Genomic DNA, 57,671 nt, shown 5'->3' on the forward strand with positions numbered 1-57,671 from the left:
CTTGCCGGGTACCTGCGACGAGACAGCCTTTTGCTGGCAGTGGCTGTGCAGCTTAACCATACGGCTTTCGTCGGTAAACTGATCCGGGTTGATACGTTTGGCATCCAGTTCACGGGCTATAAACTCCTCGAACGTCAGCGTATTTTCGGCAATGCGTCGGGCATCGGCCATCAATGATTCGCTAACCAAATCAGGGTATTCATCGCGGAAAGTTAGAATGGCCGATGGTTCCAGACCAACCAAAGGTGTTTCAGCAGTTACTACGTCTTTTAAGAGTTGAACGTTACGTTCAGCCAGTGTTTTGGCATATTTAAGCATGCCTTTTGATAGTGCTGCCCGGCCGCTCTCGCCATGTTCAGGAATCACTACGTTATAGCCCAGTCGCTCAAAAAGTTGGATCGCTTTCTGCCCAACTTCGACATCGTTGAAATTGGTAAATTCATCGCAGAAGAGAAGAATAGTGCATTGGGCAGAGGGCAGAGGGGAAGAAAGACCATGCACCTTGCTGCCTACCCCCTGCCTCCTGCCCTCTGCCCAACGCCGTAACGTCGTCTTCCCCATCAATGGCATGGTCCGATCGGGGTGAAAGCCGACCATACGGTTAGCAATCCGTCGGAGCGAGGGCGTTCCCAATATGCCATTCCAGGCCCAGGGAACAAGAGAAGCCAGACTCGACAGCCGGGCAAAATTCGCTATTAATCGAGATCGGATCGGAACACCATTCGCGTCGTAATAATGTTGTAAGAACTCGGCTTTTAACTTGGCTACGTCTACGTTCGATGGGCATTCGCTCTTACAGGCTTTGCACGATAGACATAGATCATAAACGTCTTTAATTTCTTCATGGTCGAAACGGTTTTCTTTCGGTGACCGGGTTAACATCTCCCGCAGGATGTTTGCCCGTGCCCGCGTCGTGTCTTTCTCGTCGCGGGTAGCCATGTAGCTTGGACACATCGTTCCGCCCGAAGCCTCGGTCTTACGGCAATCACCTGAGCCATTGCACTGCTCAGCATGTTGCAGTACATTCTGATCTTTATACCGAAAATAGGTCTGAAACTCTGGTGTTCGCTGGCCCGCTTCATAGCGAAGAAACGTATCCATCGGGGGCGTTTCAACAATTTTTCCGGGATTGAAAATGCCGTCTGGGTCCCAGGTATGCTTAATCTGCCGCATCAACTCGTAGTTATGCGTCCCCACCATTTGCGGGATAAACTCACCCCGTAAGCGCCCGTCACCATGTTCTCCTGACAGCGAACCGTCATACTTCTTGACCAGTGTGGCAATTTCTTGGGCAATCATCCGGTATTGCTGGTGACCTTCTTCTGTTTTAAGGTTGATGATTGGCCGCAAATGCAACTCTCCCGAACCCGCATGGGCGTAATGCACGGCATGCATGTTGTGAGCAGTAAGGATCTCATTGAAGTCACGAATAAATTCGGGCAGGTCAGCCACATCGACGGCGGTATCTTCAATAACGGCTACGGCTTTCGCATCGCCGGGGAGATTGCCCAGTAAGCCTAAACCCGCTTTCCGAAGCGTCCATATCTTCTTGGTATCTTCGCCAAACAGTAATGGGTAATGATAGCCCATACCGGCTGCCTGCATGTCGGCAATCATCTCTGTCGCCAGCGCTTCAATCTCTGCTCGCGTATTACGTGATAGATCGACGACCAAAATAATCGGGAAATGATCCGTGGGTGTTTTCTGGACGAAAAAGCTGTTTTTACGTTGTTCAGGATTTGAGTCAGCGCGCTCCAGAATGATGTCGTCAATCAGTTCAACTGCGTAAGGCTTATATTTTAGGGCCACCAATGTTGCCCGTAGCGCTTCATCAATCGAATGGCAGTGTACACAAACCAGCCCGCCTTCTGTCGGCGGTAGTGGCACTAAATTCAATTTAATTTCGGTCAGGAAACACAGCGTCCCTTCTGAACCCGCAATGAATTTCGCCACGTTAAATGGCTCTCCACCTGCCGTAAACGGTTCCATATCGAGCAACGCATCCAGCGCATAACCCGTATTACGTCGTTCGATACTTTTCTTTGGAAAGTTGCGTCGAATTTCTTCCTGATTGGCTGGGTCGGATAAGATAGCATTTGTTTTAAGCAGAATTTTGTCGGCTAGCGTTGCCGATCCATTTTTGCGGCTCGCTTCACTAACTGATTTTGTATAATCCCAGCCACTCATAGAGCCAAATTCTACTTCAGAACCGTCAGCCAGCAATGCTTTAACGGCCAGTGTGTGTTCGCGCGTGGCGCGATAGACAACGGAATTTGAGCCGCAGGAGTTGTTCCCAACCATACCGCCGATCATGGCTCGATTGGCGGTCGAGGTTTCAGGACCAAAATACAGGCCGTAAGGTTTCAAAAACTGATTTAGCTCATCACGGATGACACCAGGCTGCACCCGTACCCAGCGCTCCTCCGGATTGATTTCCAGAATCCCCGTAAAATGCTTCGATACATCGACCACAATACCACTGCCAACTACCTGGCCTGCCAGTGATGTACCCGCTGTTCGTGGAATTAATGAGGTGTTCTGTAAGCGCGCAAAAGCAATCAGCGCCTTTAGGTCATCAAGCGTTTTGGGAATAGCTACGGCGGTGGGCATTTCCCGATAAGCGGATGCATCGGTTGCATATAAAGTTCGATACGTATCGTCGTAGAAAAGGTCGCCGGATAACTGACTGGCTAAATTCTTGAGAGGTTCTGCACTCATAAAGCATGTAGACTACTTATTGCTACGTAGTCTTTAGAAATAGAGAGACAAAAATAGGTGTAAATACTACAATTTTTTTGACAGACGACTTAAAAAATGCATAAACTCTTATATTGGAAAAATCATAAATAAGTAGAAGAAGATCATAGCATAATAGCTTGACAGATAATAATAAATCACCTTGTAATTGTTGTTCCATGTCGGAATAATTCATTTTGACATAACTTATTTAAGAAATATTATGATACGATTTTGATGCTAAGTGCCCCAATTTTAACCTGACACCTCTTGTATTTTGATTATAACATGATGTAATTCGCCGAATGGTTCAAGTTTACTTTCTATAATTTCTGGTCATTTTTCTAAAATAGAGGCTCATAACGCAAACTATGGTGCCTCTATACTAGTTTAAAAGCGACAAAATACAGGGGCTAATCTTTAACCAGACAATTATTAAATAGCTAAATTTTTACTGCAAACCTATGATGGACAAATCCTACAAAATGAACCGCTTCGGTGGCTACGTAGGTCAGATTGGGAGTTCCCAATCCCAGTCATTCGGGCGGAAAGCTCTGTTCGGCTTTCTGACGATGCTGACAATGCTGCTGGTCAATTCGGTAGCGTGGGCACAAGGCACTACTGTAACAGGTAAAGTAACAGATCCAACCGGATCAGTCCTGCCAGGTGTGAGTGTGCAAATTAAAGGTACTCAGCGAGGAACGAACACGGATGCTGACGGAAAGTATTCGCTGACCAACGTTCCGGCTAATGCAACGTTGGTTCTTAGTTTTATTGGTTATACTTCGCAGGAAGTAGCTGTAGGCAATCGTTCTGTGGTAGACGTCAAATTGGCTGATGACACAAAGGCACTCGAAGAAGTAGTGGTTGTGGGCTATGGTACGGCCAAGCGGAAGGATCTGACTGGTTCTGTGGCGCAGGTGTCATCCAAAGATTTCAACCCGGGAATCAACCCCAACCCATTACAAGCCATTCAGGGTAAAGTAGCGGGTCTGGTCATTACAACTCCTTCGGGCGATCCTAACCAGCAGCCAACTGTTCGTCTGAGGGGTTATACTTCGCTGGCTGGTGGTTCTGAACCGCTTTACGTAGTTGACGGTATGATTGGTGTACCTATCAGCCAGGTGAATCCGAATGATATTGAGTCGATGGATGTGTTAAAAGATGCATCAGCGGCTGCCATCTATGGTTCGCGGGCTGCAAACGGGGTAATTATCGTTACGACCAAGCGTGGTAAGTCAGGCCAGTCTACGGTTACGTTCAACAACTATGTAGGGATCGAAACCATTTCGAAACGACTTGACCTGCTTGATGGACCCAGCTACATTAACGCGGTAACCCAAATCAAAGGGGCTTCGGCTCTGAGTGACCAGCAGCGTTTCCCGAAAGATGCCAACGGTAACTACTACAATACCAACTGGATTGACCAGGTTACGCGTACAGCGATTACAAACAATCACAATATCGCTGTATCGGGTGGTTCGCAGTCGTTTAGTTACCGTGGATCGGTTGACTACCTCAACCAGCAGGGTATCGTTAAAAATACTGGTTTTAACCGTATTATCGGTCGCGTCAACCTAGACCAGAAAGCGCTGGACAATCGTCTGAACGTTCAGTATAATCTGCAATACACGCGCACGAATCAGCTCTTTTCTGACAATGGTATTCTGCGTCGTGCGGCTCAGTTCCTGCCTACGCTACCCGTTCGGTACACAGACCCGACTAGTTTGACTAACAATCTTGGTGGCTATGCCGAAGTAGGTGGTGCGTTTGATTTGAATAACCCGGTTGCCATGCAGGAGAACGCAACCAACAATGGTACGCGTAATACCGCCATCCTGGGGACTAATCTTCGCTACGAAATCATCGATGGTCTGACATTTGGGGTGAACGCTCAGTTACAGAGTGATCAAACCAACAATAACTACGTAACGAACCCTGCTGTTAAAGCCTATGCTGGTAACAATGGCCGGGCTGAGCGTCGTCAGTACAACACGTTGAACCAACTACTTGAAACGACGCTTACTTATAACCGGAACCTCGGTACAACCAGTAATTTATCGGTACTGGGCGGCTATTCGTTTCAGCAATTAGACAATGATGGATTTGCCGCTGCGAACAGCGCGTTTGTAACGACAGCAACTGGCTTCAACAACTTAGGTTTAGGAAGCGGTACGTTGATCTACCCAAGTAATACCTTTGCTAACTCGTACAGAAACCAGAGCAAGCTGATCTCTTTCTTTGGTCGGGCAACGGTTAATTTGGTCGACAGGTACAACGTAACAGCTACAGTGCGTCGGGATGGTAGCTCTAAATTTGGAGCAAACAACAAATGGGGTGTATTCCCCTCCATCGCTGCTGGCTGGAACATTACGAATGAGTCGTTCTTTCCCAAGTCAAACGTGCTGAACTTCCTGAAGTTACGGGCGGGCTGGGGCCAAACCGGAAACTCTGAAGGGATCAACCCATATACATCAACTCAGCTGTACGGTCAGAAAGGTACGTACTATGATGGAACTGTAGGAGACTTCCTGCCAGGTTATGGTATCACGCAGAACGCTAACCCTAACCTGAGATGGGAAGTAGTAGGGCAAACAAACGTAGGGATCGACTTCCAGATGTTTAGCAACCGCTTTTCGGGATCGATTGAATATTATAATAAGCTGACAAACGATATGCTTTATAATATCAACGTACCAGCGGATGGCATAAACTACTTTGCCAATACTATTCTGGCTAACATCGGTAGTATGCGCAACAGCGGATTCGAGATTTCGTTTGGTGGAGACATTATCAAAAAAGGTGGCTTCAGCTGGAATGCCCGCATCGTAGGATCTTACAACAAGAACAGAATTGTGTCGCTATCGAACGACCAGTTCAATATTGGTCAGGTACGATTCAATCCGTTTAGTGGTAGGGGTTTGTCTGATGTGTATGCGTCGATCCTGACAGTAGGACGTCCATTAGGGGAATTCAACAACGTACCGACCTTTGCTGGTAATTACAATTCGGACGGTCAGCCACTATTACGGCCAGCCTCGGGGGATACACCAACGCCAAGCGTAGCGCTGGCTGATGCCGCTGCCGCTATTACCGCTGGTAACCCGATCAATCAGGGTAATCCACAGCCATTTCTGAATGGTTCGTTTATCAATACGTTCCGGTATAAGAACTTTGATCTGAACTTCCTGTTACGTGGTGTATTTGGTAACAAAATTCTGAACAATACCCGTTCGAACTATATGATCCCAGGATCTATTCTGGAGACCAACATGCTACGTGATGTAACGACGCTACCAAATAACTATGGTGTTAACGTCTTGTCAACGAACTGGATTGAGAGTGGTACGTTTGTGCGTTTGAACAACTGGCAGATTGGCTACAATGTACCCGTCAAACCGAATAAGTATTTCTCTGGCGCCCGGGTTTATGCAGGAGGTAACAATTTGTTTGTAATTACAGCCTATAAAGGCATCGATCCTGAATTACAGGCATCTGGAAGCTTACCCTCAAACAACACGAACGGATTGGTATCGAACCCAGCCTCAAATGGTGTAACGACGGGGAACCTGCCAATCGGCCAGGCACCTAATCCAGTAGGTTTGGATGACGCAAATGCAGGTTTCTATCCAAAAACGCGTACGTTCCAGTTAGGTTTGAATCTGACGTTCTAAGGCTAGGCATTCACAAACCGAGAAAATTAATAGGTACTTGGTTTGTGAATGCTTCGTTAGAATCTTATGAACAAAGTGCTATAAAGATCTAATTCAAAAAGAAATGAAAACTATTAGTATAAAAGTCATGATGGGCTGCGCAGCGTTGCTACTAGCTGGGCAATCCTGTACAGACTTGACCGAAAAAACGTTTGATGTACTGCCTACATCAGGAGATTTCGGCTCTACACAGGCTCAGCGGGATGCCTTGATTGGGCCGCTCTACAATGGTCTTGGTGATTATTGGAGCAACATGACCGACTTGAACACAACGACAGATGAACAAATCGTGCCTACCCGTGGGGGCGACTGGAAAGATGGCGACAAGTGGGTTCGCTACTATACCCATACGTGGGACCCTGTTACGGATAACAGCGTGTTTAATGATCGCTGGAACTGGTGCTACAACAATATTACGGCTATTAACCAACAGTTAGGAAAGCTTACTGATGCCACTGGTATCGCTGAGTTGAAAACGTTGCGGGCATTTTTCCACTACCAGGCAATGGACCTGTTTGGTAATGTTATCATTGCTAACCAGTTGGGCGGAGCTTCGCCACAGCAGAGTACGCGTGCTCAGGTATTTTCCTTTGTTGAAAAGGAATTGCTGGATAATCGCGCAACGTTGTCAAGTACAGTAGGGGGACCCAATTACGGCCGTATGAATAAGTACGTATCGGATATGATCCTGGCTAAACTGTATTTGAACGCGCAAGTGTATACGGGTACTCCACGCTGGAGGGATGCCGTTACTCGCCTGGATACGATCATTAACTCAGGTAAGTTCACACTGGCTTCTGATTTCCTGAGCAACTTTACGACGCAGAACCAGGGTTCTCCAGAAACTATTCTGGCTACGCCGTTCAGCAGTACTAAACGTACAGGATTTCGCCCACAAATGTCGACACTTCACTATTTACATTCGTTGACGTATAATCTTGGACAGCAACCCTGGAATGGATTTTGTGCCGTGACCGAGTTCTATAACTCATTTGACGACAAAGATGCCCGTAAGAAAATGTGGCTTGTTGGGCCTCAATACAAAGCGGACGGCACTCCTTTAATTGATGATTCGCAGCCTGTGGTGCTTAATCCCGACGTGACAACCCTCTCCTACACGGCAGGTTATGTCGGTCGGTCGGCAGGTGCCCGTAGCGCAAAATATCAAATTCAGCGGAACAATTTTACTACGGACTCGTGGCAGGACAATGATTTCATCATCTACCGCTTGGGCGATGCTTACCTGATGCGGGCTGAAGCTAACCTGCGTCTTGGCAATGTAGCAACTGCCGTTACGGATGCTAACATCATTCGGGCTCGTGCTGGTATGACTGCTTACACAGCGACTACACTTACACTGAATGAAATGCTGGCTGAACGGGGTCGCGAGCTAGCCTGGGAAATGCACCGTCGGCAAGACCTTATCCGATTCGGTCAGTACACGAAGGCATGGCGTCTGAAAGGTGCTTCGCAGGACTATCGGACACTGTTTCCAATTCCGAGAGATCAGATATCACTTAACCCAAACCTGAAGCAAAATCCTGGGTATTGATTCATCGGATTTTAATTAAAAAAGCAAGCTCTACAGGGCTTGCTTTTTTAGTTTACAGGCTGATTAAAAGCTTATTAATTAGCAAAAAAGGACTAAATGATGTAGATGATTCGTTATATTTGTAGTCCCTTATCGATTGAGGCTTCCTGAATGCTCCGTTTGCTTTCGCTTCAATATAGTTTGTTTCTCATCTACTTGTGCTAATGCGTATTAGTTTGATTGTTCTGATGGCGGGCTTGTTGGCTGGTTGTCATTTCGGGCAACAAAGTTCATCTGATTCACTTTTTAAAAAATTGTCAGCCGACGAAACGCACATCAATTTCACCAATACAGTTGCTGATTCAAAAGAGCTTAATATTTTTAACTACCGTAATTTCTACCACGGTGGTGGTGTAGCCATTGGTGATGTTAACAACGACGGGTTATCCGATGTGTTTCTGATCGCCAACATGGGCGATAATAAATTGTATCTAAACAAAACGGTTTCGGGGCAGGAGTCCTTTCAGTTTGATGATATAACCGCAAAAGCCGGAGTAGCCGGAAAGCGGGCCTGGAGTACGGGTGCTACGTTTGTGGATGTCAACGGGGATGGTCGCCTGGATTTATATGTCTGTAACGCAGGAAATCAGCCGGGCGACGATCGCGCTAACGAGCTCTTTATCAATAATGGCAATGATGCCAGTGGTGTTCCTACCTTTACGGAGCGAGCCGCTGAGTACGGTCTGAACGACAAGGGCTACTCTACCCATGCGGCTTTCTTCGACTACGATCGCGACGGCGATCTCGATATGTACCTGCTTAACAATAGTTTCCTGCCCGTTGAGCGGCTATCTTATGCCAATATACGGGATCAGCGCGACTCGCTGGGCGGTCACAAATTATTCCGTAACTGGACGGTAGAGCGAGGTACGGGTAAAGCAGCTACTTCTACCATCTTTACGGACGTGTCGGAAAAGGCAGGTATCTATGGGAGCTTGATCGGCTTCGGTCTGGGTATTACGATCGGCGATGTAAACGAGGATAATTGGCCCGACATATACATTTCCAACGATTTCTACGAACGCGATTACCTCTACATCAACAACCACGACGGCACGTTTCGGGAGTCGATAAAAGATGCGATGCCACACATTAGTCTGTCATCAATGGGAGCTGATGTGGCCGACGTGAACAACGATGGTAAGCTCGACATCTTTGTGACGGATATGCTTCCCGGCAACGACCAGCGGTTGAAAAGAACCTCGACTTTTGAAAGTCACGATTTGGAGCAGATTAAGCTGAGTCGTGATTTCCATTACCAGTTCATGCAGAACATGCTGCATCTGAACGAAGGTAATCAGCCGGACAACAAGGGCCTTCCCGTTTTTAGTGATGTAGCTCGCTTCTCAGGGGTTGATGCTACAGACTGGAGCTGGGGAGCATTGATATTCGATATGGACAATGACGGTCTCAAAGACATATTTGTTGCCAATGGAATTGCTAAAGACGTAACCAATCAGGACTTCATTAATTTTCTGGGCAACCGTGAAAACATGGCTCAGATTGCCCGGCAGGGTGGAGTCAATTTCAAGGAGCTCATGGATAAAGCGCCCTCGGAAGCGGTGCCTAATTACGCCTTTCATAACGACGGAAACTTGCAGTTCACCAATAAAGCACTCGATTGGGGGCTATCCGAACCTGATTTTTCAAATGGGGCTGCTTACGGTGATTTAGATAATGATGGTGACCTGGATTTGATTGTAAACAACGTCAATTCGCCCGTTGCTGTCTATAAAAATCAATCGACGGAGCAACACAAGAGCAACTACCTTAAAGTAAAACTGAAAGGACAGGGCTTCAATCAGAACGCTATCGGGACGAAAGTGCTCGTTTTCCAGTCGGGAGATTCGACGGGGACGCGGATGCAATTGCTACAGCAGATGCCGAATCGGGGATTTCAATCGTCCGTTGATTTAAACATGGTGTTCGGTTTGGGCAATCTGCCGAAAATCGATTCGGTTGTGGTGGTGTGGCCCAATGATAAAATGCAGACCATCCAGCATCCTAAAGAGAATCAATTGCTAACAATTCGTCAGCAGGATGCCAACCAGTTTTGGAAACCATCGTCTGTTGCGTCAAAGGCTGTCTTTCAGGATAACACACTTGCCTCGGGGCTTACTTACGTGCACCAGGAAAGCGCTTTTGTCGATTACAACCGTGATCCGCTGTTGAAGCAACAATTCTCTACGCAGGGCCCGGCAATGGCTACCGGTGACGTAAACGGCGATGGGCTGGACGATGTGTTCTTTGGTGGAGCCAGTGGACAGACGCATCATCTGTTTGTTCAGCAGGCGGGTGGTAAGTTCAGTGACAAAACGCCAGCGGCTATAAAGCAGGATACCACCTACGAAGCAGTGGACGCGGTTTTTTTCGATGCCGATGGCGATAAGGATCTGGATTTATATGTCGTTTCGGGAAGCAACGAGTTCGGTGCCGATGCGGATGAATTACTGGATCGGTTGTACCTGAACGATGGAAAAGGCGGATTCATCCGTTCTGAAACGAATCTGCCCAACTTGAAAGCCAGTGGTTCGTGTGTGGCCGCTGCCGACTACGACCACGACGGCGACATTGACTTATTCGTAGGCTCCCGAATGATTACGGGTCAGTACGGCGTCAATCCGGCCAGCTATCTGCTGACCAACGATGGTACCGGGAATTTTAAAAACTACACCAAGCGATTTCTGCCCGAAGTGGATCAACTCGGCATGGTTACGGCTGCCACTTGGGCCGATCTTAACGGCGACAACTATCCGGAATTGCTGGTTGTTGGCGATTGGGAACCCATACGCGTGTTTGAAAACAAGCGTGGTAAGCTGAACCATACACCACCTGAACTGGCAATCGCTAATGCCAGCGGAGAAGCGCTGAAAACCAATGGCTGGTGGAATTGCATAACGGCAGGCGATGCCGATGGGGATGGTGATCTGGATTTGGTTGTTGGAAACCTGGGACGTAATTCACGCATCCGGGCAACCCAGACAGTACCTGCTGAACTCTACACTGGCGATTTTGACCACAATGGCACGATGGAGCAAATTATCAACTGTGCCGATGAAACGGGGGAGTTGTACCCGATGGTGCTGAAGCATGATTTGCAAAAAGAAATGCCGAGCATCAAAAAGAAGTACGTGAAGTACAACGATTACGCTGGCAAAAAAATCGGTGATCTGCTGGACGAAGATCAACTGAAACAGGCCATTGTCAAGCAATCGTTTATGAGCAGCTCGGTGCTGTTGGTCAACGATGGAAAAGGGAAGCTGACGTTACAGGTGCTGCCTGCTGAAGCGCAGTTTTCGCCGATGTGCAACGCAACCTTTCTGGATTATGATAGCGATGGCCGGATGGATATGGTTTTAGCGGGTAATTTCTTCGATGTTCTGCCTGAAATTGGCCGCTACGACGCCAGTTATGGAGTCGTTCTGCGTAATAAAGGGAAAGCATCTAAAGGAACAATTGCGTATGAATCGATCAATCCGGCCGCGTCGGGATTCTTTGTGCGGGGGCAGGTTCGACGCATGGCACGCCTTGCGCAGGGGCAACTTATTCTGGCTAAGAATAACGATCGAGCTCAGGTATTCAGGTTGAAACAACCACCGTCAGCGAATAAGAAACCGCTGTAATGCTATCAACATTGACTTTAATGCCCTAGCTGGTCAGCTTATAAACGCTGATATATTGGAAGCCAGGTCGATAATTTGCCTACCATGAAACGTATTAATTTATTTCTGATAGCCAGCACGATAATGTTGGCAAGTTGTAATCCATTTCGCACAGAAAAACCGCTTTTTCAGACTCTTGACTCAACCAAAACCGGGGTCGGTTTTGTAAATCACGTTGTAGGAACCGATAAGCTTAATATTCTTGACTACCTCTATTTTTACAATGGTGGTGGCGTTTCGGCAGGCGACATTAACAACGACGGTCTTACGGATTTGTACTTTGTTTCAAATCAGGGAAAGAATAAACTATATCTGAATAAAGGCAACTTTACGTTTGAAGACGTAACGGCTAAAGCTGGTGTCGAAGGATTTGCCGATTGGCAAACGGGTTCGACAATGGCCGATATAAACGGCGATGGCTTTCTGGATATCTACGTTTGCGCTGTAGGTAATTTTCGCGGCTTGGAAGGCTCCAATGAATTATATATTAACAATGGTGACGGAACATTTGCCGAAAAAGCCGCTGATTATGGGCTGGATTTTACTGGATTTTCGACGCAGGCCGCCTTTTTTGATTACGATCACGACGGTGATCTGGACTGTTATTTGCTCAATCACGCCGTTCATACGTCCCGGAGCTATGACCGCGTAACGGCCAGAAATCTTCGTCATAATGAGTCGGGCGATTATTTCTACGAGAATCAGCTTATAGCCAAAACTGGAAAAGCTCCCGCTGGCAAGGTGACACGCTTTGTCAACGTTAGCGAAAAAGCGGGCATATTCGGCGCTGCGATGGGCTATGGTCTGGGCATCTCGGTTGCCGATCTGAACAACGATGGCTGGGAAGACATCTATATCTCGAACGATTTTCACGAGGATGATTATTACTACGTTAATAATCAGAATGGTACGTTTACGGAGAGTATAAAGAAAGCCTTTCAGCATACCAGCCGCTTCTCGATGGGGAATGACATTGCCGATGTCAATAATGATGGCTTTGCCGATGTTGTTACGCTCGATATGTATCCCGAAGATGAAACGATTGAAAAGTCATCGCTTGGTGAAGATCCATTCGATATCTACCTGTATAAGTTGTCTTTTGGGTACATGAACCAGTACAGCCGGAATTGTCTCCAGCTAAATATGTCCGGCAAGAAGTTCATGGATATTGGGGCTATGTCGGGCGTAGCGGCTACCGACTGGAGCTGGTCACCCCTGCTCGCTGATTATGATAACGATGGTATTAAGGATCTGTTCATTACAAACGGAATCGTACATCGCCCGAATAACCTCGATTATGCGAAGTTTGCTGCCGATGATTCCCTGCGTTACGCCATGGAAACATCCCATTCGCTCGACGAGCGGGCCACGAAATTGATGCCCGAAGGAAAAGTGCACAATTATTTGTACCGCGGAACGTCTTCGTTGCGATTCGAAGATAAATCAATCGCCTGGGGCTTCGAAACACCCAATTATTCGAACGGTGCTGCCTATGCCGACCTCGATAACGACGGTGATCTGGATCTGATCACGAACAACATTGATAGCCCTGCCGGATTGTATCGTAATGATGCAAACAATATGTTTCCAGCTAATAAATACCTGACGGTTAAATTGAGAGGTGACGCGCTGAATACGTTTGGCATGGGTGCCAAGCTGTTGGTAAAGTATAGCGACACGACCCAAATGCAGCAACTTATGTCGACTCGTGGCTTCGAATCATCGGTAGCGCCAGAATTACTGTTCGGGTTGGGTAAACGTTCCGTTGTTGATTCGCTGATCGTAATATGGCCAAATCAGCAAATGGAAGTTCGCAGAAATGTAAAAGTCAATCAGACGATAACGCTTCGACAGGCCGATGCTAAACTCGATGGCACCAACTACCACTATGGCGTAATCGCGACCCAACCGCTCTTTACTGATGTTACGTCGATAGACTCCATTCCTTATAAGCATCAGGAAAATAAAGTGTATTTTGACTTTGTCCGCGAGCCGTTGATGCCGTTTCAGGTTTCGGCCGAAGGACCACATCTGGCACTGGGGGATGTTAACGGCGATGGTTTGGAGGATATGTATGCTGGCGGAGCTAAATGGAAACCGGGGAATTTGCTGGTGCAACAACCAAACGGTACGTTCAAGGTCAGTCCTCAAGCCGCTTTTGTCATTGATTCAACGTATGAAGATGTCGATGCCGCTTTCTTCGACGCTGATGGCGATAAGGATCTGGATTTATACGTAGTATCAGGTGGCAATGAGTTCTACGGAAACATGACGGGGCAGTTCGACCGCCTTTATGTAAATGACGGAAAGGGAAACTTTAGCCGTTCGGCGAATGCGTTGCCACCGATGTTTGATAACAAGAGTTGCGTTCGTCCCTGCGATATTGACCGCGACGGCGACCTCGATCTATTCGTTGGCGGGCGTGTGGTGGGTTTTGGGTATGGCAAATCGCCGAACTCCTATTTGCTCATCAATAACGGGAAAGGTCAGTTCTCGGATCAAACAGAAAAATTGTCGACTGGTCTGCGAAAAGCAGGCATGATTACGGACGCTGTCTGGACCGATTACGATGGCGACAAAGACCTCGATCTGATTTTGGCGGGCGACTGGATGCCGATCCGAATTTTTGCGAATGGTAACGGTAAATTCGAAGAAGTCTCCCCAATCACGACCGATAATACGCCATTGAATGGCTTTTATCAACGTATTATCGCTGCGGATTTCGATGGTGACGGTGACGTTGACCTGATGGCGGGTAACCTTGGTACAAACACCAAATTTCGTAAAACACCGGATTCGCAGTTGCGGATGTGGATAAAAGATGTCGATAATAACCAGAGCACCGAGCCAATCATTGCTTACAATCGTGAAAAAAAATGGTATCCACTCGCCTTTAAAGACGAGTTAGGCAAGCAAATACCGAGCATCATCAACAAACGCTTTACCGACTACGTATCGTTTGCGGGAAAGACTATGGATGATGTTTTCACGTCCGACGATCTGAAAGGAGCGGAGGAGTTTACGGTCAACCAGTTTGCATCCGTTTACCTGGAAAATCAGGGGGGGCGTGAGCCAAAGTTTGTTGTACGTGAACTGCCTATGCTGGCCCAGGTTTCGAAATTGTTTGCCCTGCAAGCGCTGGACATTGATCACGATGGTGACCTTGACGTAGTGGGCGGTGGAAATCTATCCGGCGTTAGTACGTATCAGGGACGTTATGATGCTAGCTATGGTCTGGTGCTACGTAACAATGGCCGACGTGGCGCCTATAAGGCCGGGACTGGCGAAGCACAATTCACGGCGTTGTCACCAATTGACTGCGGTTTTCTGCTTAATGGCGAAATTCGCGACATTCGACCGGTGAAAACTGCACAGGGGACCTTGATCGTAGTCGCTCGAAACGGGGCTGGCTTGCAGGTGTTCAAGCCGTTAGGGGTGAAGTAAGCTTTGCTTTAAGTTTAAGTTGGTGTTGCAATTCCACTAATTTTGCGAATACCGATAGCCGTAAGTCGGTACGTTACTTTTTAACTTGGTTCTTATTCTATGAAACCTTCGCTTCGCTTGGGCTATATACTCGCTCTCCTGCTGGTAATGGCGGCTGGTTGCAAGAAACCTGCTTCACCTGCCGAATACAATGCTAAAGCTGCCAACGTAGAGAATTACAACTCAGCCTTGAATAAACTGACGCAAGTCATTATTCATGATATTTTTTCGCCCCCTGTGGCCAGTCGAATTTATTCATACGCTAATCTGGCGGGTTATGAGGCTTTAGTGCCCTTCAACGCGAACTATGAGTCGTTGGGTGGTAAACTGAAGCGATTTCAGGTTGGTCCAAAGCCAGAGGCTGGGAAAGAATATTGTTTTCCGCTGGCCAGTGTTCGGGCTTTTCTGACGGTTGCGCGTGCCTTAACATTTTCGGTTGATTTCTATGACGAATTTGAGAAGCCGTTCTATGAGCAATATAAAAAAGACGGTGTTCCTGAGGATGTATATGAGCGATCAATGGCGTATGGAGAAGCCGTTGCCAAGCATGTATTGGATTATGGTGCCAAGGATAATTATAAACAAACACGAGGCTTCAAACACACGATTACAAACGAGGAAGGCACATGGGTACCAACACCGCCAGCCTACATGGATGCCGCCGAGCCTCAATGGAATAAGCTACGTTGCTGGGCCATGGATACGTGCAACCAATTTATGCCACCCCGGCCATTTCCCTACAGCCTAGTAAAAGGAAGTCCTTACGAAAAAGAACTCGATGAAGTCTATCAGGCCGGTAAAAGTCTTGACAAGACGAAACAGGATATTGCCTATTTCTGGGATGACAACGCCTTTGTGATGAACGTAGCGGGACACGTTATGTATGCAAGTAAAAAAATGACGCCAGGGGGGCATTGGCTGGCAATTGCACAGACTGTTGCCCGGCAGAAAAAGCTAGACATGATGCATACCGTTGAAGCATACACGCTTACTTCTTTTGCGTTAAGTGATGGCTTTATTTCTTGCTGGGACGAAAAATACAGAAGCAAAACGATCAGACCTGAAACCGTCATCAATAAATCCATTGATCCAAAATGGACGCCATTTCTGCAAACGCCCCCGTTTCCTGAATACCCTAGTGGCCATAGTGTTATATCGACGGCAGCTGCTACAGTACTTACTGAATTAATTGGTGATAATATCGCTTTTACTGACTCAACCGAATTTCAGTATGGGCATGGTGTCCGGTCGTTCTCGTCATTTCGAAATGCGGCTGATGAGGCCTCGATTAGCCGTCTTTACGGCGGCATTCATTATCGGTCGGCCCTGGTCAATGGTCAGATCGAGGGAGAGAAAGTTGGCAAATGGGTAATTGAAAAAATTCATTCTCGCAAATCTGGCTTAGCCAGCCGATAGTTGTTAAAAGCTAATTAAAAAATCCCCTCTTTTCAAAAGCGGGGATTTTTTTTGGTAACTGGCAAGTCGTAAACTTATTCCTAAATTTTATCCATGATACTACGTATACGTCTGATACTACTCGGTACGCTTCTGATGTTCAGCCTGCAGGCATGGGCTCAAACTGCAAAAACCGATACGACACATAAACAGCCAGATAAGGTTGCTCAGTCGTACTATTTGATAAGCCGATCCTCCGAAGATTCGTCGCGGTCGATTTTTAATTTTAAAGCGGCTCCCATCTATGTCCGCACTACACCTTTTTCGATTTATACAGGAGCTGGAAATCCGCGGGACCGTATTGCGCAGAGTATTGAAATTGGTAAGTCATTCAATGTAATCGATCTGGGCGTTGCTTTCGGTCGTAATTCACTACGTCCTGATTCTACGCTCTTTCTGGAAGGCAGAGTCACCATGGACGTAGCGAACTATGGCATTTTTGCGAATGAGATGACTATTGGAGCGGGCCGGGTTTTCGACAAACAAGGAAGCCTTATGCTCGAATTAACCTACAGTATCATTGCACAGGTTGCTCCTCGTCTGGGTATTGGTCTCACAACAGGGTACTACGACTTTAGTAATGAAGTAACGGATAGTTCTAAAACATTTTACGGTATCTACCTGCGTTTTGGCATTATGCGAACGGACTCTGGTGGCTTGCTGGGAGGAGGTGCACGTGGTCGGGGAAGACCTGTTCGGATTGGGCGTCCACATAGGCACGGGCGTTAAGCTCTGGCAATGAATTGGTTCTGTCGTGTTTTAATGTTGATGATAACGGACGCGCGTTGAAATAGGTCGTTTTCCCGGAATGAAATAAGCGTAACGGATTCATGGTTATGTATGAGCAGGGGATTAAATCCACGAAGACTAGAAAATATCGCCTTAATGTAGTTGGCTCAGTGTCGCCAACCACCCACACCGCTGATCTATAAAACGAAGCCGAGCTGCTGGCACTTTTTACTGCAATTGAACGTATTTAGCGACTCCTTGTGCGACACAAGGCCGAGAGATTTTTTAGCAAATGGCCTACTATATAAGCTGCTCAGGAGTTAGGCATGCCAGCTTATCCTGAATGGGAATTTACAGCTGACAATAGTCCAAATTTGAAATTCCCGGATGGTGTGACTACAGAAAGTCGCGCCTTCGAAGGCGTACTCCGACATTAAGCTACTGGCCTATTCGCGTTTTAATGGCAGAAGAGCTAATATGTGAAGAATTATAAGCCGAATGAAGTACCACCTTTTGGGGTATTGGCTGAAACGGTTGAGAGAAAATCTTATTTCGCTAAAGGAGCGGACTGTGTGTTGCAGGCCGTTTTGAATGGTTTTGGTGGGATAAAGATTATCGATAGCGGCAGTACAAATCTTAAAAAGAAACTGCTAAAGATGGAGAAGTCGTTCAGAAGTAAAGGCGTCGGGCTTCAAAGAAAGACATTTCATTCAGGTACAATAAAAAAGCAGTTTACAGTAAGTTGCTGCAAACCCGTTTGTTAGCCCGCAAGCTAGTGTAAACTGCTTTTAGATTTTACCATTGTGCAATTGGCAAATGAGCCGATTGAAGTTCCAGTTCAACATCTTTTGAGCTAATTGCCATCTTGTTTAACGAAATATAAATGGCCTTGACTGCATTTTCAATGCGCTCCCAGCCTTCTTCACTTCTTAAATCAATGCTAATCATGGTGCGATCATTCTGAGCCATGATGGTCAGGTAGGTCATTGCACCAAGTATTACTGCCGAAATAGCTTCGGTGTCGGCTCCTTTGACGAAAGAAAGCTGGCGAACTAAACGCGTCATTTCTTCATCCTGTGCTCGAGCTGTTGTTTCAGCAATAGAGTCATTCTCAATAACGCTTGCTTTAAGCACTTCGCGGGCAGTCTTAAACGTACGGAAATACCGATAGGTCTGAATAACTTGCCGATACCATATGCGGGCTACATCAGATTCGTGTAACGGGCGAATTTGATCTAACAGAGCGGGGGTAAAGACAGGAAATAACTTACCCATTTTTACATAATATTCCAGCAGGCCTTCCATACCACCAAAATACCGGTAAATCAATACTTTACTGACATCCGCTTTCTCGGCCACGCGATTGACGCCAACACCCTCCAAGCCACGTTCTGCAATTACTTCTTCTAATGCTTCGACAATCCGTTGCGTGGTTTTTGCGCGGTTTCGCCTGACTTTTTCATCTTTCTCCATAATAGCGATGTGCTTTATTATTTGTAATTCAAATACGCGTTGTTCCTTTGACTATAATTATCGCTGAAAGTCACTTTAGTGAACACTTTTTAATTAATATATCGCACTTTGACTACTAATAAATTAATAGGTAACTATGCTGTCCGTTCAACTAAACGAATCTGGTACTTACCAAACGTACTAATAGCACTATATGGACTTGTTTCAGATTGATAAAGTTACTTATAATGAGGTATTTATCCAAATATGTTTGCACAACTTACTATTTAGATAGTTCATGTAATCAAATAGTTAGAAACTAAGAAAAATTATCATCTTAATTAGTCTCTTATTTCTAGCTATTTTTAGACAGGTAGTATATAAATCCGTTTTTAAGCATGAGAAGAAACAGGCAAGTTTTATAAGGCGATTAGCTTTTATACATTCCTTTTCTATCAATGTTGCCAAACTATGAGCTAAAGTTTACAATTCGACTTGTTTCTTACCAGGCATATTAGATTTGGTATTAAGGTGCATTTTTAATCTATTTGCTTCTTGCTCTATATAAGAACTATAATGAAAGCTTTTAAAAAGGTTTTTTGTTAGAGATAAAATGGAACTATTGCTATTATCAAACTTATTTTTTTGGCTATGAATGAATATGGTAAGTACATTTCTGTTATCCTTCCCTCAATGCTTAAGTTTATGCTTGGTCCATTGGCAGGTATAGCTTTGAAGTTAACTTGGTGGGAAGCAACGCTTTGTACTATCATCGGTATGATGGCTAGCGTTGTCATATTCACTTTTTTAGGTAAAGTAATAATGGACAGCTGGCAAAAATTTAGAAAATCGACACCTAGACGTTTTACCAAAAGTAGCCGCCGAGCGGTGCAAGTATATCGCAAATTCGGCATGGCTGGTATTGCCTGTTTAACCCCGCTTCTCTTTACGCCGATTGGTGGAACACTGATTGCCACATCGTTCAAGATTGCCCCTGTTAAGATCATCACCTGGATGGTCATCTTCGCCCTCATATGGGGAGTTGTTTTAACGCTTGCCATCTACAATATCCCTGGCCTTAAAGAACTAATTTGAAGAAGATTGGTCGATCACTGAAGAATAAATTAAGTTAATCTCCAAAACAGTTGCTTCTCTAAAATCAGCCTTGATGCTACGTGCTGCTGCCTTGCTTTTGTTTATTAAACTTAGTTTCCAGGAAGCTATTGCTCAGGATTCAAACTATTGGTCATCGAATTATGGACCTGGGGGCTTTATGACGCCCGGCACTACTATTGCTGATACGAGGGATAGTGGCGTTTTTTTTTATAATCCCGCGCTATTAGCCATCCGCCCCAAAACAGCATTAGAGTTCTCCGGAAGTCTGTACCAGCTTGAATCTACCCGCATTATTGATGCGTTAGGTAAAGGAAAAGATCTCAGGTCGGTATCAGGGGGTGTTTCTCCTCAAATACATTCGGGCAGTTTAAGGATGAAGAAAAATGAGCGCCTGGTAATGGCCTACGCGCTGATTCACACCCATATCCTGAGTGATCGGGTTAATCAACGTCAGGATGCGAAGATGAACGTATTAAATGATGCATACAGCCCTGGGGCAGAAAATTACCTCGGACAATTCAGTTCAATAAACCAGGTTAACGAAATTGCTGTCGCCCTTAGCGTCGGTTACAAACTCTCCAAAAAATTCTGTATAGGTGCGTCGTTCGAAGCGCAACTACGTACCAAAAGCTTCGACATTGAGTATAGTGGCCGGGCCTTGTCAAATCCATTAAGCGGAGCAGAACCTCTACTTCTTCCTGAGTTCTCTAACACAGAATCAATATATCGGGTAACATATACACAAGTAGGGGTAAAACCGAAACTGGGGTTAGCCTATAATCAAAACCGGCATCATCTGGGCCTACTGGTTACGTTGCCATTAATGCGTGTATTTGGTCAAGGTAGCCTCATGACCGATTACGTGATCACTAATATTCGTTTGGCGCCGACACTGGCACCCCTAAATTTCCTGGCCAATACACGTCAGGAAAAATTGCCTACAAATTATAAAACTCCACTGAGTATTGCAGGAGGATATACTTACGATTACGGCCGGGGCCAGCTTTACGTAGCAACTGAATATTTCGCTAAAATAAACGACTATAATATTATAACGCCCCGAAATGATTACTTCATCCGGTCTGATTCGGGATCTGCTTCGACTACCGGAAATTTACTGAAACTGAAAGACGTCCGGAAAGCAATTATGAACATTGCTGTTGGTATTAGTTTTCCAGTGAAACCTTCCGTTATAGGGTATATATCTATGCGAACTGATTTCTCATATACCGATAAAAAATCTTTCGTCGATGATGAAGGATACGTAGCATATACGACCAATTGGAATACCTACCATACGCAAATTGGGATCAACATCCGACGGCCGAAATTTAGTTTTCGGCCAGGTCTGCTGCTATCCTATGGGTTTACTGATAAATACAGGTCTGAGGTGAATTTTGATACGCCAAACGAATCAAATGTATTGTTAGGCAATCCTGTAGATGCAAAAGTGAATCACTTTGTTGTGGGTTTGCTATTGTCGTACATTCATAATCTGTAAGGTATGGTGAATTTTCAATTATACGGCTGTTAACGTGATGCCTTTGAAAGATAGAAGCTTTACTTAACAGCTAGTGTCTTTTAGCGAATAAATGGCAAAAAAATTACATCTAACTCTGTATATTGCGCTGCTATCATTCACATTATGAGATAGTTGTTGTCTTTTCTGTTGTTAAGCCAAATTTTTGGGCTAGTGCCCATTTGTTCCATAGTACATTAGATGTATTAGCGATTTCAGAAGCTACTCTACGCTTCACCATTTAATTACGGCAAACGAATGAACGTATCTTTAAAACGCTGGGTAAAAATACTACTTATTATAGCGGCAATTCCTTTATTAGCTGCTGGCGTATTGTATTATGTTTTAGTCAACAATTTAAAAGACGTATTGCAATATGTTGTTGAAAAACAGAGCAAAGGGGCCTATTCATTTCATAGCAGTGATCTCAATCTATCTGTATGGAATAAAACCATTACACTAAATAACATAGTATTACATCGGAAGGATACGGTACATGTTCAAACTTATTATGATATAGAAATACCAAAGGCTTATCTGGCAATCGACTCCTGGCAGGAACTTATACAAAACAAGCGACTATCTATTGACAGCCTGACTCTCATAAAGCCCGAAATAATAATTCATGATTACAAAGTACATGAAGTAAAAAAGAATCAGACAGCTTTTCAAACCTCAATGATTCTTGATAACCTACAGAAAGTTTTAGGTCACTTACACGCTAAATCAATTAAAATTCAGGATGCTTCTTTTGCTCTCTTCAAACAAAAACATATAGCTCCATTCGTTATCAATACGATCAATTTAGATGTAAGGAATTTTTTAAAGATAGATAAGAATGATAAACATTTATTTGCTTCAGATAACATAGAACTTTTATTGGGTCGCCAGCATTGGGTTTTGGCTGATGGTAAAAATACGTTAAGTTTTAGGGGTCTACGGTTTTCAAGCGCTACCCAGTTATTTGAAATTGATTCTGTTGTTTATCATAAACCAGCTACAGCTGATCAGGGAGAGACAAGTCTGCATGCTGATAAATTTTTCTTTAATTCGAGTCATTTACCAGCGGTCTATCAAAAAGGTGAATTACTGCTCGATACGCTCATTTGCGTACGACCCGTATTAAGCTTGCCGTTTCAGACTAAGAAAACCCAGATAAAGGATACTACAGGCACTATTCATGCCAATGTTAAAAGCCTGTTTAGGCAAGTTAATATTCGATATACGGAAATAAAAGACGGTGAAATTGTAATGGCTGGCCAAATAAATTCGCCGAAAGTGGGTACAAAAAAAGCGAATTTAACGATTCATAACCTTCACATTAATCCGCAAGGTAAGCATGTATTGATGGCTGATAGTATCAACCTAAACCTGAATAATATTACGTTCTTTTCAAGGGATAGTCTTTTTAAAATCAGCGTAGAACGACTTTCTTTATTGAATAACGACGTGCTTTTTGAAAATGTGGTTTACGGCCCGGCGTTGAAAAAAATGAAAGGAAAAGGCCTGATATTTACAGCGCCTGCTTTACGATTAAATAACGTTAGCCTTGAGGACTTGATGCGGAAAAGGTTAGTCGCTTCGCGTGCTGAGCTAATCGAACCAACTATTAAACTAATAGCTACCCGAAAAGCACCATCGAAGCCACATATTATAGCTGATCATGATACTATAATCCATAAAAGAACAGATATATATCAGACATTGCATAGTTTTGGTGAGCTGCTTCAGGTAGATCAGTTTCGCATTATCGACGGTAATGGTGAGTATAAACTGGTCGGTAAGACTAAGCCTGTAAATGCCACGTTAAAAAAATTGAATGCAACAATTCAGGTGAAAGAATTGCTGGCAAGTGATGCACTGATTAAAATCAAACATGCCATATCTGATCTGAGAATTCAGGAAATGGATGTTGCCTCAAGTGGCCTGAAACTTCAGCTTTCTAACTATAGGATGGATGGGAAGCAGCGGCATAACTGGGTTGATAAATTACAAATAAAGTTGGCGGCCGGCACATCTTTAACAGCTAATAAAATTTATTGGGAAGCCTTCAGTTGGGACGTGTTACAGCAGACTAAATTAATTCAGATTGATCTGGTTCGGGTCCAGGAATTGTTGGTTAATGCTAAAGTAAAACCTAAACTAGTCGCTACTGAGCCAATAACTGTATCAACTGTCAGACCTCAACCCAGATCATTACCCAGATTGCAAATCGGAAAATTACTGGCTGAACACCTTGATTTGAAAGCCTCTTTGCCCAAAGAAGCGCTGGCTGGTTTTCAGGGGCAGAATATTCAAATGACCAAACTCACTACTGATCCAAAGTTTTTGCATTGGGCATTGTTTCTCGGTAATCTGAACGATATGTATTTCAGGCAGCCCGGTGGCAAGCAGATAAACGTAGCACAAGTTGCTCTACATAGCCATGAGCATACGCTGTTGAAGGACATCCACTACGTAGATAATAGTGCGGACAAAAAAATGGACGTAGTGTTGCCCCAAATGCAGATCAAAGGGCCATTTCCATCCACCGACTTTTCAACTATTAACCTGACTTCAATTCAGGTAGAGCGCCCTGAAGTAACAATGGTTTCTGAGGAGACTAGCGTCAAAAAGCAATCGGTAAGTCCAGCCAGAGCGTTTTCTATTCCGCTGAATCTTGTCCTGCATGATCTAAAAGTGAACCAGGCTCGGGTAAATGTAATCACCAAAAAAGGCCAGAAAACGACACAAGTGCAAACCATAGTTGATGTGGAGGCTGTATCGTTACATGCAAAGAAACATCAGGATGCTACGTTCGCGTCGATACGTGTAAGTCCATCTGATGTGAAGCTGGCTATTCCAAAACTTAACATAACGGTGCCATCTGCCAATGTTACATTGAAGGCTGGTAGATTATCGGCTACCGAAGAAGGCAAACCTATTCTGCAAACCCATCTGTTGGTTAGTCTGACACTAAAGGATGTACATCCGGTGCTGACATCGAAGAAAGGTGGAACGCCCCCGGAGCTTCAGGTTAAAGAAATCAATGGAGACATCGATATGCCCGAATTCCATTGGTCACCCGGCCAGAAAATGGCTTGGCCAACGTTTGCCGAACAGTCTAATCTGGTTATTTCGGACTTGTCATTTAAGAGCGCTGCTACGTCGATAAAGGCCGATAAACTAAGTTGGGAACACAAAAACGAACGCCTGCAGGCAAATGATTTTCAGATCATTCCCAATATGACCAAAAAGGAGTTTATGACTCCGCCAAATGTGCAGTCCGATTATATCACCGTAAAAGGCGATATGGCTCAGTTTAATGGGATCAAAGCGGCTCGCTGGTATACCGATAAAGCCTTAGTTATCAACCATATTGTCGTGAAAAATATCATTACTGATGTGTCACGTGATAAACGATTGCCGGACCCAGCCATCCTACCGAATAAGTTGATGCCTACCCGATTGATCTCTGGAATCAGAATACCGTTTCATGTGGATTCGATCAGTGTGGTCAATAGTCAGGTTAATTACCATGAAACATCGAAAATGACGGATCGAACCGGAACGGTTCCTTTGAAAGAAATAAATGGTGTACTAAAAACAATTACCAATCACCCCACCAAGCCAACTGATAGCCTGAAGCTATTGGCCAGCACAAAGCTACTAGGGCTTCACATTAGACGGCTACATTATCGGGAGTCGTATGGAGATTCGCTGTCGGGCTTTCACATGCTTCTGAAAACGTCGGGCTTATATATGCCCGAGCTTAGCCAGATCACCAATCCGATGGCATCCGCCGATCTGGAGGCTGGTTATCTGGAGCCGATAACGGCCCGGATTGCCGGGAATCGATATGCATCGGTGGGTGATATGAAGTTCTTTTACAAAGATTTAAAACTCCGTCTACTTGGGCATAAGGATACTACCCGGCGTTCGTTGCTGATAAAATTTGAGAATTTTGTGGCCAGTAAGATCCTGCGCAAGAAGAATCAGCAGGAAGCACGCATCTTCTACGACCGCGATCAGAAGAAGTTTATTTTTGGCTACTGGATCAAGTCTATTGTCAGTGGCGTGTTGGTCAGCGTGGGCGTTAAGGCCAATAAAAAATACCACGCGAATTACCTGAAGCTAAGGGAGCGACACACGCTGCCAGCCGAAGAAGACTAAAAATAATGCTACGTATAGCGGTAAGCCCACCAGATCAGAATGGCTTGTAAGGGCAATCGCCCCCAGCGTATCAACCCCGAAATGTCCTGAAACCGATCGGCTGTTGCCATGTACACATTGGCCGGGAAAATGGCAACAAGCAGTAAGATAAGTCCCCAGGCCGATAGCGAACGCGTAGCTGGAAACAAAAGACCGATTCCCAGAACGATCTCGGCCACACCACTCAGATTCACCATTAGCTGATGCGCCGGTACGTAGGGTGGCATAATGGCTAAATACATTTTAGGACTGATGAAATGATTCAGCCCGGCTGCTACGTAGACAAGCGCCTGAATGTAAAGGCTAAGGTTGTTCATAGAGTAGGGTTTGCGGTTTGAGGTATACGGTTGGCTAACGCATGTTTAGTAGTTGCTAATGCGTCAGCCAACCATATACCTCAAACCGTAAACCGGTACTCATTGATTTAACTTATTCTACTACATGCCCGACAAAGCCAGCACTGTTGTCCAGAATGAGCCCTCCTCGCCGGAAGCCTAACCCACAGGCTTCGCCCGCGTAGAAAACGCCCGCCTGATACGTATACCCGCTTGCGTCCTGAGGAAATTCGACGTACTCCTGGTAAATTTTGGGGTATTCGCCGTATTCGCCATTGGCCGCCTGTCGTTCACTGCCATCGGCGTTCAGGATGCGCACATTGGCGCCTTCGCGTCCGAACAATACTTTCTCCACACAAGCTTTGCCCGCCAAAGGTTTAGTGTCTGTTTCGAGCAGCAGCGGATGATTTGGGTAAAGCTCCCACAGAATTTTTAAAATGTACTTTGACTGAAACAGGAGTGTATAAGCTGGATTCAGGATAACAGCCAGCCGTTTCCGTACGATTTCTGTCAGGATTTTTATCAGTTCGGGTTCATCTTCTGCAATAGATTCCCACGGCACTAGCTTAAACCAGAAGTCCAGCTTTTCAAATTCACCATTTTTAGGGTTTTGCCAGAAAATACCTTCCTCAGCCGAAAATTCGACGTTATCCACAAAATCAAATTCGAGTTCGAAATCAGCTTCACGCGCTGCTTCGCCAATGAGTGCTACGTTGGCATCGTCTTCGGGAAAGCCCCGCATGGCTGATAGTAACAACGTCGGTTGTAAATCGGGATTAAGGGCCAGTAGCTCCTCAAACTGATCCGTTAATGTCTCAAACACAGCATTGAACTGATGACTATCATCGAGACCATTCGCACGAAGGTGAGCGTACTGAACCACGGCCGTTTCGGGCAGGCAGGTTGCCGTATCGGCATTAAACTCAATAAGTTTAATCGGGCGGCCATCTATGCCTCCCGCGAGATCGAATCGGCCGTAGAGGTGAATATTCCGGTCATCGTTCCATGACAATTTGATGAGGTCAACTAGATTGTCGGGAATGCCCAGCTCGGCAAACCGGTTCTCGTCGATGACGTGCTGCCCAGCCGCCACGAACATCTCGAATAATTCATTAGCAGCTTCGTAGTACGTATCGGTTTCGGTGGGTGTTACAATCACCACTTCATTGCTTAAATAGGGAAGGGTATCTTTGCCAAGCATCCAGTCCCACCCAAGATTGCTGAGTTGCGCATTGGGTGGTGTCGCGAGTGTTTTGAGTAAAATCATGTCGGTTAGTGATTTATGCAGGAGTGCCGTCTCTGTGCTTTTTGAACGACAATTTTTTCGAAAGTAGTGCTTAATTCCTGCCGGAACAGTATCATGTTGTAAATCTCGCCTATTCCTATGATCCGAACAGTCTTACTTTTTGTTGGCGTGCTGCTAACCCTGACAATTGCTGCCGTGAGTGCACAATCGGTTCCAAACAAACCGCCTGTCGCCGTTATTTTCGATACCGATATGGGTCCGGATTATGATGACGTCGGGGCGATTACTATACTTCATGCTTTTGCCGACGAAGGGAAAGCCAACATTCTGGCTACCATTGCCAGCACTAACTATCCCAAAGTAACGCAGGTACTAAGTGTGCTGAATACATATTTCAAGCGACCAGATATACCCGTTGGCGTGCCTAAAGGGAAAGCAGTGAGTGATAAAGACACACAGCATTGGTCGGATACGATTACGGCACGCTATCCGCATAAGATCAAGTCGAATAACGAGGTTCCTGATGCTGTTGCGCTTTATCGGCAAATTCTGGCTAAACAGCCTGACCATAGCGTAACGATTATTACAGTAGGTTTTCTGACTAATTTGGCCAATTTGCTTACGTCTAAACCGGATCAATATTCTAAGTTGTCAGGGAAGGAATTGGTGGCTCAAAAAGTAAAGAACGTAGTAAGCATGGCTGGCAAATTTCCGAGCGGTCGTGAGTACAACGTATTTAGAGATACGCCAGCCTCGAAAGCTGTGTTTGCTAACTGGCCAACGCCCATGTTGCTCAGCGGATTCGAAATTGGGGAGCAAATCCATTCCGGTTTGCCTTTAACGAAGAATGCTCAAATTCAACACAGCCCGGTTAAAGACGTCTTTACGATGTCTTTGCCCAAATCGAAGGAAGATAAAGGCGGTCGCATGAGTTGGGATCAAACGGCGGTGCTGGTGGGTGTGAGCGGCTACGCACCCTATTATACCGTCAAATCGGGCCGGTTGACGATGAACGCTGACGGTTCGAACGGTTGGGACAAGGCGGGCAAAGGTCATCAACATTTAGTTGTGAAGATGCCGACACCACAGGTTGAAGCACTGATCAATAAACTGATGCAGCATCAACCCCGGAAGTAGTGAGCGAAAAAAAAGCTGGAAACGTATGTCAATACCGGGTGTTTTCGGGCCTTTTTTTGTTGTTTTTATATGACTGATTCATTGAAAGAAGGGCTTCGTAAAGCGGCCATGTTTTGCGCCTATCAGGAACGTACCCAGCAGGAAGTGCGCGACCGGTTGAAAGAGTGGGGCATTTTTGGCGACGATGCCGAAGAAGTTATTGCGGAGCTTATTCAGCAGAATTACCTGAACGAAGAACGATTTGCCAAGGCGTTTGCCGGTGGTAAGTTTCGCGTGAAAGGCTGGGGAAAACGCAAAATCAAGCAGCATTTACAGCAGCGTGGTATTTCAGGCTATAATCTCGATCAGGCCATGAAAGATATTGCCCCTGATGATTATCGGGAAACCCTGACCGATTTGCTGGACAAGAAGCGCCGGAGCCTACATGATGATAATCCGCTGGTTGTCAAGCAAAAACTGGTACGGTATGCCCTCAGTAAAGGCTACGAGTCAGAACTGATTTTTGCTGTATTAGGGCGCGAGGAGTAACGCGTTTGGAAAGCAGAAGCTATACCAGGGTAGATGCGACTTTCCAGACACGTTAGTGTCATCTTGCTTTCGCTACGTTATTCCTACTTCTTTGCGGTTATGAATCCCGGAAAAGTTTCTATCATTCTTATCAACTACAACTCCCACCGGTTTACCTACGACTGCGTTGATTCGATCCGGGATAAAACGAAAAGCATTGATTACGAGATTATTGTTATTGATAATAATTCTCTTCCTGCCGACTATGAAGCACTGAAACCCATTGTTGATCAGCCTAAAGTTCAACTCATTCGTAGCCGAATTAATGTTGGTTTTTCGGGGGGGAATATGCTGGGCGTTCAATTGGCTGATCCAAAGGCTAATTACTATTATTTCCTGAATAACGACTGTGTGCTACGGACGGATGTATGCAGTCAACTGGCCAAATTTATGGACGTTACGCCTGGTGCAGGCTTATGTGGGGCGCAGATGTTTACAGGTGATGGTTCTCGTCAGATAACTTTTGGTTATTTGCCCACTCTTGGCAGCAAAATCCTTGGACATAGTTTTGTCCGTATGTTCAATCCCGGTATTTATCCGAACGTGCGGCAGGTATATACGGAGCCGGTACGTGTACCGTTCGTTATGGGTAGTACGTTGTTTGTGCGAGCATCGGCATTTAACCTGATTGGCGGGTTTGATGTCGCTCATTTCCTCTATGTTGAAGAAGAGGATTTGGCTAAAAGGCTGTTGCAGAAAGGGCTCTACACGTATCTGGTGCCGCAGGCGGAATACGTTCATTTTACGGGCCAGAGCACGATTCATAATTACGACGTCGAAAAGGAGTACTACATTTCCCTGTTTCACTACTTCCGAAAGTATCATTCCTGGCCCGAGCGAGCGTTATTTCGAGCTTACTATTTCATTAAAAATGGGCGGAAGTTCCGAAAAAACTGGATCTACGCTCGCCTGGCGGGATTCATCTGGCGCGGTAGTCCTATGAGCGAAAGTTTACGATACCGGCAGACTATCCGTTCGTAAATACAGCGCCGTTAACGGTAGCTCTAAAACTAAGTATAAAGTAAGTAACTCGATGGGAGTATAGGTTCAATTACAGCGTCTTTACATGCCAGTAAGACGTATTGCTATCTACCTCAAGCTATTCATCATGTTCAAGTACTTAAAGGAATCATTCGCCCGTAAAAAGGCAAGACGTATTACGGCTAAATATCCATATGAAATAGATTCGTTTCAATTAGCTAAGGAAGGGGAAGTACAATTTGCTAATTGGAAAAATCCATTGATTCCCCCTCAAACCATTACGCAGAGCGAAATCAATTTTTACCGCCGGTTTGCTACGCCCGGAAGTTTTAGTATTGATGTAGGGGCGAATATTGGCGATACAACCGTGCCAATGGCGCTGGCAGTGGGTAAAGATGGATTGACATTGGGCTTTGAGCCCAACCCAGTGACGTTTGAAATTCTGGAAGCTAACGCACAACTAAATAAGGATAAAGCCAACATTGTTCCTCTGCGTTATGCCATTACCGAAGAGGAAGGTGAGTTTTTTTATTCTTCATCCGAGGCATCTTTTGGCAACGGTGGCGTATCAGCAACGGCCAGTGAAGCGGATACGCATGGTAAGTTTAAACTCGCCGAAAAAGTAAAAGGGATTAATCTGACTAAATACCTTAATGAGAATTATAAAGAATACCTCCCTAGGTTATCCCTCATTAAAGTGGATGTAGAAGGGTATGATAAAGATGTACTACGTTCCATTTCTTCGTTAATTGATGAATATAAGCCAACACTTATTGCTGAGTGCTTTAGTGAGGCTAAGCTGGATGAGCGGACTGAATTGTATCAGCTAGTGGCTGACCATGATTATACACTCTATTATTTTGAGGATTTCTTCGAAAATGCGGAAATCGTTCAAATCAGTCCGCCGGATATGAATCGGTGGAAAAATTTCAATTTCTACGCTGTTCCTAATTCGCCATCCAGGAAGTCGTAGAGCCGCCTACTACGTTAAAATGGCCGCTCTTATTAGAAGGATGGCCTTTTGGGTTAGGCTATATAATCTATCAGGCTTGCAAGCCAAAGTACTTGTAAAAAAAGCCCTCAGGCTTTAAATTTAGCCATTCTGTCCGATTTCGAACCAGATCATCGTAGGTAAGATCCTCAATCTGAGTGGGTGTAAAGTTCAGAGTTGACTCCGGCTTTTTCCGGGTAACAATTCCCAAACCCTGATCGCAGTCCAGAACAAATACGTTCAGGTCGGGTCGTTGACTGCGCAGATGAATGATCGTTTTCCAGACATCACCATTCCATTCGCCTACTTCCCAATTCTCAAAGCGGCCGGCGGCCCCAGCGGTTTGCGGATTACAGTCGTGCATGATGATAACACCATCATCGTCCATGTACTTAAGCGTATTTTCGACGTCGCGGAGGGCGAAGTGATATTCGTGCATCCCGTCTACCAAAGCCAACTGAACCTTTTTACTGGCAAATACCTGCTGGGCTTCCTGCTCAAAAAAGTCATCGCTGGTTTTCTCGAAATACTGATTGTTTAGATTGTAGGGATTGAGAATTGACTTCCCAAAACGTCGGCTGGCGTCGAAAATAAATTTCGGGTCAACGGCGACTTTGAACGTACTCTTGATACGGAAGAAAATATGCCCATTTTCAACGCCAATTTCAAGGTAATTTTTAAGCCCCTTCTTGTGCATTAAGGCTTCGATAACATCTAAACGATTCATTTGGTGGATTTAACAATGCACCAAAAATAGAAAAGTCCCTGATATAAGCAGGGACTTTTCTAATAAACGTATCAATAATAACTTAAAAGTCAGCATCGAACGTAATGCCTTTGGGTTCTTCCTGTACGGTAACAGGCATCGGGTTAGCTGTATCCTGTGGCTGGGTAGCGGCTGCTTTCATCGCCTTGAACTTGGCCATGACCTCACCCCGCTGGTATTCACCTACGCGTTTCTCGAAAAAGTTAGTCTTGCCCTGCAACGAAATCATGTCCATGAAATCAAATGGATTCGTTACGTTATACAGTTTGCGCAGGCCAAGCGTAGTCAGCAAGTGATCGGCTACGAATGCGATGTACTGCTTCATCAACTCAGCGTTCATCCCGATAAGCGACACGGGTAAGGCATCGGCTACAAACTCCTGCTCAATTTCAACAGCATTGCTAATGATGTCGTAAATCTGCGACTCAGGAAGTTTATTGGCAATATGGTCGGTGTAGAGCATACAGGCAAAATCTCGGTGCAGGCCTTCGTCACGCGAGATGAGTTCGTTCGAGAAGGTCAGGCCGGGCATCATGCCCCGCTTCTTAAGCCAGTAAATGGAGCAAAAGGAACCCGAAAAGAAAATGCCTTCTACAACCGCGAAGGCAATGAGCCGCTCGGCAAACGTACCATTATCAATCCAGCGCAACGCCCAATCGGCTTTTTTCTTGACGCAAGGAATCGTATCAATCGCGTTCAGGAGCCGATCTTTTTCCGCGCTATCCTTAATGTACGTATCAATCAGCAGCGAGTAAGTTTCGGAGTGGATATTCTCCATCATAATCTGAAACCCGTAGAAACACTTGGCTTCGGCATACTGCACTTCTGACAGGAAATTGACGGCCAGATTTTCATTTACAATACCATCCGATGCCGCAAAGAAGGCTAGCACGTGCGAAATGAAGTGGCGTTCCCCATCATTAAGACTGTTCCAATCTTTCATGTCCTGACCGAGGTCAATCTCTTCGGCGGTCCAGAACGACGCCTGATGGGTTTTGTAGTACTCCCAAATATCCCAGTGCTGGATTGGGAACAGCACAAAGCGGCCTTTGTCTTCTTCTAAGATCGGTTCGATCACATCATTTTGTATCATGGTGCTACGTATGCGGTTTATATGGAAAGCTCAGATTAGTATGAAGGCTGAGCAGTAAGTTCAGTCTAACAAATTTAAGCGTTCTGCCCGCTTCTGCAAGGTGAATAGATAGAATCAATGTTATTAGTCAAATTTCTTATTTGACTAAGATTAACGTAGTCAGATGGTTAGTGTGAGGATGGTTAGCGAAGTTCTTGAAATAGTCTAGGATTGAAGAGGGCCAGGGTGAAAACTAAGCTCTACAATTCAAATAAGTATGATAGACATAGTTCATATAGCTCTGGCTTGGTGTCTTTGCTACGTACCCGGCTCATGTTATAGTTTCACGGTCCGGCGCTCCGATTGGGCGGGCGTGTGTACGTCGGTCATTGAGAAGAGCGTTGAATGTTCAGTTAAAACAGTGAAACGCCCTGTAGTGGCCGACGGTTTAGCTTACCAGATTACTTCTACTACGTCCCGGTGCTGGCTAAACTTCTCATCAGCCGAGATAATTGGCATCTGTTCAGCTAAAGCAGTAGCTAAAATTAGTCGATCAAATGGATCACGGTGGTCGGCGTAGAATGGAATTTGATCGCAGGCTAATAAATGATTATTTGTGATAGGCAGTAGCTGAATAGCTTCTTTCTGACAATCCAGAAGTAGACCTTCCAAACCACGTGTAAGATTTAAACGACCACCAATTTTTAGTTTGATTGCTATTTCGAATAACTGACGCGGCTAACATAAATCTCATTATTGGGGTCACTTATCAGGTTGTATAACTTTTCTGGAAGCTGTTTACTCCCTTCCAGAAACCAAAGTATTATCTGTGTATCAATTAATAAACGCATTACATATACTCTTTCAAGTCGCCTAATGGTTCATTAAAATCATTGGCCATCCAAACTTCTCCTTTCATGCTTCCTCCCTGTCTTTTTTTGTTAGACTTTCATGGATAGGCGTATTTTCCTTTAAAAATGTCACAATCACTTTGGTGCGCTTCTGCACAGGTAGTGTTTCGTCCCAAATAATCTGGCCGTTGTCATAAATTCACTGAATAGCGGTTAGCATAGCGAAATTGTTTTTACGTAAAGATACTGGATTGGCTAAGCTGCCAGCAAGCTTTCTGCCGGAATGTGCAATTGTCGGTACAGTGTTTTTATCATCTTTAGCGTTAGTGGGCGTTTCCGGTTCAGTACCTCTGATAGGCGATTTTTGCCTCCTAATAGAGCCGCAAGCTCTTTTGACGATAGTCCTAATTCGTCAGCCTGATACCGAATGGCATCGATAGGATCAGGGGGTAGAATTGGCGTTGTCTTGTTTTCATAGTCGTCAGCCAAAATAGACAAGACCTCCAACAAATCGGCTTCTGGTGAACCTGGTGGGCAGTCGAGCAACCGCTCAATTTGAGCTATTACCTGCTTGTACTGGTCGGTATTTTTGATAGGCTTAATCAAGTTTTCGTTCATGGTTTCAGCGGTTTTGTATGTCAGTAATTGCATCATACTCTTTGTGCGTGCCAATAAATCGGATATAAGCAATCTGGATGTCGTATCGAAAGAAGACGATTAACCGGTACTTGTTTTTGCATATGTTGAACACAATCCGGCCATTCCCTACCGTATGGGCTCCGTTAAACCCGGTAATCACTTCATTTGGATTGTTCCAGTCATTTTTGCTGATTTTGGCGTACCAGAATCGCAAACCCGTTTCGGCATCCGAATTCTGTTCCCAAAATTCGCGCAATGTTCCCTTCGCAATGATTCGCATCTGACAAACGTATCGAATTTATGGCAGGTTCCCAAATTTGGAACATCTATTGGAAACCTGTTCATTTTTCGGAAACTACCCCCACCTGTTTTACGTTGTTCTTTAGAATAAGCCCGTGGCAACGTGACGACAGAAGAAAAGGGAATACTTACCGATATTGACCTGACAGGGTACGAACAGATTGAAGTTCTTGGCGCCCGCGAACATAATCTCAAAAATATTGACGTCACCATTCCCCGCAACAAGCTGGTGGTCGTGACGGGTATCAGCGGAAGCGGCAAATCGTCGCTGGCGTTCGATACGATTTATGCCGAGGGACAACGGCGCTACATGGAGAGTTTTTCGGCCTACGCCCGATCGTTTATCGGCGATATGGAACGGCCCGACGTAGACAAGATCAATGGGCTAAGTCCGGTGATTTCCATCGAACAAAAAACCACATCTAAAAATCCTCGCTCGACAGTCGGCACAACAACCGAGATTTACGACTTTCTGCGACTGCTCTACGCCCGCGCGGGTGAAGCGTTTTCGTACGTAACGGGCCGCAAAATGGAACGGCAATCGCAGGACCAGATTATTGATACAATTCTGGAACAGTACGCGGGTCAGAAACTGACCTTAATGGCCCCAATCATCAAGAGCCGGAAAGGGCACTACCGCGAACTGTTCGTACAGATTGCCAAGACGGGTTATACGAAGGTTCGGGTCGATGGTGTCGTGCAGGACATTGTGCCGAAGATGCAGCTAGACCGCTACAAAATTCACGACATTGAAATCGTCATCGATCGGCTCGTACCTAAAGTGGAAGACCGCTATCGGCTGAGTCAGTCGATCCAAACGGCGCTCAAGCAAGGGAAGGGTGCTATGCAGATGCTTGATGGAAATGGACAATTAGTCTATTTCTCACAGAACCTGATGGACCCTGAATCGGGTATTAGCTACGATGAACCATCACCCAACTCATTTTCATTCAACTCGCCTTACGGTGCCTGCCCGGTTTGTAATGGTTTGGGCGTAGTAGAAGAAATTACAGAAGAGTCGGTTATTCCAGATAAGTCGCTCAGCATCAGTCGCGGAGCAATTGCGCCATTGGGTGAGTATCGCGAATTGTGGATTTTCAAGGAGATCGAAGCAATTCTGAAAAAATACAAACTCAATCTTACGACGCCTGTTGCGAAGTTTCCCGACGATCTGCTACACGCGCTCATGTATGGCACAGAAGAGGAAGCAACTGTGCCGTCGAAGAAGTACGTTGGAGAAAATTATTACAGCTTTAAGTTTGAGGGCATCGTTAACTTTCTGAAGCGTCAGCAGGAAAACAGCACCGACAAAATTCTGGACTGGCTCAAAGACTTTATGGTCGTCAAACCCTGTCCAGAGTGCGCTGGTGCACGACTGAAAAAGGAGTCACTTTATTTCAAGATTGCCCAGAAGAACATTTCCGAATTGGCCCGAATGGACATTTCGGAACTGACGGTATGGTTTGAGGGGCTAGAGAGTCGCTTAACTGATCGTCAGAACGTCATCGGGAAAGAAATTCTGAAGGAGATTCGAAAGCGCATTGGTTTCCTGCTCGACATTGGTTTGGATTACCTCACACTCGACCGGCCGCTACGTACCTTGTCGGGTGGTGAAGCCCAACGTATCCGGTTAGCCACGCAAATTGGGACGCAACTGGTTGGTGTGTTGTACATTATGGATGAACCAAGTATTGGTTTGCACCAGCGCGACAACGTTAAACTGATTGATTCGCTGAAAAACCTGCGTGATTTAGGCAACACGGTTTTGGTGGTTGAGCACGATAAGGACATGATGCTCGAATCAGACTTTATAATCGATATTGGCCCCGGTGCGGGTCGGCATGGTGGTCAGGTTGTTAATCAGGGAACGCCCGATGAATTTCTGAAAAATCAATACGTTGGTGCGGCAGGCAGCAGTACAACGGCTGATTACCTGAGTGGTCGACGTAGCATCGAGGTGCCATCTGAACGACGTAAAGGCAACGGCAAGTTTCTGATTATCAAGAATGCCACAGGCAACAATCTAAAGAATGTAACGCTGAAACTGCCGCTTGGCCGGATGGTGACCATTACGGGGGTGTCGGGAAGCGGTAAATCATCACTAATTCACGAAACGCTGTTTCCGGTCTTAAATCGCCATTTCTATAAGTCGAAGCGCGAGCCGCTACCCTTCAAAACGGTGGAAGGGCTGGAATATCTGGACAAGGTTATTGAGGTTGATCAGTCGCCGATCGGCCGGACGCCCCGCTCGAATCCTGCTACGTATACGGGTATGTTTTCGGAGATACGGACACTTTTTGCTGAATTACCTGAAGCTAAAATTCGGGGTTATAAGCCCGGTCGGTTCTCGTTCAACGTGAAAGGCGGGCGTTGTGAAGATTGCGAAGGCGCGGGTATGAAAAAGATCGAGATGGAGTTTCTGCCCGATGTTCATATTATGTGCGAGACCTGTAAAGGCAAACGCTTCAATCGCGAAACGCTGGAAGTACGTTTTAAAGGTAAGTCCATTGCTGACGTCCTTGACATGACGGTTGAGCAGTCATTGGATTTCTTCGCCAGTCAGCCCAAAATCCTCCGGAAAGTAACAACACTGAATGATGTTGGACTCGGTTACATCACGCTTGGCCAACACGCTACTACGTTGTCGGGTGGTGAAGCGCAACGCGTGAAACTTGCCGAAGAACTGTCTAAAAAAGACACGGGCAAGACGATGTATATCCTCGATGAGCCAACCACGGGTCTGCATTTTCAGGACATCGCTCACCTGCTTGATGTGTTGAATAAGCTTGCTAACAAAGGCAATACGGTTCTGATCATCGAGCACAATCTGGACGTAATTAAAGTTTCTGATCACCTCATCGACCTGGGTCCCGAAGGTGGCAACAAAGGTGGCTACATCGTCGCCGAAGGAACGCCCGAAAAGGTGGCTGAAGTCAAGGGAAGCTACACAGGCAAGTTTTTGAAGATGGAACTGGCTGGGTAAAAAAACGTAAAAGCTGTTAACTTCGTTGGTCTAAAAACAACTTGCGAAAACAGTTTATGCGTACCCCATTCTTTTATATTTTGCTTTTTGTGCTCGTCGTTCTGGACGCCTGGCTATTAGCGCACCCCAATCTGATTGGTCAGGCTGGGGTGTTCTTTTTTAATTACGAAGCCATCGAAACATTCCCGAAAGCCATCGGTACAGTTTCATTGGTGGTGGGCGTAACCATACTTATTTCATGGCTTGCCGGTCGACTCAGTCAGGCAGTATCGTTGGCTATATCGGTTGCTTTACTGGCTGGATCGATATATTATTTATTGCAGAGTTTCAGTCAGTACAATACGGGAATTTATAAGCTCACGGGCGCAGGTTTTCGGGCGGGGGCTATTCTGCTGCCGGGTTTAGTGGTGCTGGTAGTGGGAAAAAGTACCTGGGAAGCGATTTCGAACAAACGTAGCTGATTTTATCAACTGTCCTAGGCGTTTTCCAGCACTATCCTTCTTGCTGACTTATTACTGGTTGTCTCTTGTGCGAAAAAGTCGACATTGGTGCATAATGACTCTTTCCGCTGCTTTTTGCTTATTTTTGAGGTACTTCATCACCTGCTCTCATGAATAAATTATACCTGCTATTCATCTGCTTCCCGGTATCCCTTTTTGCCCAATCGACGTATCTTCTCAAACCCGACCGCGTTTTCGACGGCGAGTCCATCCATGAAGGTTGGGCCGTGCGGGTGAAAGATGATAAAATTGAAGCCGCTGGACCAACGTCGACCGTTTCGGCAAATGGGGCAGAAGTTATCGAGTTAAAAGGCCAGACGCTGATGCCCGGTTTGATAGAAGGGCACTCGCATTTGTTGCTCCACCCCTATAATGAAACGCCCTGGGACGATCAGGTTTTGAAAGAAGCCCGGTCGTTGCGGGTCGCCCGTGCTACCGTCCATGCGCAAAAAACGCTGATGGCGGGTTTTACAACCGTTCGTGATCTTGGGACCGAAGGTGCCGATTATGATGACGTAGGCCTGAAGCAAGCTATTAATAAGGGCATTATTCCAGGTCCTCGCATGATCATTGTGACGAGGGCACTTATTGCAACAGGTAGCTACGCGCCAAAAGGATTTAGTCCGGATATTGACGTACCGCAGGGTGCCGAAGAGGCTGATGGGCATGACGCGTTGATTCAGGCCGTTCGGCGGCAGATTGGCAAAGGTGCCGACGCCATAAAAATCTACGCTGACTACCGCTGGGGACTCATGGCCGAAGCCCGACCAACCTACACTGTTGAGGAAATCAAGCTCATTGTAGAAGTCGCGAAAAGCAGTGGCCGCGGTGTTGTGGCTCATGCCAGTACCGCCGAAGGAATGCGTCGGGCCATTCTGGGTGGCTGCGAAACGGTTGAACATGGCGATGCGGGAACACCCGAAATCTTTGCGCTTATGAAGCAACATGGCACGGCGCTCTGCCCAACGCTGGCGGCTGGTGATGCTACGAGCCAGTATCGTGGCTGGAAAAAAGGCCAGGAACCAGAACCGGAACGTATCAAGCAAAAAAGAGTAACATTTAAACAGGCCATTGATGCAGACGTAACGATGTGTGCTGGTGGAGATGTGGGCGTGTTCAGCCATGGCGACAATGCCCGTGAGTTGATTATGATGGTTGACTATGGCATGAAACCACTTGCCGTTTTGCGTTCTGCTACGTCTGTTAATGCCGACGTGTTTCACCTGGCCGACCGGGGCCGTGTCAGAGCCGGATTGCTGGCCGATCTGGTCGCCGTAGAAGGTGATCCAACAAAAACCATCGCCGATTTACGTCGGGTTAGAGTAGTCATGAAAGGGGGCGTTCTTTACAAATAGGCGCGTAAAACTTATTGTGCTTTCTGCAGGTTACAACTTAATAAAAACGTAATGCGGCTTTTTTAGGGCAAATTCATCTGTCGTTTATGTTTTTGGGCTAATTTCGCCCAGCATGGACGAACCCCGATGTTCACTAAGCCGTTAATTCATTATTTCTGAATACTCTACCCCGATTTCTTGTATGGCAAACACCGCTGAATTAACTGTCGATGGTAAGTCTTATTCCTTCCCAACCCTTGAAGGAACGGAACACGAGAAAGCCTTTGACATTTCTAACCTCCGTGACCAAACCGGCTATGTTACATTAGACCGGGGTTATAAAAACACCGGTGCAACAAAGAGCGCCATTACATTTTTAGATGGCGAACTGGGCATCCTGCAATATCGGGGTTATTCCATTGAGGATCTGGCCGCCAAAGCATCATTTCTGGAAGTAGCCTATCTGCTTATTTACGGCGAATTGCCAACTAAAGAAGAGTTTAATACGTTCGAGACGGCTATTCGTCGGCACACGTTAGTGAACGAAGACATGCGGAAAATCTTCGACGGTTTTCCGGTTAATGCGCACCCAATGGGCGTATTGTCATCGCTGGTGAGTGCAATGAGCGCTTTCTACCCTGATTTGCAGGGCGGTAGTGACGAAGATAAGACCGATTTGCATATCATTCGGTTGCTGGCCAAGATCCCGACTATTGCTACCTGGTCCTATAAGCGGTCGTTGGGTCACCCAATGAACTATCCCAAAAACCAGCTCGACTATATTCCGAACTTCCTGAACATGATGTTCTCGCTGCCGGTCGAAGACTATAAAGTCGATCCTGTCGTCGCCGAAGCACTGAACGTACTGCTTATTCTTCATGCCGACCATGAACAGAACTGCTCGACCTCAACAGTACGGCTCGTCGGTTCGTCGCAGGCAAACATCTATTCGTCGATCTCGGCTGGTATCAGTGCGTTATGGGGACCGCTACATGGTGGCGCCAACCAGGAAGTAATTGAAATGCTTGAAGATATCAAGGCCGATGGTGGAGACGTCTCGAAATACGTTGAGATGGCCAAGAACGCTAAAACAACGGGCTTCCGGCTATTCGGTTTTGGCCACCGGGTTTACAAAAACTTCGACCCACGGGCTAAAATTATTAAGAAAGCCGCCGATGACGTACTAAGCAAACTTGGCGTTAACGATCCAGTATTAGAAATTGCTAAAGGGCTGGAAGAGGCTGCCTTGCACGACGATTATTTTGTATCGCGTAAGCTGTATCCAAACGTAGATTTCTATTCTGGAATCATTTACCGGGCGCTTGGCATCCCAACCAACATGTTTACGGTGCTGTTCGCTATTGGCCGCCTGCCGGGCTGGATTGCGCAGTGGAAAGAAATGCGGGAGCAGAAAGAACCCATCGGTCGCCCACGACAGATTTATACCGGTGCTACGTTACGTGAGTTTAAGCCACTGGATCAGCGGTAGCATTAATTGTTGATTTAATTCATTCATAAAAAAGGCAGCTACTGGTTCAGTAGCTGCCTTTTTTATGTCAATACGCCGACTAGAACGCGTTACAACTGATTAATCATCAATTGCACCTTCGTCATCATCTTCTGTACCACCGATAGGATCGAGCAGCGCGTCTGAATCTTCACTGATCTTAGCTCGTATCTTGCCTTCCAGTTCCGCCATTAACTCAGGGTTGTCAAGCAGCAGTTCCTTCACGGCATCACGGCCCTGAGCCAGACGGCTCGTGCCATAAGAGAACCAGGAACCAGACTTCTTGACAATTTCCATCTCAACAGCTAAGTCAAGGATCTCACCTACTTTCGAGATGCCCTGGCCATACATAATGTCGAACTCAACAACTTTGAAAGGGGCCGCCAGCTTGTTTTTAACGACCTTTACCTTAGTCCGGTTACCCACAATGTTGTCGGCACCTTCTTTGATCTGCCCAATACGGCGAATATCCAGACGAACCGAGGCATAGAACTTCAGGGCGTTACCACCCGTAGTGGTTTCGGGGTTACCGAACATCACACCGATTTTCTCACGCAATTGGTTGATGAAAATGCAGCAGCAACCCGTTTTATTGATTGTACCGGTCAACTTACGTAGCGCCTGCGACATCAAACGAGCTTGCAAGCCCATTTTGCTTTCACCCATTTCGCCTTCGATTTCAGCTTTTGGCACGAGAGCTGCTACTGAGTCAATAACGATAATGTCAATAGCACCAGAGCTAATTAAGTGTTCCGCAATTTCAAGCGCCTGTTCACCATTGTCTGGCTGAGAAATCAGCAGGTTTTTAACATCAATTCCGAGTTTTTCGGCGTAAGTGCGATCAAAAGCGTGTTCAGCATCAATGAACGCTGCCAAACCACCTGCTTTTTGGGCTTCGGCGATGGCATGCATCGTTAACGTCGTTTTACCGGATGATTCTGGCCCGTAGATTTCAACGACCCGGCCACGTGGTAGGCCACCAATGCCGAGGGCTAAATCCAAACCAAGTGAGCCAGTCGAGATGACGGGGACATCGACAACTTTGGTTTCGCTAAGGCGCATTACTGTGCCTTTTCCGAATGCCTTGTCAAGCTTCTCGATGGTGGTTTGGAGGGCTTTTAATTTGTTGTCATTAGCAGATGCTATGGCTTGCGCCGTATCTGATTTTGCCATGTTAGGACGGTTGTTTAAACAGATAAAATTACCCAAAAATGGTCAGATAACCAAATGGGTTTTTAAAATAGTCGGGCCATTTTGGGGCTAATTCGAATAAAAGAAATAACCCAAAAGGAAGCCCATTAATGGTCCTGACATACAGGCAATTAATGGGCTTTTGAGTGAACGTTTATTTACAACGTAGAATCGGCAGTGGCCGGTTGCTGAACTGGCGCTGGTTGCTGCATTTGAGGCTGTGCCGTCTGGGATTGAGGCTGTCCTGGTTGATAACCTGGATAAGCCGATCCATCGCCGTATGGACGGGCGGCCGGACCAACTATCTCTACTCCTGTAATGTAGTACTTTGTTTCACCGTTCCAGGGAAATTTCAGAATTTTCTCTTCGTAATGAAGCGTTACCCGTTGGCCAGACTTAACAGCCTGTGTAATCTGGGCGGCTACCGCATCATCATCAACCGAAAAGTCAAAATATTGAGGTGTCAGTGAACCGGTCTCGCCCGAAAAGCCGCCTACGTTCAGAACTCCCTCATATGTTTTGAATAAAAAACCGCGTCGGCTGAATTTAGAGACCGTTCCGGCCCGTTCACCATCGCTGTAACTCCAGCCCGTGAGGGCGTAGAGAACACCGAAAACGACTAATAAGAACAATAAGAAATATAATATTCCTCGCATGGGTATGATTGGTTTGGTGGCAATTTATAAGCACACAAATAGACAACATTTTCTGACGACTTCTGTTTCAGGTCTTTATTGACCAGAAATTATTCATTGCGTCACTTAGTAACGTACTGTCTTTTAACCCGTCACGCCTGAAGTTTTGCCCTGTATTTCGTTACTTTGCGCCTGATTAGCTGGGCAGCTTACCTGCTGGCAGCCAAATCCGACAAACCGGTACGCCGGTGCGATAAAATATTTCGTTGTTAACCCTTCTTATTTCTCTACAATGAGTACCATCCAAAGCATTCATGCCCGGCAGATTCTGGATTCACGTGGTAACCCAACTGTCGAAGTGGACGTCCGTACCGAAAACGGTTATCTGGGTCGGGCTGCCGTTCCATCGGGCGCATCGACTGGCACCCACGAAGCTGTTGAACTTCGCGATAATGATCCAAAGGTCTATGTAGGCAAGGGCGTGCTGAAAGCCGTTTCGAATGTTAACGAGCTGATTTTTCCCGAATTGGTTGGCATTTCGGTTTTTGAACAGAGCATAATTGATAAAATCATGCTTGAACTGGACGGTACGCCAAACAAGGGCCGTTTAGGAGCAAATGCTATTTTAGGCGTATCGCTGGCCGCGTCTAAGGCTGCCGCGCAGGAAGCCGGTTTGCCGCTCTACCGCTACATCGGTGGCGTTAATGCAAACACGCTCCCTGTTCCCATGATGAATATCCTCAATGGTGGCTCTCATGCTGACAACTCCATTGATTTCCAGGAATTCATGGTTATGCCGGCTAATGCGTCGAGTTTCTCGGAAGCGCTACGTATGGGCACCGAAATTTTTCACACGCTCAAAGGCGTACTGAAAAAGATGGGCCTTGCAACCAACGTAGGCGATGAAGGTGGATTTGCACCGAACATTAAGTCGAACGAAGAAGCGATTCAAACCATTATTCAGGCGATTGAAAAAGCGGGCTACCGTCCAGGCGAAGATGTTTGGATTGCTATGGATGCCGCTTCGTCGGAGTTCTATGATGCCGAAGCCGGTGTTTATCACTTCAAAAAATCAACTGGCGACAAATTGACGTCGGCTGAAATGGCAGGTTTCTGGAAAGACTGGGCATCTAAATATCCAATTCTGTCAATTGAAGACGGCATGGCTGAAGATGATTGGGCTGGCTGGAAATTGCATACAGATGAATTGAAAGGCACCAAAGTACAACTCGTTGGCGACGATCTGTTCGTAACCAACGTAACGCGACTTCAGGAGGGTATCGATAAAGGAATTGCCAATGCCATTCTGGTAAAAGTAAACCAGATTGGTTCGTTGACCGAAACGATTGATACCGTTAATCTGGCCAAGCGGAACTCGTATAAGAATATCATGTCGCACCGTTCGGGCGAAACCGAAGATGCAACCATCGCCGACCTGGCTGTAGCCCTTAACACGGGTCAGATCAAAACGGGTTCGGCGTCGCGCTCAGACCGGATGGCGAAATACAACCAACTACTACGTATCGAAGAAGAATTAGGCGAAGTAGCCTATTTTCCAGGGCTTAAATTCTAAATAATGATGAATCATAAATGATGAATGATTAACGTAATGCTGGTCATTCATCATTTATAATTCATCATTCATCAGCATGTTCCAGAAACTCCTTCATTACGGCCGAAATTTCTACGTAGCGACTGGCTTAGGGCTGTTGGCGTGGATGACGTTTTTCGATGCCAATGACCTGCCGACGCAAATTCGGAATTACTGGAAACTGCACGAATTAGATCAGGACACCCGATATTATCAGGATAAAATAAAATTGGTGCAGACGGAACGGAAGGAGTTGCTCGGCAATGACCGGCTTCGGGAGAAATTCGCCCGCGAAAAATACCTGATGAAAAAAGAGGGTGAAGACGTATTTGTCATCGTAGACGAACACAATGAACCGCTAGAAAAATAGACGTTAGTCAACAGTAGTCAGTCGATAGTCGTTAGTGGCTGGCGCGAGTAAATACTAACTACTATCGACTAATGACTATCGACTGCAATGCTAAATGTTCTCTTCGTTTGTTATGGTAATATTTGCCGGTCGCCAATAGCTGAGGGTGTGTTTAGGCAGTTAGTTACCGAAGCGGGTCTTGACCGGCAAATTCAGGCGGATTCTGCCGGAACGGCCTCCTTTCATATTGGCCAGCTTGCCGACCGGCGCACTCGGGAAAATGCCTTCGAACATGGCTTAACGCTTACGCATCGGGCGCGACGCTTAATTGGCGAGGACCTGGCCGAATTTGATTACTTCGTGGCGATGGATGAAAAGAATCTTGAAGCCATCGAAAAGCTAAATTACCGAAGTACGGGCCTGTACACCACCGATACCATTTTCCTGCTGCGGGAGTTTGATCCGGATATCAGCGACGAACCGAATGTACCCGATCCTTACTACGAAGGCCCGGAGGTTTTTGAAGAGGTTTATCAAATTACACTACGTTGTTGTCGTCAATTACTGATGTACCTGATGCAGCAGCATAATTTTCAAATTGTGAATGAGCGACTGAGTGAATAAAGGGTATTAACTCTTGTTCACTTAGTCGCTCATTCACTCATTCACAATTTGAACCTATGAATAAAAAAGTCATTCTCATCATTCTCGACGGATGGGGCATTCCGCTGAAACCCGAAGTGTCGGCTATTGAAGCAGCTCATACGCCGTTTATGAACTCGTTGTATCCTAAGTATCCGAACAGTACGTTGGAAGCGTCGGGTTTGGCGGTTGGTTTGCCAGCGGGCCAAATGGGTAACTCCGAAGTTGGCCACATGAACCTCGGTGCAGGCCGCGTGGTCTATCAGGATTTGGTTAAAGTGAATTTAGCTGTTGAAGAGCATACGCTTGATAATGAGCCTGTTCTTGTCGATGCGCTAACGTACGCCAAAACCAATGGTAAGAAAGTCCATTTCATTGGTCTCGTTTCCGACGGCGGTGTTCACGCCCATATTGAGCACATAAAAGGATTACTCTCCATTTCGCACGCACATGGGTTGACGGACGTATTTGTTCATGCATTCACGGATGGCCGCGATACTGATCCCAAGGGTGGCATTGGCTATCTGACCGATCTACAGGCGCACATGGCCGTTTCGACGGGGCAAATTGCCAGCGTTATTGGCCGGTATTATGCGATGGATCGCGATAATCGCTGGGAACGTGTCAAAATCGCTTATGATGCGATGGTACATGGCGAAGGTGAGAAAGTGGATGCGACTAACGTAACGAAAGCCCTACAAACCTCTTATGATGCGGGTGTGACGGATGAGTTTATTAAGCCCATTATTGTTACCAACCCTGATGGTGCACCAGTGGCCGTTATCGAAGATGGGGACGTAGTACTTTGCTTTAACTTCCGCACGGATCGCGGCCGCGAAATCACACAGGCGCTGACACAGAAGGATTTTCCGGAGCAGGGTATGAAAAAACTCAATCTGGAGTACATCACGATGACTAAATACGACGATGATTTCGTAGGTGTAAAGGTCATATTCGAAAAAGATAATCTCGAAAAGACCCTTGGTGAAGTCATTTCGTCAGTAGGCAGAAAGCAGATCCGTATTGCTGAAACAGAGAAATATCCGCATGTTACGTTCTTCTTTTCGGGTGGTCGTGAGGAACCGTTTCCGGGCGAAAAACGCCTGCTCTGCCCTTCACCGAAAGAAATGGTTGTTCTCGACGACAGGGGCGTAGAGGTAACCATACCGGTAAAAACCTACGATCAGATCCCTGAGATGTCAGCTTACGACATTCGAAATGCCATTATTCCAGAATTAGAAAAAGAAGAAACGGATTTCATCTGCCTGAACTTTGCCAATACCGACATGGTTGGGCACACGGGCGTATTCGAAGCCGTGGTGAAAGCGGCCGAAACGGCCGATGCCTGCGCACAAGCCGTCACAGAAGCTGCCCTGGCGCATGGTTACACGACAATTATCATTGCCGACCACGGTAACGCCGAATATATGACTAATGATGATGGTACGCCCAATACGGCCCACACAATCAATTTAGTGCCCTGTATTCTGATTGATAAAGATTATCATCCGATACTCAACAATGGCAAACTCGCTGACATTGCACCCACGATTCTCCAATTGATGGGTATTCCGCAACCTCCAGAAATGGGTGGGGTGAGTTTGATTAAAGAGTGAAAATTTTTGAAATTTGTAAAAAAAGCCGCGCCTGTTACGTCAGTCCGCGGCTTTTTTACGTTGCCGGGGCCGCTAGTTAACAGTAGCCAGATACCCTAGTTGCACTTTAGGAAAGGTAACCGATAAACACGTGGACCTTCACCTAGTATGCAGATTGACAATTCGTTAACATCTTCTGACCTTTCAGCAAAACTTGACCAATTCTGGGAGCTGTCTGGCCAGAAAATTCGCCTGATTGAAAAAGAGTACGATGTAGCAAAAGGCTCACCTGTTTTTACGGTTGCTGGAAAATATACAACGCGCGGCTGGACGGAGTGGACACAAGGCTTTCAATTCGGATCGGCGATTTTACAGTTCGACGCCACAAACGACGCTGAATTCCTTGAAATGGGTCGCCAGAAAACGCTGCGTGTGATGGCTCCCCATATTAGCCATATTGGTGTGCATGATCACGGTTTCAACAATGTTAGTACGTATGGAAATCTACTTCGGTTGATGCGCGAAGGCCGGATTTCGCACAATGACTGGGAAGCTAATTTTTATGAACTGGCCCTGAAAATCTCCGGGGCTGTGCAAGCCAGCCGTTGGACACCCATTAAGAGCGGACGGTCCGCCGGTGCGGGGTTTATAAGCTCATTTAATGGTCCACATTCACTTTTTGTCGATACGATACGTTCCTGCCGGGCCTTAGTACTGAGTCATGGGTTGGGCCACGTTTTTCAGGGTGAGGGCGATGTGAAAATCAATTTGCTGGAACGGGCTTTGCACCATATCAAAGCCACCGCCGATTACGCGGTTTTTTACGGCGAAGGCCGCGATTCCTACGATCTATGGGGGCGTACTGCTCACGAAAGCGTCTTTAACGTTAAAGATGGGAATTTTCGATGCCCCAACTCACAACAAGGATATTCAGGTTTTACAACCTGGACGCGCGGTTTAGCCTGGGCCATGTGCGGTTTTGCCGAAGAACTGGAGTGGCTCACTACGTGCGACGATGCCGAATTAGAACCCTTCGGGGGACGTAACATCATTGAAGCTTACATGCTTAAAGCCGCTACCGCCACCTGCGATTTTTATATCGAGCATACACCCACGGATGGCATTCCTTATTGGGATACGGGTGCGCCAAACTTACACCGCTTAGGTGATTACCTCAATCGACCTGCTGACCCTTACAATGATTTTGAGCCGGTAGACAGCTCGGCAGCGGCTATTGGAGCGCAGGGACTGCTACGCCTTGGAAAATATCTGACCGACAAAGGCGATTCAGAAGTTGGGAAACGATACCATCAAGCCGGTTTAACCGTACTCAATACGTTGTTTGACGAACCATATCTAAGTATGGACCCAGCGCATCAGGGATTGATTTTACATTCGATTTACCACCAACCCAATGGTTGGGACTACGTACCGCCCGGCAGTAAAATCGCTAACGGTGAATCAAGCATGTGGGGTGATTACCACGCCCGTGAAGTTGCGCTGTATCTGCAACGTATCATACGTAATGAACCGTACTACACCTTTTTCAACTGTCTCCCATGAGCGAGAAATATAAGCCTCAATTTCCGCGCATGGCCCAATTGAAAACGGCGGCTGATCTGCGGAGTTATTTAGAAAAAAACGAGATTGATCTGCCGTTTGATGAAACTTTACTGCCTCCTACAGAAAGCCCGTTCAATAGGCATATACAACTCAAATCGGGCAAAACGATTGGTAATAGCCTTTGTATTTTGCCAATGGAGGGCTGGGATGGTACTACAGAGGGCCGACCGACGGATTTTACACGAAATCGCTGGAAGAAATTCGCTATCAGTGGCGCCAAGCTGCTGTTTGGTTGTGAGGCCGTAGCAGTCTGTCATTCGGGGAAAGCTAATCCCAATCAATTGGTGCTGAACGCTGATACGTTCCAGGACTTTGTCGAACTGCGGCAATTGATTCTTGATGAACACGCCGAAGTGTTTGGAAAACCCGACGATTTATTGATTGGTCTTCAATTGACACATTCAGGGCGTTTCTGCAAACCAAAGAGCCACAAAGCTTTTGAACCGAAAATTCTTTATAGCCATCCCTTTCTGAACAGCAAATTTGGCCTGTCCGCCGATTATCCAACGCTTACTGATGCGGATATTGACCAAATCATCGAGCACTACGTTGAAGCAGCTGTACTTGCCCAAAAAGCGGGCTTTGATTTTGTCGATGTAAAACATTGCCACGGTTATCTGGGTCACGAATTCCTAAGCGCGGTAAATCGGGAAGGGCACTACGGCGGTTCTTTCGAAAATAGAACGCGCTATCTACGGAACATCGTTTCGGGAATCCGTCAGGCGGCACCGGGGCTGGAAATGGGCATTCGCCTGAGTGCGTTCGATATGCTCCCGTTCAAAAAAGGCCCTGCTGGTACGGGCATTCCAGAAGCTGCTGAGCAATATCCATTTGCGTTTGGAGGGAAATCGAACGGACTGGGATTTGATTTAACAGAAACGAAAGCGTTGCTGTCGCTGGCTGAGTCACTCGGCATTCAATTGGTGTGCATTACCGGCGGAAGTCCCTATTACAACCCACATTTGATGCGACCCGCCCTATTTCCGCCTTCCGATGGCTACTTGCCTCCCGAAGATCCACTGTTGGGCGTAAAGCGGCAAATCGACGTGACAAATGAGCTGAAACAGGCTTTTCCCGAGCTAGTGATTATCGGATCGGGCTATTCGTATTTGCAGGAGTGGCTTCCCAACGTAGCGCAGTCCGTGTTGCACAAGGGCATGGCCGATAGTATAGGCTTTGGGCGTATGGTATTGTCCTATCCGACTATGCCCGCCGATATGCTTGCTGGTCGGGCACTTGTCCGAAACCAGATATGCCGCACGTTTTCTGACTGTACGACGGCTCCACGTAATGGACTCATTTCGGGCTGTTATCCCCTGGATATTCTCTATAAAAAACGGCCTGAAGCCGAGCAACTTAAAGCGATAAAAGAGAGCCTGTGAATAACTCGGAACGCTCGCACCGGCGCACCGGACCGGTAGCGCTTATTACAGGCGGTAGCCGAGGAATTGGGTATGGTATTGCCGAACATTTAGCCGATGCCGGATTCGATCTGGCCATCAATGGCGTTCGACCCGAAGACGCAGTCAGTGATGCGCTGGATAAACTAAGGCAACGCGGATGTGACGTCATTTACTGTCAGGGCGATGTTGCATCAACAGAAGCCCGAGTAGAAATAATGCAACGTATTAAAGCTCATTTTGGGCGGTTAAACGTGCTCATCAACAATGCAGGAGTTGCCCCAAAAGAACGGCGGGATATTCTCGACGCGACGGAGGAAAGTTTTCAGTATGTACTATCAACCAACCTACAGGGAGCCTATTTTCTAACGCAGGCAGCCGCCAACTGGATGATCGTTCAACAAACGGAGCAAGTTGATTTCTGGGGATGTATCATCAACGTATCATCTGTTTCAGCGACTGTGGCATCCGTTAACCGGGGAGAGTACTGCATAGCGAAAGCGGGTTTAAGCATGGCTACCCAGCTGTTTGCCACCCGACTCGGCGAATACAATATTCCGGTTTATGAGGTTCGGCCGGGAATTATAAAAACGGATATGACAGCAGGCGTAACCGCCAGATATAATGCGTTGATTGATAATGGATTGGCTTTGCAAAGGCGATGGGGCCTTCCCGACGACGTAGGCAAAGCAGTAGCTTCACTTGCCCAGGGAGCTTTTCCCTATTCGACAGGTCAGGTCATTATGGTTGACGGCGGAATGACGATACCAAGACTATAAACCAACAACTTTTCCTAAACCAATTCAAAATCATGGACTCAAAACAAGTTTCCCGGCGCTACGTCCTCAAAGCGGGTGCTGTTGGCTCGCTGGCAGCCATTGGACTGCCTACCTACATCCCGGCGCATGCGTTTGGGGCTAATGACCGCGTTCGGATGGCCGTTATTGGTATCAATGGCCGTGGGAAAGATCATATTCAGGGTTTGTCGAAGCAAAAGGATGTGGAAGTGGTCACCCTTTGCGATGTAGACAGCAATGTTCTGCAAGCGGGTGCGACTGAGTTTGAGAAGAAATATAACCGGAAAGTCCAGACTATGGCTGATCTTCGGCAGGTCTACGATGATAAGAATATTGATGCTGTGAGCATTGCCACCCCAAACCATTGGCATGCGCTGGCGGCTATCTGGGCGTGTCAGGCGGGGAAGGACGTTTACGTTGAAAAACCAGGTGCGCACAATCTGCACGAAGGTCGTAAACTCATTGAAGCAGCTACCCGATATAATCGCATTGTGCAACATGGGGTGCAACTACGTAGCTCGGAGGCTATTCAGGAAGCTATCAAGCACCTGCGCGACGGCCTGATTGGCAAGGTTTATATGGCACGTGGACTTGTCTACAAATGGCGACCAGATATCGGCAATAAAGGTCCTTCGGCCGTCCCCTCTGAACTAAACTGGAATATGTGGCAAGGTCCAGCGCAGGAAAAAGAATTCAGCAAGAACTACGTTCACTACAACTGGCACTGGTTCTGGGACTACGGCAACGGCGACATTGGCAACCAGGGAATCCACGAAACAGACTTGTGTATGTGGGGTCTAGATGTAGGATTGCCCGAAGAAATTACATCGGCAGGTGGTAAATTTCTCTGGAACGACTGCAAGGAAACTCCCGAAACCCTTACGTCGGTTTACAAATACCCATCATCAGGCAAAGTGATTCAGTTTGAGGTGCGGCCCTGGATGACGAATAAAGAAGACGGCGTTGAGATTGGAAACCTTTTTTATGGCGATAAAGGCTATATGGTCATCAACGGGTATGATGATTATAAGACGTTTCTGGGTAAAGAGCGTGCACCGGGACCAGCGCGTAAAGCCGGTGGTGACCACTATGCGAATTTTATCGAAGCTGTCCGGTCGCGGGATAAATCGAAGCAGAACGGCCCGGTTGAAACAGCCCATTTGGCGTCAGGTATCGCGCACCTGGGAAATATTGCTTACCGCCTAGGTCGTACCCTGCACTTTGATCCCAAAAATGAAGTATTTGTTGGAGACAAAGACGCGAATCAAATGCTAACCCGTAAGTATCGCGCTCCGTTCGTAGTGCCAGAAAAGGTGTAAAATTTAACTTCCCGAAAGTTCAAAACCGCTCGGGCGACCCCGTTTCGGGAAGTTCTCATTGAACCACAATCCTCTCAAATGAAGCCAATCACGACTCCTGAATCAACCGCAACAAACCGTCCGGTCATCAGTCAACTTCTGCAACTTCCGGTGTTGGTGGCTGCTCTAGGGTATCTGGTGGACATGTATGACCTGTTTTTATTCAGCGTTGTGCGTGTTCCGAGTCTCAAAGGATTAGGTATTGACGGCGACAGATTACTAAGTGACGGTCTGTTGTTGCTCAATGCGCAGATGGTCGGTTTGCTGATCGGGGGTATTTTCTGGGGTATTTTGGGTGATAAAAAAGGACGTCTTTCGGTTCTATTTGGCTCTATTCTGATCTACTCGCTAGCCAATATTGCCAATGGATTCGTTACGTCGCTGGACCAGTACGTATTACTTCGGTTCGTGGCTGGACTGGGATTGGCTGGCGAACTGGGGGCTGGCATTACGTTGGTCACGGAGATTTTACCTAAACAAATTCGGGGATATGGTACCACGCTTGTTGCCACAATGGGCGTATTAGGGGCTATTTTGGCGTATTTTATGGCGGACTTGTTCGACTGGCGCATTTCCTATTTCATCGGTGGTGGATTAGGACTTCTGCTGCTCGTGCTGCGGGTGAACGTACTGGAATCCGGCCTTTTTGTCAAGACAAAACAGCGGGCTCTGAGCCGTGGAAGTGTCTTAATGCTTGTTTCCGATAAAACCCGGCTATTTAAATATTTTCAGTGCATCCTGGTAGGGTTGCCCATCTGGTTTGTCGTCGGAATCCTTATTACGTTCTCGCCGGAGTTTGGTAAAGCGCTTGGGTTGAGCGCCCCCGTCGTGGCGGGGAAAGCCGTCATGCTAAGTTTTTCAGGACAGGTATTGGGCGATATCGTCAGCGGATTTTTGAGTCAGTCCATGCAGAGCCGCAAGAAAGTTATCCGGCTGTTTATGCTTTTGTCCCTGGCGTTCATGCTAATTTATTTACTGGCCCCCGTGAGCGACTTAACGCTCTTTTATACGATTTGTGTTTGTCTTGGATTTGCCAACGGCTATTGGACGTTATTTATAACGATTGCTGCTGAGTTGTTTGGCACTAACCTTCGGGCCACTGTCGCGACGACTGTACCCAATTTTGTACGCGGGGCTACCATACCACTAAGTGCGCTTTTCATTCAGTTGAAGCCTGCTTTAGGGACGATTTATAGCGCCTTAACGGTTGGGCTTCTGACGCTCGCCGTCGCTTTGATCGCACTATCTTTCCTGGACGAGACGTTTAAAAAAGACCTGGATTACGTCGAAGAAGGGTAGATAGAAAATCAGGAACGCTAATAACGCCGAAGTGGCTGATTTACAAAGATTTTTATCCGTGTAAATCAGCCACTTCGGCGTTATCAATATTTTATTTTTTACATGTCGAACAGAATCCGGGATGGATCTTCCAGAATCTGCTTCACGCGGACAAGGAAGCTAACGGATTCTTTCCCGTCAATAATCCGGTGATCGTATGACAGGGCCAGGTACATAATCGGCCGAACAACAATTTCGCCGTTGATCACAACCGCCCGCTCAACGATGTTGTGCATACCAAGGATGGCCGACTGAGGAGCGTTGATAATTGGTGTCGAGAGCATCGAACCGAACGTGCCACCATTGGTGATGGTGAACGTACCGCCCGTCATCTGGTCAATTGTCAGTTTATTGTCGCGGGCTAGTCCAGCCAACCGAACGATTTCTTTCTCAACGCCGGCAAAGCTTAATTTCTCCGCATTCCGAATAACCGGTACAACCAAGCCCCGATCAGTTGAAACGGCGATAGAAATATCGCAGAAATCATTGAAAATCATTTGATCACCATCGATCTGGGCATTCACCGCCGGAAAATCTTTCAGGGCAATACAAACCGCCTTCGTGAAGAATGACATGAAGCCAAGGCCAACACCATTTTTCTCCTTGAATTTGTCTTTGTATTTATTCCGAAGATCCATAACCGCCTTCATGTCAACCTCATTAAAGGTGGTCAACATAGCCGTTTCATTTTTCACAGCTACTAACCGCCGGGCAATTGTCCGACGTAGCGATGTCATTTTCTCACGACGCTGGCCGCGTTCGCCTGCGACAACTGGAGCCGGTGCCGGAGCTGCCGGTTTAGGGGCAGTTGGCTGAGCCGAAACGTCGGACCGCTGTGGTGCAGGTTGTGCTGGTGCAGCTACAGGAGTTGGAGCAGATGATGCCTTCTGTGCATCTTCCTTCGTAATACGACCACCTACACCCGATCCTTGAACTTGCTGGGCATCAACACCTTTTTCGTCAAGGATTTTAGCGGCAGCTGGTGAAGGATAATGAGCTGCATATCCGTTCTGGCCGTTGCTGGCAGCCACTTCGGGAGCTGGAGCTGATCCATTGGATGATGGTTGCGGAGCTGGTGTGCTGGCAGGCGTTGGCGCGGCAGTAGCCCCTGCACCCACTTCGATTTTAGCAATCAAAGCCCCGATCGGCAATGTTTCGCCCGCCTGCGCTACGATACGTAGCGTTCCAGCCGCTTCAGCAGGAAGTTCGAACGTAGCTTTGTCGGATTCCAGTTCGCACAGAACTTCGTCGAGTGCTACCTGATCGCCATCTTTTTTGCTCCATGAGGCAATGGTAACTTCCGTAACCGATTCACCCACGGCCGGAACTTTCATTTCTACTACGCTTGAACCAGTCGTAGCTGGAGCTGCTGGTGCAGCCGGAGCCGGGGTTTCTGCTGCTGGGGCAGGTGGTGGCGTCTCGGCTTTAGGTGCTTCTGCTTTAGCCGGTTCTGCTGCTGGTGGCGTAACCGGTGTACTGCCCCCATTGTCAATAGTACAAATACTGGCACCAATAGGCAAAACGTCGCCTTCCTGCGCCAGAATGTGTAGAATACCATCGGCTTCAGCCGTCAATTCAAATGTCGCTTTATCGGAATCGAGTCCACAAAGAACGTCGTCCATTTTTACGCTATCACCTTCTTTTTTATACCAGGTGCCAACGGTTACTTCGGTAATAGATTCCCCCACGGGAGGAATTTTCATGTCAACGGCCATAGACAGTTAGTGAGTTGGTCAATCAGCGAGTCGGTCAATATAGCGGCAATCTACTCACCGACTATCGACCGACCAACTGGTTGACTGTTATTTATTCAAACGCTCTCCGAACAATATCGGCTTGTTCCTGAGTATGTATTTTTGCGTAACCGGTTGCAGGTGATGCTGAAGCCTTACGCGAGATAACCGGCAGATTCAGGCCGTTACGCAGCAAGAAAGTCCAGTAACCCATATTGTCAGGTTCTTCCTGTACCCAGAATACTTCGGCTTTTTTGTACTGCGCCAGTATATCATCCAACTGCTGTTTAGGCAGCGGAGCGATTTGTTCCAACCGCACAATGGCTACGTCGTCACGCTGATCGGTCTGCTGCTTTTCCAGTAAATCGTAGTACACTTTACCCGTACACAGCAGTACACGCTTCACTTTTTTGGCTTGCGCATAGCTATCACCAATCACTTCCTGGAAACTACCTTTTGTGAGATCCTCTAAAGGCGAAATGCACTTTGGATGACGTAGTAACGATTTTGGCGACATCACTGCAAGTGGCTTGCGGAACGGCCATGTCAACTGACGACGCATCAGGTGGAAGAAGTTCGCTGGCGTTGTTATATTGGCAACGACCATGTTATACTCCGCATAGAGTTGCAGATACCGCTCAGGACGAGCATTGGAGTGCTCTGGTCCCTGGCCTTCATAGCCGTGCGGAAGCAACATCGTTACTCCGTTCTGAATACCCCATTTTGACTCGGCAGCTGCAATAAACTGATCAATAATCAATTGAGCACCGTTCGAGAAATCGCCAAACTGCGCTTCCCAGATAACTAGTGCATGAGGATTCGCCATTGCATACCCGTATTCAAAGCCCAATACGCCATATTCCGAGAGTAGCGAATTGTAGACCTGAAACTTCTGCTGACCTTCCTCAATAAAATCGAGTGATGAGTATGACTTGTTCGTTTCAGAATCGTGCAGTACGGCGTGACGGTGCGAGAACGTACCCCGTTGTACATCCTGACCGCTAAGCCGGACGGGTTTGCCTTCGACCAGTAAAGAACCGTACGCCAGAAGTTCGGCAGTACCCCAGTTCACCATTTTGGTGTCGGTAAGCATTGCCTGCCGATCTTTCAGCAATTTGTCGATTTGCTTTAAGGGCTTAAATCCTTCCGGAATTTTCACCAACGCTTGACCGACTTTATTCAGTACGTCGATCGAGACCCCCGTTTCGGGCGATTTCTCGAAATCTTTTGGTTCACTAAAACGTAGCTCAGCCCAGTCGAGGTCCAGACGTAGTGGTTTATACGGAATCTCTGCTTTCTGCTTTACCCGGTCGAGCCGATCCTGCAATTGCTTTTTAAACTCCGTATCCATGCGTTGTGCCAATTCGGCATCAACGTCACCCCGTTTAATGAGTAGGTCTTTGTACAACTCACGGGGGTTGGCATGCTTCTCGATGATGTTGTACATCGTTGGCTGCGTGAACTTAGGCTCATCAGCCTCGTTGTGACCGTAGCGTCGGTAGCAGACCATGTCGATAAACACGTCGCGGTTGAATTTCTCGCGAAACTCTACGGCTAGTTTAGAGCAGAAAATAACCGCTTCTGGATCGTCGCCGTTGACGTGGAAAATGGGGGCATCAATGATTTTGGCTACGTCCGAGCAGTAAATAGAGGAACGGGCGTCGTCAAAATCGGTAGTGAACCCAATCTGGTTGTTAATAACAAAATGGACCGTACCGCCGGTTTTATAGCCGGCTAGTTTAGCCATCTGCGTTACTTCATACACAATACCCTGCCCTGCCACAGCCGCATCGCCGTGAATCAGGATAGGCATGATTTTGGTGAAGTCACCGTGATATTCTTCATCAGCCTGAGCCCGTACGAACCCTTCAACTACGGGATTCACCGCTTCTAGGTGTGATGGGTTTGGCGCCAGTTTGACACTAATCTGCTTTCCTGACTTCGTTTCCGTTAAACTCGAATAGCCCAGATGGTATTTAACGTCGCCATCGCCGTGGACCTGTTCGGGTACGTTCCCTTCGAATCCGTCAAAAATAGATTCGTAGGATTTGCCCAGAATGTTGGCCAGTACGTTTAGGCGTCCCCGGTGAGCCATGCCAATCATCACTTCCTCAACGCCCATGTCGGCCGCCTGGCTAATGATCGTATCCAAGGCGGGAATTGTTACTTCACCACCTTCGAGCGAGAAACGTTTCTGGCCTAAATACTTAGTAGCCAGGAAGTTCTCGAAAACCGTTGCTTCGTTCAGCTTTTCGAGAATACGTTTTTTCTCATCAAGCGACGGTTCAAAAACGAGCGCTTCTTTCTCAATCTTGTTACGGAGCCAGTTTTTAACATCCAGCTCGCGGATATACATGTATTCGAAACCAATATCGCCTGCATATATTTTGCGTAGCGATTCCATAATAACACGTAGCGTAGCCGGTCCGATGCCGAGTAATTTACCCGAATCAAATACAGTATCTAAATCTGCTTCTGATAGTGCGTAGTCCGGCAAATCGACCCGAGGCTGGCGGTCTTTACGTTCCTTGAGTGGGTTGGTTTTTGCCAGTAAGTGACCGCG

At 46.6% G+C, this 57,671-nt stretch carries 40 protein-coding genes (2 of these 40 only partly in view); 26 read left to right on the forward strand and 14 right to left on the reverse strand.

Annotation, left to right across the window (positions count from 1 at the left end; translation table 11 throughout):
- Window positions 1-2,718, reverse strand: the 5' portion of a protein-coding gene (locus BM202_RS10040; RefSeq protein ID WP_093825542.1) for an FAD-binding and (Fe-S)-binding domain-containing protein. 264 nt of this gene lie to the left of the window's left edge; only the first 2,718 of its 2,982 coding nucleotides appear in the window; the start codon lies at window positions 2,716-2,718; its stop codon lies off the left edge, out of view.
- Between the two features lie 482 nt (window positions 2,719-3,200).
- On the opposite strand from BM202_RS10040, the gene BM202_RS10045 reads away from it, so the two are divergent.
- The 6 genes from BM202_RS10045 to BM202_RS10070 all read left to right on the forward strand — a co-directional run bounded on the left by BM202_RS10045 (window position 3,201) and on the right by BM202_RS10070 (window position 17,369).
- Complete coding sequence (locus BM202_RS10045; protein ID WP_093825544.1) at window positions 3,201-6,410, forward strand: SusC/RagA family TonB-linked outer membrane protein; 3,210 nt, start codon at window positions 3,201-3,203, stop codon at window positions 6,408-6,410.
- Between the two features lie 103 nt (window positions 6,411-6,513).
- The gene (locus BM202_RS10050) at window positions 6,514-8,001 is read left to right on the forward strand and encodes a RagB/SusD family nutrient uptake outer membrane protein (RefSeq protein ID WP_093825546.1); all 1,488 of its coding nucleotides are present in this window, start codon (window positions 6,514-6,516) and stop codon (window positions 7,999-8,001) included.
- A gap of 203 nt (window positions 8,002-8,204) precedes the next feature.
- The gene (locus BM202_RS10055; protein WP_093825548.1) at window positions 8,205-11,663 is read left to right on the forward strand and encodes a VCBS repeat-containing protein; all 3,459 of its coding nucleotides are present in this window, start codon (window positions 8,205-8,207) and stop codon (window positions 11,661-11,663) included.
- 84 nt (window positions 11,664-11,747) lie between these two features.
- Window positions 11,748-15,146, forward strand: a complete 3,399-nt coding sequence (locus tag BM202_RS10060) for a VCBS repeat-containing protein (RefSeq protein ID WP_093825550.1) — start codon at window positions 11,748-11,750, stop codon at window positions 15,144-15,146.
- Between the two features lie 99 nt (window positions 15,147-15,245).
- On the forward strand, window positions 15,246-16,601 hold the full coding sequence (locus BM202_RS10065) for a vanadium-dependent haloperoxidase (protein ID WP_093825552.1): 1,356 nt from the start codon (window positions 15,246-15,248) through the stop codon (window positions 16,599-16,601).
- A gap of 93 nt (window positions 16,602-16,694) precedes the next feature.
- On the forward strand, window positions 16,695-17,369 hold the full coding sequence (locus BM202_RS10070) for a hypothetical protein (protein WP_245776607.1): 675 nt from the start codon (window positions 16,695-16,697) through the stop codon (window positions 17,367-17,369).
- Window positions 17,370-18,164: 795 nt separating this feature from the next.
- Here the strand turns inward: BM202_RS10070 and BM202_RS10080 are convergent.
- A complete protein-coding gene (locus BM202_RS10080) occupies window positions 18,165-18,842 on the reverse strand; it encodes a TetR/AcrR family transcriptional regulator (protein WP_093825556.1) in 678 nt (225 codons plus the stop codon).
- A gap of 630 nt (window positions 18,843-19,472) precedes the next feature.
- On the opposite strand from BM202_RS10080, the gene BM202_RS10085 reads away from it, so the two are divergent.
- The 3 genes from BM202_RS10085 (at window position 19,473) to BM202_RS36640 (ending at window position 25,608) form a co-directional block, all read left to right on the forward strand.
- Window positions 19,473-19,916, forward strand: a complete 444-nt coding sequence (locus BM202_RS10085) for a small multi-drug export protein (RefSeq protein WP_093825558.1) — start codon at window positions 19,473-19,475, stop codon at window positions 19,914-19,916.
- Window positions 19,917-19,989: 73 nt separating this feature from the next.
- A complete protein-coding gene (locus BM202_RS10090) occupies window positions 19,990-21,438 on the forward strand; it encodes a hypothetical protein (protein ID WP_093825560.1) in 1,449 nt (482 codons plus the stop codon).
- A 1,722-nt stretch (window positions 21,439-23,160) separates the two neighbouring features.
- A complete protein-coding gene (locus BM202_RS36640) occupies window positions 23,161-25,608 on the forward strand; it encodes a hypothetical protein (protein WP_143100674.1) in 2,448 nt (815 codons plus the stop codon).
- An 8-nt stretch (window positions 25,609-25,616) separates the two neighbouring features.
- Here the strand turns inward: BM202_RS36640 and BM202_RS10100 are convergent, their stop codons facing one another.
- Together BM202_RS10100 and BM202_RS10105 are read right to left on the reverse strand one after the other, a co-directional pair.
- A complete protein-coding gene (locus BM202_RS10100) occupies window positions 25,617-25,964 on the reverse strand; it encodes a DoxX family protein (protein WP_093825564.1) in 348 nt (115 codons plus the stop codon).
- A 112-nt stretch (window positions 25,965-26,076) separates the two neighbouring features.
- Complete coding sequence (locus BM202_RS10105; protein ID WP_093825566.1) at window positions 26,077-27,249, reverse strand: glutathionylspermidine synthase family protein; 1,173 nt, start codon at window positions 27,247-27,249, stop codon at window positions 26,077-26,079.
- Window positions 27,250-27,366: 117 nt separating this feature from the next.
- Here BM202_RS10105 and BM202_RS10110 point away from each other — a divergent pair, with 117 nt between their 5' ends.
- From BM202_RS10110 to BM202_RS10125, 4 genes are all read left to right on the forward strand, one after another.
- Window positions 27,367-28,365, forward strand: coding sequence for a nucleoside hydrolase (locus BM202_RS10110; protein WP_093825568.1), 999 nt, complete (start codon window positions 27,367-27,369; stop codon window positions 28,363-28,365).
- A 69-nt stretch (window positions 28,366-28,434) separates the two neighbouring features.
- The gene (locus BM202_RS10115) at window positions 28,435-28,893 is read left to right on the forward strand and encodes a regulatory protein RecX (protein WP_093825570.1); all 459 of its coding nucleotides are present in this window, start codon (window positions 28,435-28,437) and stop codon (window positions 28,891-28,893) included.
- Window positions 28,894-28,992: 99 nt separating this feature from the next.
- Window positions 28,993-29,913: a glycosyltransferase gene (locus tag BM202_RS10120; RefSeq protein ID WP_093825572.1), complete on the forward strand. Its 921-nt coding sequence runs from the start codon at window positions 28,993-28,995 to the stop codon at window positions 29,911-29,913.
- Between the two features lie 127 nt (window positions 29,914-30,040).
- Window positions 30,041-30,886 (forward strand): FkbM family methyltransferase, encoded by an 846-nt coding sequence (locus BM202_RS10125; protein ID WP_177236552.1) that lies wholly within the window; start codon window positions 30,041-30,043, stop codon window positions 30,884-30,886.
- Between the two features lie 70 nt (window positions 30,887-30,956).
- On the opposite strand, the gene BM202_RS10130 is transcribed toward BM202_RS10125, so the two are convergent.
- From BM202_RS10130 to BM202_RS10155, 6 genes are all read right to left on the reverse strand, one after another.
- Window positions 30,957-31,631, reverse strand: a complete 675-nt coding sequence (locus BM202_RS10130; RefSeq protein WP_093825576.1) for a class I SAM-dependent methyltransferase — start codon at window positions 31,629-31,631, stop codon at window positions 30,957-30,959.
- Window positions 31,632-31,713: 82 nt separating this feature from the next.
- Complete coding sequence (locus BM202_RS10135) at window positions 31,714-32,763, reverse strand: ribonucleotide-diphosphate reductase subunit beta (RefSeq protein WP_093825578.1); 1,050 nt, start codon at window positions 32,761-32,763, stop codon at window positions 31,714-31,716.
- A gap of 432 nt (window positions 32,764-33,195) precedes the next feature.
- Window positions 33,196-33,462 carry a type II toxin-antitoxin system VapC family toxin gene (locus BM202_RS10140; protein ID WP_093825580.1) on the reverse strand — a complete coding sequence of 89 codons (267 nt, stop codon included), beginning with the start codon at window positions 33,460-33,462 and terminating at the stop codon, window positions 33,196-33,198.
- Between the two features lie 130 nt (window positions 33,463-33,592).
- Complete coding sequence (locus tag BM202_RS39045; RefSeq protein ID WP_143100680.1) at window positions 33,593-33,661, reverse strand: DUF2281 domain-containing protein; 69 nt, start codon at window positions 33,659-33,661, stop codon at window positions 33,593-33,595.
- 187 nt (window positions 33,662-33,848) lie between these two features.
- On the reverse strand, window positions 33,849-34,211 hold the full coding sequence (locus tag BM202_RS10150; protein ID WP_093825582.1) for a helix-turn-helix domain-containing protein: 363 nt from the start codon (window positions 34,209-34,211) through the stop codon (window positions 33,849-33,851).
- Between the two features lie 4 nt (window positions 34,212-34,215).
- Window positions 34,216-34,512: a type II toxin-antitoxin system HigB family toxin gene (locus BM202_RS10155; protein WP_093825583.1), complete on the reverse strand. Its 297-nt coding sequence runs from the start codon at window positions 34,510-34,512 to the stop codon at window positions 34,216-34,218.
- Window positions 34,513-34,635: 123 nt separating this feature from the next.
- On the opposite strand from BM202_RS10155, the gene uvrA reads away from it, so the two are divergent.
- The 4 genes from uvrA to BM202_RS10175 all read left to right on the forward strand — a co-directional run bounded on the left by uvrA (window position 34,636) and on the right by BM202_RS10175 (window position 40,838).
- Window positions 34,636-37,515 (forward strand): excinuclease ABC subunit UvrA, encoded by a 2,880-nt coding sequence (uvrA, locus tag BM202_RS10160; RefSeq protein WP_093825585.1) that lies wholly within the window; start codon window positions 34,636-34,638, stop codon window positions 37,513-37,515.
- 56 nt (window positions 37,516-37,571) lie between these two features.
- Window positions 37,572-37,976 carry a hypothetical protein gene (locus BM202_RS10165; protein WP_093825587.1) on the forward strand — a complete coding sequence of 135 codons (405 nt, stop codon included), beginning with the start codon at window positions 37,572-37,574 and terminating at the stop codon, window positions 37,974-37,976.
- Between the two features lie 149 nt (window positions 37,977-38,125).
- A complete protein-coding gene (locus tag BM202_RS10170; protein WP_093825588.1) occupies window positions 38,126-39,370 on the forward strand; it encodes a metal-dependent hydrolase family protein in 1,245 nt (414 codons plus the stop codon).
- A gap of 181 nt (window positions 39,371-39,551) precedes the next feature.
- Window positions 39,552-40,838, forward strand: coding sequence for a citrate synthase (locus tag BM202_RS10175; protein WP_093825590.1), 1,287 nt, complete (start codon window positions 39,552-39,554; stop codon window positions 40,836-40,838).
- Window positions 40,839-40,937: 99 nt separating this feature from the next.
- Here the strand turns inward: BM202_RS10175 and recA are convergent, their stop codons facing one another.
- Window positions 40,938-42,029 (reverse strand): recombinase RecA, encoded by a 1,092-nt coding sequence (gene recA, locus BM202_RS10180; RefSeq protein WP_093825591.1) that lies wholly within the window; start codon window positions 42,027-42,029, stop codon window positions 40,938-40,940.
- Window positions 42,030-42,205: 176 nt separating this feature from the next.
- Entirely contained in the window at window positions 42,206-42,703 is a 498-nt protein-coding gene (locus tag BM202_RS10185) for a hypothetical protein (RefSeq protein ID WP_093825593.1), read from the reverse strand.
- Between the two features lie 271 nt (window positions 42,704-42,974).
- Here BM202_RS10185 and eno point away from each other — a divergent pair, with 271 nt between their 5' ends.
- The 9 genes from eno to BM202_RS10230 all read left to right on the forward strand — a co-directional run bounded on the left by eno (window position 42,975) and on the right by BM202_RS10230 (window position 53,336).
- Entirely contained in the window at window positions 42,975-44,255 is a 1,281-nt protein-coding gene (gene eno, locus BM202_RS10190; RefSeq protein WP_093825594.1) for a phosphopyruvate hydratase, read from the forward strand.
- 76 nt (window positions 44,256-44,331) lie between these two features.
- On the forward strand, window positions 44,332-44,643 hold the full coding sequence (locus tag BM202_RS10195) for an FtsB family cell division protein (protein ID WP_093825596.1): 312 nt from the start codon (window positions 44,332-44,334) through the stop codon (window positions 44,641-44,643).
- A gap of 87 nt (window positions 44,644-44,730) precedes the next feature.
- Window positions 44,731-45,246, forward strand: coding sequence for a low molecular weight protein-tyrosine-phosphatase (locus BM202_RS10200; RefSeq protein ID WP_093825598.1), 516 nt, complete (start codon window positions 44,731-44,733; stop codon window positions 45,244-45,246).
- 56 nt (window positions 45,247-45,302) lie between these two features.
- Window positions 45,303-46,880 (forward strand): 2,3-bisphosphoglycerate-independent phosphoglycerate mutase, encoded by a 1,578-nt coding sequence (gene gpmI / locus BM202_RS10205; protein WP_093825600.1) that lies wholly within the window; start codon window positions 45,303-45,305, stop codon window positions 46,878-46,880.
- 147 nt (window positions 46,881-47,027) lie between these two features.
- A complete protein-coding gene (locus tag BM202_RS10210; RefSeq protein WP_093825602.1) occupies window positions 47,028-48,422 on the forward strand; it encodes a glycosyl hydrolase in 1,395 nt (464 codons plus the stop codon).
- Window positions 48,419-49,864, forward strand: a complete 1,446-nt coding sequence (locus BM202_RS10215) for an oxidoreductase (protein WP_093825604.1) — start codon at window positions 48,419-48,421, stop codon at window positions 49,862-49,864. Before BM202_RS10210 ends, BM202_RS10215 begins: the two co-directional genes overlap by 4 nt.
- Entirely contained in the window at window positions 49,861-50,661 is an 801-nt protein-coding gene (locus BM202_RS10220; protein WP_093825606.1) for a 3-ketoacyl-ACP reductase, read from the forward strand. Before BM202_RS10215 ends, BM202_RS10220 begins: the two co-directional genes overlap by 4 nt.
- 32 nt (window positions 50,662-50,693) lie before the next feature.
- Window positions 50,694-51,998 (forward strand): Gfo/Idh/MocA family protein, encoded by a 1,305-nt coding sequence (locus BM202_RS10225; RefSeq protein ID WP_093825608.1) that lies wholly within the window; start codon window positions 50,694-50,696, stop codon window positions 51,996-51,998.
- A 78-nt stretch (window positions 51,999-52,076) separates the two neighbouring features.
- Window positions 52,077-53,336, forward strand: coding sequence for an MFS transporter (locus BM202_RS10230; protein ID WP_093825610.1), 1,260 nt, complete (start codon window positions 52,077-52,079; stop codon window positions 53,334-53,336).
- Window positions 53,337-53,434: 98 nt separating this feature from the next.
- On the opposite strand, the gene odhB is transcribed toward BM202_RS10230, so the two are convergent.
- Both odhB and BM202_RS10240 read right to left on the reverse strand, forming a co-directional pair.
- Complete coding sequence (odhB, locus tag BM202_RS10235; RefSeq protein WP_093825612.1) at window positions 53,435-55,090, reverse strand: 2-oxoglutarate dehydrogenase complex dihydrolipoyllysine-residue succinyltransferase; 1,656 nt, start codon at window positions 55,088-55,090, stop codon at window positions 53,435-53,437.
- 91 nt (window positions 55,091-55,181) lie between these two features.
- Window positions 55,182-57,671: the 3' portion of a 2-oxoglutarate dehydrogenase E1 component gene (locus BM202_RS10240; RefSeq protein WP_093825614.1), read on the reverse strand. Its footprint extends 306 nt past the window's final position; 2,490 of the gene's 2,796 nt are visible here — the last part of the coding sequence; its start codon lies off the right edge, out of view — the gene reads right to left on this strand; its stop codon occupies window positions 55,182-55,184.

The organism is Spirosoma endophyticum (assembly GCF_900112365.1).
GTDB classification, from domain to species: domain Bacteria; phylum Bacteroidota; class Bacteroidia; order Cytophagales; family Spirosomataceae; genus Spirosoma; species Spirosoma endophyticum.

Bases quoted from the DNA above. Each gene is read 5' to 3' on its own strand.
- BM202_RS10045 (WP_093825544.1), top strand. From the start codon at position 3,201: ATGATGGACAAATCCTACAAAATGAACCGCTTCGGTGGCTACGTAGGT.
- BM202_RS10050 (WP_093825546.1), top strand. From the start codon at position 6,514: ATGAAAACTATTAGTATAAAAGTCATGATGGGCTGCGCAGCGTTGCTA.
- BM202_RS10055 (WP_093825548.1), top strand. From the start codon at position 8,205: ATGCGTATTAGTTTGATTGTTCTGATGGCGGGCTTGTTGGCTGGTTGT.
- BM202_RS10060 (WP_093825550.1), top strand. From the start codon at position 11,748: ATGAAACGTATTAATTTATTTCTGATAGCCAGCACGATAATGTTGGCA.
- BM202_RS10065 (WP_093825552.1), top strand. From the start codon at position 15,246: ATGAAACCTTCGCTTCGCTTGGGCTATATACTCGCTCTCCTGCTGGTA.
- BM202_RS10070 (WP_245776607.1), top strand. From the start codon at position 16,695: ATGATACTACGTATACGTCTGATACTACTCGGTACGCTTCTGATGTTC.
- BM202_RS10080 (WP_093825556.1), bottom strand. From the start codon at position 18,842: ATGGAGAAAGATGAAAAAGTCAGGCGAAACCGCGCAAAAACCACGCAA.
- BM202_RS10085 (WP_093825558.1), top strand. From the start codon at position 19,473: ATGAATGAATATGGTAAGTACATTTCTGTTATCCTTCCCTCAATGCTT.
- BM202_RS10090 (WP_093825560.1), top strand. From the start codon at position 19,990: ATGCTACGTGCTGCTGCCTTGCTTTTGTTTATTAAACTTAGTTTCCAG.
- BM202_RS10100 (WP_093825564.1), bottom strand. From the start codon at position 25,964: ATGAACAACCTTAGCCTTTACATTCAGGCGCTTGTCTACGTAGCAGCC.
- BM202_RS10105 (WP_093825566.1), bottom strand. From the start codon at position 27,249: ATGATTTTACTCAAAACACTCGCGACACCACCCAATGCGCAACTCAGC.
- BM202_RS10110 (WP_093825568.1), top strand. From the start codon at position 27,367: ATGATCCGAACAGTCTTACTTTTTGTTGGCGTGCTGCTAACCCTGACA.
- BM202_RS10115 (WP_093825570.1), top strand. From the start codon at position 28,435: ATGACTGATTCATTGAAAGAAGGGCTTCGTAAAGCGGCCATGTTTTGC.
- BM202_RS10120 (WP_093825572.1), top strand. From the start codon at position 28,993: ATGAATCCCGGAAAAGTTTCTATCATTCTTATCAACTACAACTCCCAC.
- BM202_RS10125 (WP_177236552.1), top strand. From the start codon at position 30,041: ATGTTCAAGTACTTAAAGGAATCATTCGCCCGTAAAAAGGCAAGACGT.
- BM202_RS10130 (WP_093825576.1), bottom strand. From the start codon at position 31,631: ATGAATCGTTTAGATGTTATCGAAGCCTTAATGCACAAGAAGGGGCTT.
- BM202_RS10135 (WP_093825578.1), bottom strand. From the start codon at position 32,763: ATGATACAAAATGATGTGATCGAACCGATCTTAGAAGAAGACAAAGGC.
- BM202_RS10150 (WP_093825582.1), bottom strand. From the start codon at position 34,211: ATGAACGAAAACTTGATTAAGCCTATCAAAAATACCGACCAGTACAAG.
- BM202_RS10155 (WP_093825583.1), bottom strand. From the start codon at position 34,512: ATGCGAATCATTGCGAAGGGAACATTGCGCGAATTTTGGGAACAGAAT.
- BM202_RS10165 (WP_093825587.1), top strand. From the start codon at position 37,572: ATGCGTACCCCATTCTTTTATATTTTGCTTTTTGTGCTCGTCGTTCTG.
- BM202_RS10170 (WP_093825588.1), top strand. From the start codon at position 38,126: ATGAATAAATTATACCTGCTATTCATCTGCTTCCCGGTATCCCTTTTT.
- BM202_RS10175 (WP_093825590.1), top strand. From the start codon at position 39,552: ATGGCAAACACCGCTGAATTAACTGTCGATGGTAAGTCTTATTCCTTC.
- recA (WP_093825591.1), bottom strand. From the start codon at position 42,029: ATGGCAAAATCAGATACGGCGCAAGCCATAGCATCTGCTAATGACAAC.
- BM202_RS10185 (WP_093825593.1), bottom strand. From the start codon at position 42,703: ATGCGAGGAATATTATATTTCTTATTGTTCTTATTAGTCGTTTTCGGT.
- eno (WP_093825594.1), top strand. From the start codon at position 42,975: ATGAGTACCATCCAAAGCATTCATGCCCGGCAGATTCTGGATTCACGT.
- BM202_RS10195 (WP_093825596.1), top strand. From the start codon at position 44,332: ATGTTCCAGAAACTCCTTCATTACGGCCGAAATTTCTACGTAGCGACT.
- BM202_RS10200 (WP_093825598.1), top strand. From the start codon at position 44,731: ATGCTAAATGTTCTCTTCGTTTGTTATGGTAATATTTGCCGGTCGCCA.
- gpmI (WP_093825600.1), top strand. From the start codon at position 45,303: ATGAATAAAAAAGTCATTCTCATCATTCTCGACGGATGGGGCATTCCG.
- BM202_RS10210 (WP_093825602.1), top strand. From the start codon at position 47,028: ATGCAGATTGACAATTCGTTAACATCTTCTGACCTTTCAGCAAAACTT.
- BM202_RS10215 (WP_093825604.1), top strand. From the start codon at position 48,419: ATGAGCGAGAAATATAAGCCTCAATTTCCGCGCATGGCCCAATTGAAA.
- BM202_RS10225 (WP_093825608.1), top strand. From the start codon at position 50,694: ATGGACTCAAAACAAGTTTCCCGGCGCTACGTCCTCAAAGCGGGTGCT.
- BM202_RS10230 (WP_093825610.1), top strand. From the start codon at position 52,077: ATGAAGCCAATCACGACTCCTGAATCAACCGCAACAAACCGTCCGGTC.
- odhB (WP_093825612.1), bottom strand. From the start codon at position 55,090: ATGGCCGTTGACATGAAAATTCCTCCCGTGGGGGAATCTATTACCGAA.